Annotated in this window: 36 protein-coding genes (2 of these 36 cut by a window edge); 19 read left to right on the top strand and 17 right to left on the bottom strand. The window is 72.8% G+C overall.

What is annotated here, in order from left to right:
• The 8 genes from eccB to QFZ71_RS28800 form a co-directional block, all read left to right on the top strand.
• Positions 1–1,488, top strand: the 3' portion of a protein-coding gene (gene eccB, locus QFZ71_RS28835; RefSeq protein WP_307671085.1) for a type VII secretion protein EccB. Its footprint begins 36 nt before the window's first position; only the last 1,488 of its 1,524 coding nucleotides appear in the window; the start codon falls outside the window, past its left edge; its stop codon occupies positions 1,486–1,488.
• A gap of 281 nt (positions 1,489–1,769) precedes the next feature.
• Positions 1,770–2,093 (top strand): hypothetical protein, encoded by a 324-nt coding sequence (locus QFZ71_RS28830; RefSeq protein ID WP_307671084.1) that lies wholly within the window; start codon positions 1,770–1,772, stop codon positions 2,091–2,093.
• A gap of 109 nt (positions 2,094–2,202) precedes the next feature.
• On the top strand, positions 2,203–2,526 hold the full coding sequence (locus QFZ71_RS28825; RefSeq protein WP_307671083.1) for a WXG100 family type VII secretion target: 324 nt from the start codon (positions 2,203–2,205) through the stop codon (positions 2,524–2,526).
• A 231-nt stretch (positions 2,527–2,757) separates the two neighbouring features.
• Positions 2,758–3,228 carry a type VII secretion system-associated protein gene (locus QFZ71_RS28820; RefSeq protein ID WP_307671082.1) on the top strand — a complete coding sequence of 157 codons (471 nt, stop codon included), beginning with the start codon at positions 2,758–2,760 and terminating at the stop codon, positions 3,226–3,228.
• A 73-nt stretch (positions 3,229–3,301) separates the two neighbouring features.
• Positions 3,302–6,889, top strand: a complete 3,588-nt coding sequence (locus tag QFZ71_RS28815) for an AAWKG family protein (protein WP_307671081.1) — start codon at positions 3,302–3,304, stop codon at positions 6,887–6,889.
• Between the two features lie 112 nt (positions 6,890–7,001).
• On the top strand, positions 7,002–7,451 hold the full coding sequence (locus tag QFZ71_RS28810; protein ID WP_307671080.1) for a YbaB/EbfC family nucleoid-associated protein: 450 nt from the start codon (positions 7,002–7,004) through the stop codon (positions 7,449–7,451).
• Between the two features lie 2 nt (positions 7,452–7,453).
• The gene (locus tag QFZ71_RS28805; protein WP_307671079.1) at positions 7,454–7,810 is read left to right on the top strand and encodes a hypothetical protein; all 357 of its coding nucleotides are present in this window, start codon (positions 7,454–7,456) and stop codon (positions 7,808–7,810) included.
• A 90-nt stretch (positions 7,811–7,900) separates the two neighbouring features.
• Positions 7,901–22,792 (top strand): hypothetical protein, encoded by a 14,892-nt coding sequence (locus QFZ71_RS28800; RefSeq protein ID WP_307671078.1) that lies wholly within the window; start codon positions 7,901–7,903, stop codon positions 22,790–22,792.
• A 555-nt stretch (positions 22,793–23,347) separates the two neighbouring features.
• On the opposite strand, the gene QFZ71_RS28795 is transcribed toward QFZ71_RS28800, so the two are convergent.
• Entirely contained in the window at positions 23,348–24,313 is a 966-nt protein-coding gene (locus QFZ71_RS28795) for a pirin family protein (protein WP_307671077.1), read from the bottom strand.
• Between the two features lie 147 nt (positions 24,314–24,460).
• On the opposite strand from QFZ71_RS28795, the gene QFZ71_RS28790 reads away from it, so the two are divergent.
• Positions 24,461–24,820 (top strand): tetratricopeptide repeat protein, encoded by a 360-nt coding sequence (locus QFZ71_RS28790; protein WP_307671076.1) that lies wholly within the window; start codon positions 24,461–24,463, stop codon positions 24,818–24,820.
• 150 nt (positions 24,821–24,970) lie between these two features.
• On the opposite strand, the gene QFZ71_RS28785 is transcribed toward QFZ71_RS28790, so the two are convergent.
• Positions 24,971–25,726, bottom strand: a complete 756-nt coding sequence (locus tag QFZ71_RS28785; RefSeq protein ID WP_307671075.1) for a CbtA family protein — start codon at positions 25,724–25,726, stop codon at positions 24,971–24,973.
• A gap of 61 nt (positions 25,727–25,787) precedes the next feature.
• Entirely contained in the window at positions 25,788–26,003 is a 216-nt protein-coding gene (locus QFZ71_RS28780) for a CbtB-domain containing protein (RefSeq protein WP_307671074.1), read from the bottom strand.
• Between the two features lie 265 nt (positions 26,004–26,268).
• Here QFZ71_RS28780 and QFZ71_RS28775 point away from each other — a divergent pair, with 265 nt between their 5' ends.
• Positions 26,269–26,859 carry a histidine phosphatase family protein gene (locus tag QFZ71_RS28775; protein WP_307671073.1) on the top strand — a complete coding sequence of 197 codons (591 nt, stop codon included), beginning with the start codon at positions 26,269–26,271 and terminating at the stop codon, positions 26,857–26,859.
• Positions 26,860–26,884: 25 nt separating this feature from the next.
• Here QFZ71_RS28775 and QFZ71_RS28770 read toward each other — a convergent pair whose 3' ends face one another.
• Positions 26,885–27,604, bottom strand: a complete 720-nt coding sequence (locus QFZ71_RS28770; protein ID WP_307671072.1) for a 4'-phosphopantetheinyl transferase — start codon at positions 27,602–27,604, stop codon at positions 26,885–26,887.
• Positions 27,601–28,581: a metallophosphoesterase gene (locus QFZ71_RS28765; RefSeq protein WP_307671071.1), complete on the bottom strand. Its 981-nt coding sequence runs from the start codon at positions 28,579–28,581 to the stop codon at positions 27,601–27,603. Before QFZ71_RS28765 ends, QFZ71_RS28770 begins: the two co-directional genes overlap by 4 nt.
• 315 nt (positions 28,582–28,896) lie before the next feature.
• Here QFZ71_RS28765 and QFZ71_RS28760 point away from each other — a divergent pair, with 315 nt between their 5' ends.
• Positions 28,897–29,109 carry a hypothetical protein gene (locus QFZ71_RS28760; protein ID WP_307671070.1) on the top strand — a complete coding sequence of 71 codons (213 nt, stop codon included), beginning with the start codon at positions 28,897–28,899 and terminating at the stop codon, positions 29,107–29,109.
• A 568-nt stretch (positions 29,110–29,677) separates the two neighbouring features.
• Here the strand turns inward: QFZ71_RS28760 and QFZ71_RS28755 are convergent.
• Positions 29,678–30,928 (bottom strand): MraY family glycosyltransferase, encoded by a 1,251-nt coding sequence (locus QFZ71_RS28755; protein WP_307671069.1) that lies wholly within the window; start codon positions 30,926–30,928, stop codon positions 29,678–29,680.
• A gap of 547 nt (positions 30,929–31,475) precedes the next feature.
• Positions 31,476–33,053 carry an amidohydrolase gene (locus tag QFZ71_RS28750; protein WP_307671068.1) on the bottom strand — a complete coding sequence of 526 codons (1,578 nt, stop codon included), beginning with the start codon at positions 33,051–33,053 and terminating at the stop codon, positions 31,476–31,478.
• Positions 33,054–33,288: 235 nt separating this feature from the next.
• On the opposite strand from QFZ71_RS28750, the gene QFZ71_RS28745 reads away from it, so the two are divergent.
• The 4 genes from QFZ71_RS28745 to QFZ71_RS28730 all read left to right on the top strand — a co-directional run bounded on the left by QFZ71_RS28745 (position 33,289) and on the right by QFZ71_RS28730 (position 36,183).
• Entirely contained in the window at positions 33,289–34,233 is a 945-nt protein-coding gene (locus QFZ71_RS28745) for a methionyl-tRNA formyltransferase (RefSeq protein WP_307671067.1), read from the top strand.
• A gap of 202 nt (positions 34,234–34,435) precedes the next feature.
• Positions 34,436–34,852: a hypothetical protein gene (locus QFZ71_RS28740; RefSeq protein WP_307671066.1), complete on the top strand. Its 417-nt coding sequence runs from the start codon at positions 34,436–34,438 to the stop codon at positions 34,850–34,852.
• Positions 34,849–35,583 carry a 2-phosphosulfolactate phosphatase gene (locus QFZ71_RS28735; RefSeq protein WP_307671065.1) on the top strand — a complete coding sequence of 245 codons (735 nt, stop codon included), beginning with the start codon at positions 34,849–34,851 and terminating at the stop codon, positions 35,581–35,583. Before QFZ71_RS28740 ends, QFZ71_RS28735 begins: the two co-directional genes overlap by 4 nt.
• 105 nt (positions 35,584–35,688) lie before the next feature.
• A complete protein-coding gene (locus QFZ71_RS28730) occupies positions 35,689–36,183 on the top strand; it encodes an ATP-binding protein (RefSeq protein WP_373465168.1) in 495 nt (164 codons plus the stop codon).
• 69 nt (positions 36,184–36,252) lie between these two features.
• Here QFZ71_RS28730 and QFZ71_RS28725 read toward each other — a convergent pair whose 3' ends face one another.
• The 9 genes from QFZ71_RS28725 to QFZ71_RS28685 form a co-directional block, all read right to left on the bottom strand.
• Positions 36,253–37,134 carry an RNA polymerase sigma factor SigF gene (locus QFZ71_RS28725; RefSeq protein WP_307671064.1) on the bottom strand — a complete coding sequence of 294 codons (882 nt, stop codon included), beginning with the start codon at positions 37,132–37,134 and terminating at the stop codon, positions 36,253–36,255.
• 195 nt (positions 37,135–37,329) lie between these two features.
• Positions 37,330–39,177 carry a hypothetical protein gene (locus QFZ71_RS28720; protein ID WP_307671063.1) on the bottom strand — a complete coding sequence of 616 codons (1,848 nt, stop codon included), beginning with the start codon at positions 39,175–39,177 and terminating at the stop codon, positions 37,330–37,332.
• A complete protein-coding gene (locus tag QFZ71_RS28715) occupies positions 39,174–43,142 on the bottom strand; it encodes a DUF5682 family protein (RefSeq protein ID WP_307671062.1) in 3,969 nt (1,322 codons plus the stop codon). Before QFZ71_RS28715 ends, QFZ71_RS28720 begins: the two co-directional genes overlap by 4 nt.
• Positions 43,143–43,145: 3 nt before the next feature.
• Positions 43,146–44,366 (bottom strand): AAA family ATPase, encoded by a 1,221-nt coding sequence (locus tag QFZ71_RS28710; RefSeq protein WP_307671061.1) that lies wholly within the window; start codon positions 44,364–44,366, stop codon positions 43,146–43,148.
• On the bottom strand, positions 44,363–49,558 hold the full coding sequence (locus QFZ71_RS28705) for a hypothetical protein (RefSeq protein WP_307671060.1): 5,196 nt from the start codon (positions 49,556–49,558) through the stop codon (positions 44,363–44,365). Before QFZ71_RS28705 ends, QFZ71_RS28710 begins: the two co-directional genes overlap by 4 nt.
• Positions 49,555–50,415: a DUF4132 domain-containing protein gene (locus QFZ71_RS28700; RefSeq protein ID WP_307671059.1), complete on the bottom strand. Its 861-nt coding sequence runs from the start codon at positions 50,413–50,415 to the stop codon at positions 49,555–49,557. The genes QFZ71_RS28705 and QFZ71_RS28700 overlap by 4 nt, the downstream gene beginning before the upstream one ends.
• A 369-nt stretch (positions 50,416–50,784) precedes the next feature.
• On the bottom strand, positions 50,785–51,564 hold the full coding sequence (locus QFZ71_RS28695; RefSeq protein ID WP_307671058.1) for a serine protease: 780 nt from the start codon (positions 51,562–51,564) through the stop codon (positions 50,785–50,787).
• A gap of 285 nt (positions 51,565–51,849) precedes the next feature.
• Positions 51,850–52,728 carry an alpha/beta hydrolase gene (locus tag QFZ71_RS28690; RefSeq protein WP_307671057.1) on the bottom strand — a complete coding sequence of 293 codons (879 nt, stop codon included), beginning with the start codon at positions 52,726–52,728 and terminating at the stop codon, positions 51,850–51,852.
• Positions 52,729–53,031: 303 nt separating this feature from the next.
• Positions 53,032–53,970, bottom strand: a complete 939-nt coding sequence (locus tag QFZ71_RS28685; RefSeq protein WP_307671056.1) for a LysR family transcriptional regulator — start codon at positions 53,968–53,970, stop codon at positions 53,032–53,034.
• Positions 53,971–54,129: 159 nt separating this feature from the next.
• On the opposite strand from QFZ71_RS28685, the gene QFZ71_RS28680 reads away from it, so the two are divergent.
• From QFZ71_RS28680 to QFZ71_RS28665, 4 genes are all read left to right on the top strand, one after another.
• Positions 54,130–55,029: a 3-hydroxyacyl-CoA dehydrogenase NAD-binding domain-containing protein gene (locus tag QFZ71_RS28680; protein WP_307671055.1), complete on the top strand. Its 900-nt coding sequence runs from the start codon at positions 54,130–54,132 to the stop codon at positions 55,027–55,029.
• Positions 55,030–55,138: 109 nt separating this feature from the next.
• Positions 55,139–56,047: a hypothetical protein gene (locus tag QFZ71_RS28675; RefSeq protein WP_307671054.1), complete on the top strand. Its 909-nt coding sequence runs from the start codon at positions 55,139–55,141 to the stop codon at positions 56,045–56,047.
• Between the two features lie 126 nt (positions 56,048–56,173).
• Positions 56,174–56,380: a hypothetical protein gene (locus QFZ71_RS28670; RefSeq protein ID WP_307671053.1), complete on the top strand. Its 207-nt coding sequence runs from the start codon at positions 56,174–56,176 to the stop codon at positions 56,378–56,380.
• Positions 56,377–56,568 (top strand): 3-hydroxyacyl-CoA dehydrogenase family protein, encoded by a 192-nt coding sequence (locus tag QFZ71_RS28665; RefSeq protein WP_307671052.1) that lies wholly within the window; start codon positions 56,377–56,379, stop codon positions 56,566–56,568. The genes QFZ71_RS28670 and QFZ71_RS28665 overlap by 4 nt, the downstream gene beginning before the upstream one ends.
• Here the strand turns inward: QFZ71_RS28665 and QFZ71_RS28660 are convergent.
• Positions 56,532–57,671: the 3' portion of an NAD(P)/FAD-dependent oxidoreductase gene (locus QFZ71_RS28660; RefSeq protein ID WP_307671051.1), read on the bottom strand. The gene runs 360 nt beyond the window's last position; the window shows 1,140 of its 1,500 coding nt (coding positions 361–1,500); its start codon lies off the right edge, out of view; the stop codon is at positions 56,532–56,534. The genes QFZ71_RS28665 and QFZ71_RS28660 overlap by 37 nt on opposite strands.

Here is a 57,671-nt window from a genome sequence, read left to right as displayed (position 1 = left end):
TTCCTGATGGGCAGGCTCAGTTCGGGCTTGCTGATGGCCGATCCGGACGCGCCCGAAAGCCCGTTGGGGCGCACCACGCGGGGCGTCCTGTTCGGCCTGCTCGTCACGCTGCTGATCGCGGCGGGGGCGACGGTGTACGGTCTGCTGCGGCCGGGCGGCAACGACGCGTGGCGCTCGGGCGAGAACCTGGTGGTGAACCGGGAGACCGGTGCGCGGTACCTCTACATCGAGGGGACGCTGCACCCGGTGCGCAACTACGCCTCCGCGCGGTTGATCGGGGGCGGCCGGATGACGTCCGTGGACGTCGCCACGGCCTCCCTGCGCGGCGCCCCGGTGGGTGCGCCGGTGGGCATACCGGGCGCGCCCGACGCCGTGCCGGGCCCCGGAGATCTGGACGGCGGCGCCTGGCACATGTGCGTGACCGGTGCGGGCGGGGCGCTGCCCAGCACGGGCAGCGCCTCCGACGAGGGCGTGCACCGGCCCGGCGCGACGACCGTGGTGGCCGGGGCCCCGCTGCGGACGCGTCCGGTCGGCGGCGACCGCGGGGTGCTGGTGCTCGGCCCGGACGAGCGGGAGTACCTGGTGTGGCGCGGCAGCCGGCTGCGGGTCGACGAGAAGTCCGACGCCCGCAACGCCCTCGGCTACGGCTCCGAGCCGGCGCTGCCCGTCTCTGCCGCGTTCCTGGACGCGCTCGCCCCCGGCCCGGACCTGGCTCCGCCGAATGTGCCGGGGCGCGGGAAGGCAGGTCCGCGGCTCGGCGGCGAACCCACCCGTGTGGGCCAGGTGTTCACGGTCGCCGTGCCGGGCGGCAGCAGCAGCTACCACCTGCTGCGCGCGGACGGCCTGACGCCGCTCACCCGCACCGGCGCGGCGCTGGTGCTGGGCGACCCGGCCACGCAGAAGGAGGCGTACGGGGGTCAGTCGCCGACCGCTCGTACGGTGGGCGCGGACGCCCTGCGCCAGCACCGGGCGGCCTCCGACGCCCGGCTCCCGGACGCGGACGAGATGCCGTCGGCCCCGCCGCTGTCCGAGTCCGTGCCGCGTGGCACGGCGATCTGCGCGAAGGTGCTCGGCGGCTCCGAAGGGGCGCGCATCAGCACCGTGCTCGCCCCGTTGGAGGGCCTGGCTCCGGCGGCCGTCGCGGACGGCGCGGACGGTGCCGTGGAGCCGGCGTGCGTGCGGCCGGACGTCCGGGTGGTGCGGCCGGGGCGCGGGGCGCTGGTCCGGGCGCTGCACGCCAGCGGGGCGGCGCACGCGGGCACCACGTACCTGGTGGCGGAGAACGGCGTGAAGCACCGCGTGGCGTCCGAGGAGGCGCTGTCGGCCCTCGGCTACGGCCAGGGAGACATCGGGTCGATCCCGGCGCCGCTGCTCGCGACGCTGCCCACCGGTCCGGACCTGGACAAGCGGGCCGCGGGGGGCGCCGCGCCGCCACGTACCACGGCGCCCGCGTGTGGCGGGAAGAAGGAGACCGCTCGAGGGCGATGAGGGCGGGACGTCCGGAATGGGAAGGACGCGCAACCTCAAAGGAACCTCAGAGAATTTCGCCCGCGAGCCTTTCGATAGGGAACAGAACGCGCCAACGCACTCCCCCTCCTCGCGCAGGACGCCCACCTCACACAAAGGCACCTCCAGGTAACCGTGTCCGATGGGGTCCGTTTGCTCAACTCGGGTACAGCAGAAGGAAACCTGCTCGCTTGATCTGCGCACCTGAATCTCCCTAACATCAGCGGACACGCCACCCGAACCTTGATCGATGGGAGCGCTCTATGGCCGAAAACCGGTTGGTAGACGACAAGAAGGTACAGAACGGTGTACTCGCCCTGGGCCTGGCCAAGGACGGGGTCAACCGCATCCGCGAGAACGTGCGCTCGACGGCGCTCGGCGTCGGTGGCGACGAGGGCCGCGCGTTCCTGAACCTGTTCGCGAAGTGGGACGAGCAGGCGCAGCGCATCCTCCGTCAGATCGGCCGTATGACGGACGCGCTGGAGGACAACCGCACCCTGGCGCGGAACACGTCGCTGCAGCACCAGGACGCCATCGGGCAGCAGTCCAGCAAGGTGTCCTCGGGCGTCTTCGAAGCCCTGTCCTGACGCCTGATCTCGCCCGGAGCCGAGTCGCCCGGTATGGGCCACCTCTCCGTGCCGGCTCTCCACCACGACCCCACGGACCCCCGGTCCGACGACCAGAGAGGCTTCTCCCATGCCCGGCGAGAACCTGACCGACGGCATCATCGATGTCCAGTACAACGCCGCCGCCAACGCCGCGCTCTCGATCCAGCAGCAGACCAAGGCCATCGAGGGCACGCTGAAGGCCCTGGAGGCCGAGCTGCAGGCGCTCAGCACCGGCTGGGCCGGTGACGACCAGCGCGAGTACACCAAGGTGCAGCAGCAGTGGAACGCCGCCGTCTCGGCGATGCAGCAGTTGCTCCTGGAGAACGGCGCCCTGCTGGAGCACGTCGCGGACAGCCACAAGAAGGACGAGCGACGCAACAGCCAGATGTGGCAGGAAGTCTCCGCCCGCTAGGAGCCCCGGCGGGACATGCCGGCGTACGCGCGACCGTCCCACCCCTGAACGGCACCCCGGCCCCGCACCTGTGACGCTGGAGCCCAGGGCCCGCGGCGGCTCCCCGGAGCCGCCACCAGCCGCACCCGTACGGCCCACCGGGCGGTGCTCCCCGCGCGAGCGCCGCCCGGCACGGCGGCGGTGGCGGCAGACCGAGCACGACCGGCACCGAACATCAGGAGGGCGAGCCGCATGGCCGACCGGACCTTTTTCGACGTGAAGAAGCTGGAAAGCTTCCGCGATACGGAAGTCACCACTGCGCACAAGGCGGCGGACACGTATCGCAACCACGAGGACAAGGGAGGCATCCGTCCGCTGTCCCAGCTCATCGACAAGCGCACCACTCCGCAGAACCTGAACAAGACGCAACAGATCCTGCGGCTCGGCAACATGCTCACGTCGGACCTGGTCTCGGCGCAGACACTGGTAGCCAACATCACCACCGCGGGCACTGCGATTGACAAGCTTCTCGGTGATCAGATCACCCTCTTCAGGGAGATGAAGGAAGCCCTCCAGGACACCGTCGACAAAATGAAGAAGACCAACCAGGACAACCTGAACGCCATCGACGCGCAGGCCCTGCTCCAGTTGTTCTCCGAGGTGGACGAAGCCATCGTGGCCAAGCCGGGCGGCAATACGACCACCACCAGCAGCACGACCTGAAAACACCGTAGCGGGCGTCGGCGGGAAGCATGTCGTCCGGAACGGACCGGGAAACGATCAGAAAGGGTGCGCGGTGGCTGCGGAGCGGTTCGACCCCGAATCCGAGAAGAATGTCGGTAAATACAGCGGCAAGGTCGCTCGCTCAGACGCTGACGATACATGGGGCAACCTCATCAAGTTGATCACCGGCTACCCCGTCCCCGAGCGATCCAAAATCTTCGAGAAGCTCACGTCCGCCAACGGCGGGCCACTTTTCCGAATGGACATCAAGGAGCGCGACCTGCAGGAAGTGCTCAACAAGTCGGGCTTCGCGGTCGAAAAGGGCCAGGACTACGACATCTGGTTTTTCGACAAGAAAAAGAACGGGAAGGGGAAGACCCAGCTCAAGCAGGCCCGGATCGTTTTCGAAGGCAGGAGTGTCGACTCCAGCGGAAAAACCCAATTCGCAAACATCGAAGGAAAATCAGCGAACGAGATCGAGTACAGCAAGGGAAACGATTTCAAGGACTACCACAAGGCCGAGATGAGCACCATCCCTCTCGCGCAGTACATGTACGGTCCGCGATTCGCCCTGAACGCCCTGGCCTCCGGCAGCACCGAAGGCATGGCCTTCAGCAACCTCGGTGTGCCACCGGGAGGCGTGGTGGACCTCAAATCCTTCACCAGGGCCGCAGATTCGTTCGACCGAGCCGCGCACTTCTTCAAGCTCCATAAAGAAACCATCCTGGGCTGGGAGAAGAAGTTCGGCGGCGAGGGCGCCGCTTGGAAGGGTGAGTCCGCCGAGGTCTTCCTGGGTCTTCTGAAGAAGATTCGAGAAAATTACGAAAGCTACACCAGAACTTTTTATGCTTCCCTGGGCAAGGAGTCCTCTTCCCACTCGCAGAAAAGTGAACAGTCGAACGTCAGCACCGTCTACGCGCAGGCTCTCGCCGAAGGGCGGTCGCACCTGCAGAAGGCCGCGAACAGCCTCCTGAAGATCTGGTACGACTGGACTCAGTCGCCCTACTACGATCCGCTCCGTGTCCTGCGCTATGTGCTGGACGATCTGGCCCGGTGGTGCGAAGAGAACAACATCAAGCAGACGGAGATTTACACCACGACCTACTCTGGCGCCTACAGCAACAACTACGCCGGCAGCACTACCTTTCACGCCAGCGAAAAGGGCGGATTCAGCCAGATACATCCCGAATATGGCGATCTCGCGGAGATAAAGAACTGGGCCAAGGTCGGCCAGGCGGCCGTGCGTATTTGGAGCCAAGGAGTCGACACGTACCTCGGCGAACCGGCCGCCCAGGTCCAGTCCGACCTGAACAACAAATTCCTGGACCTCGGGATGGTGTTCACCCAGAACGTGCCACAGCCCAAGTCGACCAAGACCGTCGCCGCCGAGTTCAAGGAGGCACAGGCCGAGAAGGAGAAGAAGAAGCTCGAGAAGGAGAGGGAGGAGACCAAGGCCGAGCAGAAGAAGGAGAAGGAGGAAGCGAAGACGGAACGGGAGAAGGAGAAGGAGGAGTACAAGAAGGAGAAGGCGGAGGCCAAGGCCGAACGGGACCAGGAGAAGGCCGAGTACAAGAAGGAGAAGGAAGAGGCCGAGCGGAAGGCGGAGGAAGAGCGGAAGAAGATCGAGGAGAACCTCGGCACCCTCAACAAGCCCAGCTCCGATTTCAGCAAGTCTCTTCTCAATGAGATGCCCCCCACCGTCAGCGTGGGCGATCTCGGCGGTCTGAACGGCAAGAGCGGTGGCGGACTCGGCGGCCCCGTGACCACCTCGCTGGGCAGTCTGGGGAATCTCGGCGGCGGCCTCACCGACACGGCGGGCAGCCCCGCCGGCGGCGGCCTGGCGGACAAGCTGGGCGACATCACCGCCGGACTCGGCGGCCCCATCACCACGCCCCTGGGCAGTCTCGGCAACCTCAACGGCGGGTTGGGCGGGGCCGGCGGTCTCGGCCTCACGAGGCCGACCGGCGGCCAGACCTCGCTGACCGACGGCGGGGCTCTCGGCTCCACCTTCCCGGACGGCAGCCGCACCTCCTTCGACCCCCGCACCGGAACGCTCACCACCACGGCCCCGGACGGGTCCACCACCGCCAAGAAGCTCGGCGGCGACGCCTCGGTGACCAACCCCGACGGCTCCACCACCCGGCTGGGAGCCGACGGCGACCTCGTCACCACCTACCCCGACGGAACCGTCGAGAAGATCGACCCGGCCACCGGTGAGGCGTCCACGACCCGCCCGGACGGCACGACGACCAGGACGGACCTCGGCAACCTGGAGGGCCTGAACGGGAAGCGCGTTCCGATCGGGCTCGAGACGCCCACCGGCGGCACCACCTCCCTCGCCGGCGGCGACTTCACCACCCACCACCCCGGCGGCGGCAGCACGTCCTTCGACCCGGACACCGGGGTCCTCACGACCACCGCCCCGGACGGCACCACCACGACGACGGACCTGACGCACGGGGCCACCCGCACCAACCCCGACGGGTCCACGACCTCCCTGCGGAACGGGCAGCTCACCACGGAGTTCCCCGACGGCAGCAAGCAGGTCATCGACCCCGACACCGGCATCGCCACCACCACCGACCCGCAGGGGAAGGTCACGCGGACCGACCTGGGCGACCTCGGCGGGATCAACAGCCCCTCCAGCGACCTGGCGGACCTGGACAACAGGAGGGTCGCGACCCCGACCGGCGGCAGCACGACCATGCGCGGCGGGGACGTGGACCTGCGGTATCCGGACGGCAGCCGCGCCTCCTTCGACCCGGACACCGGGAAGCTGACCACCACCGGCCCGAACGGCGCCCTCACCACGACGGACCTCTCCGGCGGCACCAGCCACACCGCTCCGGACGGGTCCAAGGTGACCTACGAGAACGGGAAGCTGACCACCGAGTTCCCCGACGGCAGCAAGCAGGTCGTCGACCCGGAGACCGGGGTCGCCACGACCACCGATCCACGGGGCAACACCAGCCGCGTGGATCTCGACGGCCTCGACTTCCCCCGCGACCCGGGCATTCCGAAGACGATCGGAAGCGACTTCGGCAGCGGTTCGCCGTCCTTCGACAGGCCCTCCCTCGGCAATCTCGACCTCAACCTCGGCGGAGGCGCGAGGAGTGGGGGCGGCGGCCAGAGTCTGGGCTCGCTCGACGGCCTGGGCGGCGGCTCCTCGTCCACGGAGGCCCCTCGGGGCGTCGACGCCTCGGGGAACGCCGTACCGCTGTCGGACCTGCCGACGAGCGGCGCCGGGACGGACGGCGCCGCGTTCGCGGGCGCCGGAGCGGGTGCCGGCCTGGGGGCCGGGGCCGGCGCCGGAGGCGCGGGCACCCCCGGAGCGCCGATGATGCCTCCGATGGGCGGCATGGGCGGTGCCGGTGGCGACAAGGGATCGCACAACGAGCGCGTGCGGGCCATCCTCACCGACGCGCTCGAGGAGGGGAAGCGCCGCAACCGCCGCAGGCGCGGCCCCTGGGGGCGGTCCGAGGACGAGGACACCTTCCTCGCCGCCGGCAAGCGCCCCGCCACCACGGGCGGCCGCGGCGCCGACCGCGACGCGGAGGACCCGGCCCGGCCGAGTACGACCACGTCCTCCGCATACCTGGAGGAGGACGAGGATGTCTGGGGCACGGAGGGCGGCAGCGCACCTGCCGTGATCGGACGATGACGGGTCGCGTAACACCAGGTCACGGCGGGGGTGGCCGAACTTCCCCCGCCTGCGGGCCCGTACGATATGGGGCAACGGCCGAGACACGGCGGCGCCGGAGGGGTGGGGATCGGTGACGGATTCGCTGGATCAGCGCGTCGAGCGGGCCATGGCGGAGTTGAAGGCCACCGAGGAGGCCGTCGCCCGCACCGAGCGCGAGTTGCGGGAGGCCTCGTTCGACGCCGTCTCCTCCGACCGGGCGGTACGGGTCACCGTGGGGCCGCAGGGCGAGTTGAGCAACCTGGAGTTCCTGGAGGGCAAGTACCGGGGCATGACGTCCCAGCAGTTGGCCGCCAGTGTGCTGGAGGCCTCCCAGGAGGCCCGGACGCGCATGGGCCGGCATGTGATGCAGGCGATGGCCCCGTTCGCCGGGACCAGCGAGGGGATGCCGGAGCTGAGCGGCCTGGACGTCGACTGGGGCAAGCTCTTCGGCCCGGAGGTACTGAGCGACCCGCGCGACGAGCCGGGAAGAAAGAACGGCGCGTCCTGGCGGGACGCGCTCGGCGAGGACGGCGAGGAGTAGCCATGTCGAACAGGTACTACGCGAACCCCAACCGCATCGAGGCCGGCACACGGCAGTTGGAGGCCATCGCGGAGCTGGCCCGCAAGATGACCAGCGACTTCCTCATCGAGAGCAACGGCACGTCCACCTGGCCCGGGGTCGACGACGACTTCGCCAAGCAGGTCCGCCCGCAGGAGAAGAAGGACCGCGAGGCCACACGGGAGACCTGTGAGGCCCTCGGCAAGGCCGTGGCCGGCATCTCCCGGGGCACCCTCGAGAACGTCAAGTCCATGCACGCGCTGCGCGGCGAGACCCTGGGGAACATCGCCAAGCAGGACAGCCGGATATCCGACGCCAACGGCGGTCATGGCCGGCGCTGACCCCTCCTCGACCGTCCGGCCCCGCAACGCGTCCACGTGCTGCGGGGTCGCGACGGCGTACGCGCGGCGAAAGGGCTGCCCCCGGTGAGTATGCAGGCATCACCCGCGGTGAACGCGATGCTGTTCATCCTGACCGGGGAAAAGCTCCTCCAGGCCGACGAGGACCTGGCGTACGAGAGTCAGCGGCCGTTCGGGCAGTTGAGCAAGCGGACGCGCGAACTGTCCCAGCTCATCGAGACGTCGGTGCGGGATATCGCGGAGTCCATGCCCGGGGACGTGGCGGACTCCTACGTCAAGGCGATGAGCCTGCTCATCGACGACGCCGGCAAGAACCATCTGCGTGAGTTCGGCGACCAGTTGGACAAGATCGCGGCCAGCCGGGTCAAGCTGTCCATGGACATCATGGAGGCCAAGTGGCAGGTGATCGCCGAGGTCATCCGGCTCCTGATCGAGGTCGCGTTCTACATGGCGCTGGCCTACTTCACCGGCGGCGCGTCGCTCAGCCGCATCGCTCTCGCCAAGGCTCGCAGCAGGTTCGCCATCCTCGCCACGATGAGCCACCTGCTGCAGCGCACCCACCTGCTGCCCGCGGTGAGCGAGGCGCTGTCGGAGGCGTTCACCTCGTTCGCCGTACGGCTCGGCATGATCGTGGGCGCCCCGGAGGGGCGGCGGCCCGACGGCTTCGACTGGAAGCAGATCGCCAAGGACGGCGCGTTCGGGGCGTTCGCCGGTGGGTTCACCAGTGTGTTCCACAGCTGGTCGAAGGGGCTCGTCAAGGGCTACGACGCCAAGTTCCTCAAGGACTCCCCCGACGTCGACTTCAAGAACGGGCCGAACTTCTCGAAGGGCGGCCTGAACTCCCCCGGAACCGGGCCGGTCGGCGGCGCGATGGTGGGCCACCACGTCGTCAAGGAGACCGCGGACTTCGTCGCGTCCGGCAGCGGTGAGGCGTTGGCGGAAGTCGTCGCGGGCGGCATCCTGTACGGCAAGTGGGAGACCAGTTGGTCCACCTTCGTGGGCGCGGGTGTGAGCAACCGCGTGGGCGGGGCGCTCCAGAGCGGCGGCGTCAACCTCGGCACGGCGCTGCGGGACGCGGCGAACAAGGCCAGTGCGCAGACCTCCCCGCCTCCTGGAGGCGGGCCCGTCACGACGGTCGGCGGCGCGGGCGGATCAGCGCGTGGCGAGGGCCGAGCGGACAGCACGACGACGGACGGGGCCGCCGGGCAGGACGCCTCGGCAACGGACATCGACGCCGGCTCGACCGCCCCGCTCGGAGGCGTGCCGTCGTCCTCCCCCTTCTTCCCGTCGTCCACCGGCCCGACTTCGTCGCTCGCGGAGGCCGCGCTGTGGCAGCAGGCGCAGACCGGTTCCGCCGCCGAGCGCGCCGCCGCGCTCAGCGCCATCGGTGAGCTGCGCGGCCAGGAACCGCCGACCGCCGCCGAGGTCAACGCGCGCGCCGCGCTGCACCAGAGCCTGGCGAACGTCCCCGAGGTGCGGGTCGTCTCCGGCGGCCAGAGCCCCGAGGCGCTCCAGGACACCGCCGCCGTACGCCGCGGCCTGGAGGGCCTGGGCCCGGACGTCACCGGACACGAGCGCCCCGGCACGGGTACGGCGACCGGCGACACCATCGGCACCGTCGGCACGGGCGCGGGCACGGCGACCGGCGACACCGTCAGCACCGTCGGTACGGGCACGGAGACCGGCAACACCATCGGCACCGGCGTGGCGACCGGCAGTACGGGCGGCGCCACGGGCACGACCGGCGCGGGCAGCGGGGCCGGGACGAGCGACACGGGCCGCACGACGGACGGGACCGACGCGACCGACGCGACCGACGCCCGAGGCTCGACCGACACCGCCCCCGGGAGCACCACGGGGACGGCCACCCCGCCCGCCTCGGTCGGCAGCGCGGGCCAGGCGACCAGCGTCCCCGCTCCCCCGACGGCTCCCGTCACCACCCCCTCCAGTACCACGTCCCCAGCGCCCGCTGCGGACAGTCGGCAGGCTTCCGACACTCGCACGGCGACGGACGGGACCGACACCACCGCGCAGGACGCCGCCGTCGAGACGTCTCCGACCGGCACGGACACGATCGCGGAGCACGGCTCCGAGACGGCGCCCGACGCCCGTACGAACACCCCGGCCGAGGGCCGTACGGACAGTGACACGCCCGGTGGCCCTGCCCCCGCGCCCGGCAGTGATCCCGCGACCGCGCGGGAGGCCGCGACCGGCTCCCCCGCGCCCCTGTCACAGCCCGCCATGCCGATCACCACCGTGTCCGGCGCACCCGGATCGACCGGGGCACCGGGTGCACCCCCTGGTTCGCCGTCCGCCAACAGCCCTGCCGCAACAGGCCGTTCGGCTTCCGGCGCGCAGAGCGGCGACGGTACGCCCGCTGCGGCCACCGACACGGATCCGACCGACTCGGCCCCGCTCCCGTCGACGGAGACCCGCGACGGCCAGGAGGCCCAGGATCCCGCGGCGCAGAGCGACGCGGCGCGCGACCCGGCGCGGCAGACGCCTCCTTCGACGGTGGACGGGCAGCAGGCTCCCCTCACCGTCGTGGTGTCGGACGGGCCGCTGCCGTACGGGGACCCGGAAGCGGCCTCGCGGTTGCTCGACCTGTCCGGCGGGGACCGCGCCGTCGTCCTCGGCCCTCCGGTCGCCCCTCAGGGCTCCGACGCACCGGGTTCGGGCCGCCCGGCGCACCGCGAGGCCGCCGTGCTCTCCCGCGAGAGGTCCGGCGCGCCCACCCAGATCCGTACGGTCTCGGCCGCCCCTCCGGCGGCGTCCGACGCCGCCGCGCACGCCTTCCCCGACGCCGACGTGCTGCTGCCGCTCACCGACGCCCTGACGTCGGAAGCCGCCGCCGACCTGGGCCTCGTCCCCCCTCCGGCGCAGCGTCCCGGCACGGGCGAGGTGGACGAAGCGCCCCGACCCGTCGCCACTACGAGCAGCACGACCGAGGACGGCTCCGCGCCCGCCGAGCCGGCGCGGACGGAGTCCCGAGCGGAGGAGCGGACCGAGCCGCCCGCAACCGCCCCCCGCACCACCACCACCGGCACCGGCACCGGCACCGGCACCGAGGATGTCGCCTCCGAGGTGTACCTGGAGTCGGGCACCGCGCGGGCCGACGGCCCGGCCGCCCCCGCGTCGCTCGGCACCGCTGCCCCGGCCGTGGCGGCGGCGCCGTCCCCCCGGCCCGCCCCCCGTAAGTGGAGGACCCCGTCGTTCGCCCGGTTCGTGGCCCGCCCCTCCCGCTCGCGCGATTCCAAGGCCACCGCCACCGCGCCGGTCATCAGGGCCCTGGACGGGCACGCCCTCCCGATCGACCACGTGCGCCGCCTGGTCCCCGATGACGCCACGCGCCCCCAACAGGGGCGCACCGTACGCACACTGACGGTGTCGCAGAGTACGGAAGAGGACAACTCCCCTCAATCGGAAGGCCGTCAGCGCCTGGCGGAGCTGGCCTCCTACCGCCCCACACGCACCGTCACGCGACCGGCCGGGAACGCCGAGGACGGGTCCCCCCGACCGGCCACGACCGCCACCTACTTCACCGGTCCTCTCAAGGAGCTGCCCGGCGCCGGCACATCCGAGGGTGCGGACTACTTCGTCGCCCACGGCACCCCGCGTACCGTCACGCTCGGCACGGACGACGCCGACCGGCCCTCCGTGGTGGTCAGCGGCGTCCAACTGGGCGAGGTGCTGCGGGCCTGGGGCAAGGACGCCGACCGGGACCGCCCGCTGGTGCTGTACTCCTGCGAGACCGGCAGGCAGCCCGAGGTGGCGGGGTTGCCGGTCGCCCAGCACGTGGCGAACCGGACCGGCCGCCCCGTGTACGCCCCCACCACGGAGGCGGGCACCGCCAAGGAGTCCGACGGCACCCTGCGGGCCACGCTCGCCGAGGGGCCCGACGGGCCGGGCGAGTGGCGGATGTTCACGCCGGAGCCCTCGGGGCAGCGGCTCGAGGACCTGGCACGGTCGGCCGGTCTGCACCAAGGCCCTGGGCCCGTCGACGCGTTCGCCCTGGCCCGGACGCTCCAGGCCGTCCGCACCCTGCGGGGGGCGTTGGGCACGGACGCCGAACAGCGGGAAGACAGCGAGCGGTTGATCAGCGGTCTGGCCTTCGCGGACGGTCTGCGATGGCTCTCCCCCGAGCCGCGGTACGCCGACGCGCGGATGACCCCCGCGCTGCTGCGCCGCATGGTCGCGGACCTCAACGGGCTCGACGAGAACACGCCGCCCACCCAGGACCAGTACACCGACTTCCTGCGAGCGGCGGACGGGCTGCGGGAAGACGCCCGTCCGGACATGTCGTTCGACTCGCTGGTGCCGCCGCCTCCCCCCGAGGTGCCGCCGACCGCCCCGATCTCGCCCGAGGACGTCCACGGGCTCGCCTACTCCCCCTCGGCGCGCGTGACATGGCAGTTGTCGAGCGCCCCGCTGCCGTTCTCCGAGTTGGAGCTGAGCCCGGAGGACACCGCCACGCTGCTGCGCCGCAGGCCGGACCTGGTCGGTGGGGCCGTGCCCGCACCGACCGCTGTGCGGTCGTCGGCGGACGAGACGTCCGCCGACCGGACCGGCGGGCGACCGGATACGGGCGGCTCGCCCGCGCCCGAGGCGAGTCGGGTGCACGCGGACGGCCGGGACTTCCGCCGCGTCCCGGTCCCCGGCGACGGGGACTCCTTCTTCGACGCGGTGCTGACGGGGGCCCGCGAACAGGGCGTCCTGCCGCACTGGGCCGGGCTGGGGACCGCTGATCTGCGGGACCTGGTCCGGACACGGCTGACCGGCTCCGAACTGGCCGATGCCCTGACCCAGTACGTGCCCGACCCCGTCCAGATGGTCCTGGACCACGTGCACGAACACTTCAGGGGCGCGTCGGACGTCGCGGACCCATGGGCGGACACGGCCTGGGACATGATCGCGGAGGCCGTCCTGGCGGGCGACGCGGCCGTGTGGAGCCAGTTGCTGCGGGACAGCGGCTACGGCTCCCTGCTGGAGGTGGCGCCCACGCCGCAGGACGCGCGTCTCCTCGGCAGCGGCGGCCTCCTGTCCGAGGCGGCGGGCCGCTCCGACCTGGCGTCGTCCCCGTTCGGCCACCTGCTGCCCCAGGCGCTGGCCCACTCCATGGACATCGACCTGCGCATCGTGCACGGCGACTCCGTCACCGACCTCAACCCCGGCGGGCGGGGCGGCATCCTGTACGTCGCCTACGACGAGAGCGGCCACTACACGGCGCTCGCCGCGGCCGGCTCCGCCTCGCGGGGCGCCGAGCCGGCGCACGGCCAGGACGTCCTCGCGGGCCGGCGGTCGCCCCTGGACCTCCTGCGCAGCGCGTTCCGGCGCACGAAGAACACCTCGCAGGACAGGGAGTTGGCCGCCCTGCGCGCCGCCCGTACCGAGGAGGCCACGGGTGTTCCGATCGAGACGCAGCTCGACCGGCACCGCCCGCCCCAGTTGGTCGCGTCCGGCGCCGAGCCGCCCGCGCGCGGGAGCGGGCCGGTGGTCTTCGAGGACGGCAGCCGGCTCCCCGAGGAGCTGGTCCGCCCTGGAGGGGTCAGGGCCGGCGGCTTGATGTCCGGCGCCGGCCGTATGACGTTGCGCGGGACCGACGAGGCGGCCGACCAGATCCTCGCCCGACTGCCGGCAGAGGTGCGGGCGCACTTCGACGAGGCCGAGCTGCGCCGCCTGTTGAACGACGAGCCCTCGGCGTTCACCGCGCCGCGCGGGGCCACGTTCGTGGTGCGCGGGAGCAAGGAGTGGAGTCCGGTGGGGCGCACCCCCGTGGGCTACGAAGTCACGGTCGAGGCCCTGCCGTACCACCGCTGGGAACGGTTCGCGGACCCGAAGGGGGCCTCCGTCCGGCTCGACACGGTCCACCGCGGCCAGGCGTCGACGGGCGTGCCCCGCTCAGTGGGAACGGCGCGCAAGGTCGCCGCCGCCACCACCCTGGGGGCGCCGATGCCGTGGATGGTGAAGGCGGGCGCTTCGTTCGGCCTCACGCGCCGCACGGACTACAGCACGGGCACGCAGATGTTCAACCAGACCGAGATGCGGGACTGGCAGGGCTCCCACCTCCACCTGGACGACGTGTACTACCAGGTGAGGATCGACAAGCTGACCCCGGCGTCCGCCCCGGAGCAGTCCTGGCGGCGCGCGACGCTGCCGCTGCGGCCCGACAGCGGCTTCCAGGTGCGCGCCGGGCTCACCTGGCGGCTCCAGGACACGCTGACCGAACCGTACGACGGCCCTGATCGCGCGCCCGAGAGGATCGACTTCCGCGAGGGGGACCTCCCCCGCGTCTCGGACACCGAGGCCGTCTACTTCCAGGACGCCCCGGAATCCCTCGTGCTCCCCATGTCCGGTGTGCGGCCGGGGAGTACGGCCCACCGCACCCTGATGTCGTTCCTGCGCCCCGCGCGCCTGCTGGGACTGCTCCCCCGACTGACCGGCCAGGTCGTGGGGCCGGAGCTGACGCGCGGCAGATCGCAGAAACCGCTGGGGCACCTGATCGTGGAGCGCGTCGTCCCGAAAAGAGCCACTCTGGTCACCGAGGCCACCCAGGTCGAGCTCCGCGACCTCACGCAGACCACGTACCAGAACGAGCGGTCGCACGTCCGCGAGGCCCAGCTCGGTGGACAGGTCAGCGCCGGTCCCGCCCACACCCTGCGCGTCGGCCCGGCGACGAACCTGCGGGTGCAGGGCGGACCGGTGGGGCGCCTGGACGTGAGTGCGGGTCGCACCCTCTACCTCGGCAGCTCCGCGGCGCGCAAGGTCACCGGCCGGACCAAGGGAACGCCGGTGGCGCTGTACCGGGTGGAGAAGACCCTGGACGTGCGCAAGCCGGGTCAAACCGAGAAGCGAACCATCAACGTCGTAACACTGGACTGGCTGCCCACGATCGAGGCGCGACGGCTCGCCGACTGGGACGCCCGTACGCCCGCCCAGAGCGCGGCAACGCCGGGACCGGAGCCGGTGGCGCCCCCCTACCTCACCGAGGACGAGCCCAAGCACCTGGGCCACACCAGGGTCGAGCGCTTCCACACCGCCGAGCTCCCCCCGATCGACGGCAGCGGGCCCCCCGCCGACCCGGCCCAGACGGCGACCCCGGCCGAGACGGACCCGGCGAAGGAGTTCGCCGAAGCGGTCGTGGCGCAGCTGAGCCGCTCCTACCCCGGACTGCTCCCCACGGCCGGGGTGAAGAGGCACCCCAGGCTGGCCCGGCTGCTCCACACCGACCGGCAGATCCAGACGATGCTGCACAACGAACGCCAGATACAGGAAGCACTGAACCGGCCCACGCTGGCCCAGAGCCTGGAGGCCCTGACGACCACCGGCGTCACGGTGAGCCTCACCGAGCACGGGTGGGGGCGCAACGGCCACCACACGCTGAAGCTCACCGCCGATCTGGACGAGCGGCAGTACGTGACGTCCCTCAGCGAGCGCTCGCTGCGCAACTCGGTCATAGCGACCCAGCAGTCGGGACAGGCGCAGTCGAGTTCGCTCAGCAAGTCCCTGGGGCTGGAGGTCGGCGTGTCGCCTCGGGACAAGGCCAAGTCCTCGCAGACCGGTTTCCCGCAGCGGACGGGGTTGTTGACGGCCGGCATCCGTCTCGCCTGGGGTCGGCAGCGGGCGACGCGGAACACGGTCGCGGTGACGAACGAGCACCTGACGATGCAGACCGCCGCCCACCTGTTCAGCTACCGGGTGAGGTTGAACGCCTCGTTCGAGGGCCACCGCAGGCCGCGCGGCTGGGCGCGGCTGGCCTCCCTGGGCGTGCTCGGCGCGGGCGTCTTCGTCAGCCGGGTCACCCCACCCCCCTTGCTCGCCGGGGACGCGGCGGTGGTCGGCCGGGTGGAGCTGGCCGTACCGGCGGCGCACAGCTCCCACCGCTACGCCGCGGTCCCGCGGGGCCCGCTCCCGACCATCGCCGAAGTCCCGACCGAAGAGTCGGCGGACGCCTTGATCGACGGCACAGCCCCCCGGCCGACCGCGGACCCGGCGGACACCGATGCGGCGGCGGCGCGCGAACTGCTCGGCCGCGCCTACTCCGTACTCAGCGTCGAAGGGGCGCCTCGTCGGCAGACGGAGGCGCAGGAGGTGGCCGCTCGGGCGAGCGGGCAGTCGTGGCACGTCACGATGCCCGGCGCGCCGTTGCACGACACGCTGAGCCGGGCATCGGAGAACCTGTCGGTGGCGGGCCAGATCGGCCAGGCGCTCGGCCCGTTCGGCATCCGGACCACCGGCCTGATCGGCGCGGGCCCGTACCAGACGCACCATGTGAAGACGACCCTGCGGGCCCGGCTGCGGAACCTGCGGGTGATCGGCGAGCCGAGACCGGGCAACATGGAGGTGATGACGGGCGCCGAACGCAAGATCACCGGCGGCAGTGCCTCGACCTTCCGGACGACGGTGGGGTTGCAGGGTTCGCTCGTGATCCAACCGGACACGGCCCACCCCTTCCGCGGCACCTACGCGGCGGCGGGCCAGTACGCCCGGGGCTCCGGCTCGTCCCAGTCCCGGAGCATCAGCCAGGGTCGCAACGTCGTGCTCAAGCACAACGGCCGGATGTACCCGGTGATGGGCGACCTGCGGGAGACCGTCGCCGTACGGGACCGGTGGAGCGCGGCGCTCGGCCTGATCGGGACCCGCTCGGCCACCACCGTGCAGTCGTGGGCGGGTCGGGTCCCGCCGTGGCTGCGGTCCGCCCTGCCGAAGCCCCGCCCGGCGGCCGCCGAGACCTACTCGGTCTCGGATGCGGTGGTGTTCCACGTGCCGATGGAGGACGCCATCGAGATGGGCCTCGCGCCCGACGGCCTCGGCGAACAGATCCCCAAGCACCTGGCGGGCGGCTACCGCGTGCCCGCGTACCTGTACCAGCGCTTCCCCACCCACGCCAGCGGCGTGCTGGACGCGAGTCGGCACGCCCAGGACCTGCTCCCGCGGCTGGAGGAGCTGGGGGTGCCGTCGCACGACCGCGACCAGGTGCTCCAGATGCTCTCCCCGGACTTCCTGCGCGCGCAGCTCCACCCCCTGACCTCCGAAGGCGTCACCCTGCCCGTCCGGCACCGCGTCTGGTCGCGCCCCGGCGACCTGCCGACCGGCGGCAGCCCCGGACAGGTGCGGTTCCAGCTCATCCCCGTCACGACCAGGGTGGAGCGGTTGCGCCACGGCCAGGAGGTGGAGGACATCCGGCTCGACGGGAGCGACACCGAGACCGCCGAGTCCCACGACAGCGGCACGGAGGCGTCCCTCGCCTTCTCCGGGGCCCCCTCCATGGGCAAGGACGCGGGGTTCCTCGGCGTCGGCCCCACCATCCAGGGCACCGCCTCCGGCCAGGACCAGAGCGTCCGGTCCCGGAGCAGCGGCAAGGCGAACACGCCCACCATGTCCACCACGCTGTCGCACGCCGAACTCGTCACCGAGTACAAGCTGCAGGTGACCCTGGTGGACCGCGACGGCACCCCCCTCGTCACCACTCCGCCGACGACGGAGGAGGACCCGGAGAATCCGGCGGCGTGGCAGGGCCAGGTCGGCACCCTGCGCGAGCACGTGTCGGTCCACCTGCTCACCCCTCAGGGGGCCGGCGTCGCAGACGTCACGCCGACCGCTTCCCCCCGCGCGGTCCAGGTCCTCGCGCCAGCGCAGGCCGATCGCGCCAACATGGAGGCATGGCGTTCGCAGGACAGCCTCCCCGTTCTGGACGACGCGTTGGGCACCGGGTTCCTCGCCGTGCACGCGCTCCAGCCCGACAACGTGTACGACGCGCTCACCCTCGCCACCGGCCAGGCGGACGGGGTGGGGGGCCGCCTGGCCGAGGGGGTGCTGAGCGACGAGGCGCTCGCCACGGCCGTACGCGAGGCCCGGCGCGGCCCGCTCACCGCCCTGGGCACCGCCCCCGCCCAGGCCCAGCGGGAGATCACCGGGCAGGCCGGGCTCACCTCCGGTCTGCGAGCGGCCCTGTCCCCGGAGGGGCTGTCGTTGCCGACGCTGTCCTCCTCCGCGGTGGTCGGCCAGTCCCACACGGCCGAGACGCGGTTGTACGCCAAGCTGCGGCGGGAGAAGGCCCAACTGCTCGCGGTCGAGAGCAAGCCGAAGATGGAGGGCACGGCTCGGGTCAAGGAATCGGAGTCCCACACCCTCGCGTCGTCCGGAACGGTGGAGGCCATGGTCGGCACCGCGCCGATGGCCGGTGCGACGGGCGCCGGCGTGATCACGCCCGGCGTGGCCGCCACCCTCGCCAACACCACCGACAGGACGGAGCACAAGGGCGGTACGGAGTCCAGCATCGGGACGAACCCGAAGGTGACCGGGCCGCGCAGCATGTTGTTCTCGCTGCCGGTGAGTTGGCGGACCGTCGTGGAGGCGGATCACAACGTGACCGACGCCCCGGCCCGCGCGTTCGGCCGGCTCCGCCGGGGCCCCCGCGTCACCGAGGCCGAGAGCCCCATGTTCGTCTGGGTGCGCGAGGACATGGCGAGGGACCTCGGGCTGCTCGACGACACGACCTTCCCGAAGGAGACGAGCGCCGCCTGGGACGCGATGGGCAAGGCCCAGGCCGACATGGTCGAGAGCGAGAAGCGCTATTACGACGCTCGGGCCCGCGCTCGGGCGGCGTGGCTGGACATGACGGAGGCCGAGCGGGAAGCGGCCCTCGCGGACCCGGAGGAGGAGCGGGGCCGGAAGACCCCGGCCGTCGTCGAATGGCGGGAGGCCCGCGCGGAGGCGCTGCTGTGGGAGGCGCGCACGATCGAGGCGGCCGCCCAGACCCACCGGCTGCACGGGGAGGCGGCCCGCGTCACCGCGCTCCACTACGGGCGCGACGCCGCGCAGACCCCGGGCGCCGAGGAGACGCCCGCGGCCGCACCCGTCGCATACCAGAAGCCGGCCTGGCGCTCGGAGGCCCCCGCGAAGTACACGGTCACCGAACCGACGGCCTCGCGCCGCCGCACGCTCACCCCGCCGGCAGACGGGGCGGACGAGCACGGCCGGCAGCCGCTGGAGGTGCACGCGGTGCCGCGTGACGGCGCCTCGTTCTTCCACGCGTTGATCGCGGCCGTCCAGCACGGGGAGAAGCACGCGCAGCGCGGCCCGGTCGCCTCGGACGAACACCGTGCCCGGGTGGGCAGGCTGCATGACGCCCTGGTCGCGGCGCTGGCGAAGGGCGCCAACGGTGACCTGCTGGCCGCCCTGGCTCCGGACAGCTCGGACACCTTCACCGAGCAGGAGCTGGCGAACGCGGGCGTGACGTTCGAGGGTCCGCACGAGCGGGAGTTCGCCGATCTCCAGGCCCTGCCGGAGACGCTGTGGCTGGAGGATCGGGAGCGGTTGGCGCTCGCCACCCAGGCCCTCTCGCGTCCGCTCACGAAGGACCCGCAGGCCTGGGACCACGGAGCGGCCGACGTGCTGCCCGCCCTGGCCGCGCGGGTCCTGCACAGGCCGGTCACGGTGGTCACGGCCGCCGGCGACCACCAGACGTTCCCACCCGCCCGCGCGGCCGACACAGCCACCTCCGCCGCTCCTCTTTCGGGATTGACGCTCTTCCTGGCGGACGGCCGCTTCCACGTGGCGCTGCCCGAGGGAGCCCCCGCCCCCTTCCCGAAACGGAAGGAGACGGACAAGGGCACGGGCACGGGCAGGGCCGCCGGCGCGGACGCGGAGAGCGACTTCGAGGACGAGAACGAGAACAACGAGAACGAGAACAGCGAGGACCAGCAGGAGAAGAGGTACAAGAGCCGCAGGACCACGGAGCGGGGCGAGGCCACCGGGCCGAAGCATCCCAGTTACGCGACTCCGCCGTGGGCTCCGCCGACCGCCGAGGACGCCACCCGCTACACGGTGGACCGGAGCAGCGGCAACCTCACGGCACCGGACAGGACGACGTGGACGCGCATCGCCGCACAGCCTTCCGACGCGGACGACAATTTGGCCGACACGTTCCACCGGGCCTGGGAGGCGGCCTCCCGGTCCACGAACGCGTCCTCCGCGGCCGGACCGTCCTCGGACACCGCGCCGACGAGTGAGGAGGTGCGTCAGCGGCTGCGCGTCGCCTTCCCCGACCCCTGGACCCCGGCCGCCGACCGGGCGATGGCCCAGCGGGCGGCGGAGACGCTGAACGCGACCGTGACCTTGGTGGAGGAGAACGGCGCCGCACACACCTACCGGCCCCCGGCCCCCACCGGCCCCGGCTCCTCCGCCGCGGCCGCCGCTTCCCTCCACGTGGCGGTGCACCGCAGAGGCAACGACCTCTTCGCCCTGCGGCAGGAGGTGGCGTTCGATTCGGCCAACATGGTCGGGCGCTCGACCGACCCGGCCGGCGCACCGTCGCAGCCCGTCCCCATGAGCGAGGCGCCGGCGGCCCCGGGGGCCGTCGACGACGGCGTGGCGCAGACGGCCGGCGAGTCCGGTGCGGAAGCGGTGCCGATCGTGCCGGGAGCGGTCGGCTCACCTTCGGTGCAGCGGGCGGAGGGCGAGGAGTCCGTGGCGCCCTCGCCCGCCCCGTCCACGATCGAGGACGAGGACGAGGACGAGGACGCGAACGAGGACAACATAATCGCGGCGAAGACCGAGTTCCACCGGAATAGGCAGCAACTCTGGGCCCGTATCAACCGCATCACACCACTGGCCGCGAACGCTGAATTCAAGAAGAGCGTGGCCGCCTGGCTGACAATCGTCGAATCCGACCTGGAAATGGCCCTGGAAGAACGCCCGGACCGGAACGACCCCGACACAGCCGTGGTCGACCAGATCATGAAGGGCTTCCAGTCCGCGGACGTGATGGGCCACCAAGTCAATTACATGTGGTTCTTCCAGCAACAAGACACCCCCGGATTCAAGGACGTCCTGCCCAAACGCGCCGCAGCCGCAGCCGAACACGGCCAGATCTGGTCCAAGATGGGCGCGGCCGAAGCCATCAGCACCGCCAACGTCGGAGCCGGCGTCGCCCTCGAATCATCGGTCCAGGGCTACATCTTCAACGGCCTCGGATTCGGACTCCCCCGCTGGAACGACTCCCCGACCATGGGCGAACTCTGGCTCAAGCTGTCCAGCACCTACGCACAAGGCCTCACCAACCGCGTCACCGCACACGTACTGGACGGAATCCACAACAGCAGCGTCCTCACCACCACCGAATGGCCCGAAGCGAAGAAGCGGATCGAAAGCGGCGAGATCGGTGGCCTCGACATCCACATCTACACGGCCGCCCCCGGCGAGAAACGCCACGAACTCAAATACGTGGAAACCCGCACCGTGCGGACCCAGGAAGAATTCGACGACCTGCCCAGAGTCCCCGACACCGCCGAATGGCGAGAAAGGCAGTGGCAGATCGACACCGAACAAAAAACAGCACTCAAAGAAATCTACGAACGCGACTACAAAATCAAGGCCTTCAAAAAATACGTCGAAAACATATTCGGCACGCAGGACGGCGACAACCGAATCAACTTCCGCCTCACCCGCACACCCCACAGCACCATGATCGGCACCTTCTCCAACGAAATCACCCTCCCCGACGCATCCGCATTCACCACACCGACCCACCAAACAGCCGACGACACCGTCGCCCCCCACGAGGAGATCGCCTACGAGGCGAGCACCCTGTCCGGACGGCGGACCGACCGGACGGGCGTCCCGTCGCAGCGCGGTGCGGTGAGCGGCGCGTCGGCGGCGCATGGGGCCGTCGACGAGGTCGTGACGGACACGATCGGCGGATTCGACGCGGACCCCGCGCCGATCGCGCAGGGAGCGGTCGGCTCCGCGCCGGCGCAGACCACCTCGGGGGCGCCCGAGGTCACGGTGCGGCGCACGGCGGAAGAGGAACTGGTCACCGATCCGCGCCGATTTCTGGCGACCAACCCGCTCTCCATGGATGTGGTGGCGGGTATGAAGGCCCGTTGGGGGGACCGACCGGAGCTGGCGGCCGCCTACGCCGGCCTCGGGTCGATCCTGGGCAGCTTGGACCGCCACTGGTTCGTCCTGACGCCCGACCCGCGACGGCACAGTCCGAGCCGTCCGGCGTACCTGTTGACCCCCGCCCTGGAGAAGTACGTGGCCGACCAGGAGTACCGGGAGGCGCACACGTTCCTGCGGGACGTCGCCGGGCACTCGGATCTGCCGACCGCCCAGGCCGAGGGCAGTTATCTCCACTCCGCCTTCGTCCCTTACCTCAGGGGCGGCGCGAGGGACCCCGCGACGGATGTGGGCCACAAGGACATCCCGCAGGTGCCGGGGAATGCTCCGGGTGCCAAGCTCGTCTTCACGGCCGCGATGAACGGATGCGCTTTCGCCGTCACCGCGAGCCCCCGAGGACCGGAAGCGTTCCGGGCCTGGCACTACCAGTCGCCCGGCAGTCGGATGGCGGACGCCCTGGAGTTCCAGCGCACTCACGCCACCATGGACTGGTTCGGCGACGACGAGTACATGAGCTCCGCGAGCGGTGCCGCCCTGCCCGAGGTCACGAACGTACTCAGCTTCGGGCCGAACGGCTGGGAGGTCCTTGGCCAGGAGGTGCTGATAGCCCCGACCAACGATACAAAGGCGAGCCTGGGCAGTCCCTCCGGCCGTCCGCTCAACCTGGCGCCGGCCGACGCACCACGCAGGTTCAGCCAGGCCGGCGCGGTCTACAAGGGGCTGGTCCACAAGCATCTGGGCATCGTCAAGGACGCGGGTGAGGCGATCAAGAAGCGCAAGCCACCGAAGGACGTGCGGGAAGCGGTCACCCAGGCCCAGGGGGCGGTGGCCGACAGTGCGGGGGGAATCTTCATCGCCGGCGACGCCACCCAGCTACGCGAGCACACCATCGCGGCCTCGCGGCCCGCGCGTGTCACGCAGATGTCGCTGCGGGCCTTGCTCATCAGGCACAGGGCGAGCGTCGATGAGCAGTGGTACGGCAAGCTGCGGTACTTCGTCGAGGAGTTCGGGAACTACCAGCGGTGGCTTACGGAACTCCGGCTCGCCGCAGAGCGCCTGCAGTAGTCTGCCGGCCAGGACTGGGTCCGCCGGGTCATGCGGCTGTCACCGGCTTCGACCGGGGGCGGTACGAGAAAGGCAACAGGCACTCCCCCGTCCAGGAGTGCGGCCGCCCGGCACCGATGAGGGCTCCAGGCCCGCGACAGCGTCGGGTGAGTCCGCCGAGCTGCGCGAGGCCCGCACGTGCATAGCTCGTCGGCGAGCACCCGCCGGAGCCAGCCGATGCAGTACTTCCCGGCTTCGGCGAGGGTGGCTCGGAAGTCGGCCGGACGCGTTCGCGCCCGGGCTCTGCGGCCACCCCAGTCACGCTTCAGCGGATCCGTCCGGGACCGGTTTCCGGCATGCGGGCGGCAGATGGCTACCACCTGACAGGCACTCAGGAAAGTCAGCAAGAGGTCGGCATCGATCCGATCGAACCCTGACACACACGCTCGAACACGAGACTCGACGTGCCTCCTCTCACACCCAATACCCCCGAGCCCGGGGAAGAATGCGGATCGGGGCCCCAGAGTGGCGACCGCCAGTGGCGGCACGACCAGCCCGTCCCTAGGTTTCCGCAGGTCAGCGGAGCCTTCCACGCGGCTTCAGCGGTACCGGCGGCAATGCGGGGGCAGGCAGCCGAGCCCCGTCGTAGCCCTTGACCTCGCCGAACCGCTTCCCCTCCATCCAGTCCTCGCGGGGCTGGACGATCTCCTCCTGGGACCGTCCGATCCAGTTCCAGAACATCACCAGCTCCTCCTCGAACGGCTCGCCGCCCAGGAGCATCAGCCCTGCGTCGGAGACACCGCGCAGGGGCAGTTCGGTGCGGCCGCAGCCGAGGTAGAGCATCGATCCGGGCAGTACGGGCACGCCGTCGACCTCTGCCTCGCCGGACATGGACAGGACCGCGTACTCGAAGTCGGGGTCCAGGGGCAGACGGGCTTCGGCGCCACCGGTCAGGGTCAGGTCGGCGCCGACGATCGGGGTGTACGCGGTACCGGGCGAGACCGCCCCGTCCAGTTCGCCCAGGATGACGGTGGCGGCCAGACCGGGGGCGGTGACGACGGGCAGGTCCGTGTGGTGCTGGAAGTGCGGTTCGACGTGCCGGTGCGCCCCCGGCAGAGCCACCCAGAGCTGCGCTCCGTGCAGGAGGCGGGCGTGCTCCCTCGGACTCTCCTCGGAGTGGCTGATGGCCCGGCCCGAGGTCATCAGGCCCAGTTCGCGGGGACGTACCGTCTGCAGGCTGCCGAGGCTGTCCCGGTGCAGGACCTCCCCCTCGTGGAGCCAGCTGACGGTCTGGAGGCCCATGTGGGGATGGGGCGGCACCTGCATACCCGGCTCGTCCGCGATGTCGTCCGGCCCGTAGTGGTCCACGAACGCCCACGCACCCACCATGCGGCGGCCGAGATTGGGCAGCAGGCGACGGACTTCGGTGCTCCCGCCGAGCCGGACGCGACGGGGGGCGAGAAGCTCGCGGACGGGCTCGGCGACGACGAAGCCGCGCCCTCCGCAGACGGAGGGGGTGGCCTGGCGATCGAGATTGCTCATGGGGCTCAACCTATTCCCGCAGGGATGCGGAGCACTGGGCTCCACGCCGGAAGTTTAGTGGAATGTTCAACCATTGTGCGGTGTTGTCATGGCTGAACGTACGGCGGGGCGGTCCGGGGACGGTCCGCCCCACACGAAGGAGGACCCGTGAGCGAGACCGAGACCTACTACGAATTCGGCACCCCCGCCGACCGGTGGGACCGGGCGCAGATGTTCTTCGAGGCCAAGGAGTACCTGACGGCCGCGCGGATCCTGGGCGGGCTCGTCGAGGAGGCGCCGGCGCAGGTCGCGCCGCGTCTGCTGCTGGCCCGCTCCTACTACCACTCCGCCCGGCTGGGCAAGGCGGAGGAGGAACTGCGGGTCATCCTGGACCTCGACCCGGTGGAGAGTTACGCGCATCTCATGCTGGGCCGCACCCTCGAGCGCCAGGGCCGGGCCGCCGATGCCGCCCCGCACCTGCGGATGGCCGCCGCCCTCGACGGCGACTTCGGGCCCGGCACCGCCTGAGCCACCGCCCGCCCCTCGGCCGGGTCCGCGCCCCTCGGCGCGGACCCGGTCTCTCCCGGCGCGCGGGAAGTCATCGGCCCGCCCGCGCACCGTGTGCGCGGGCGGGCCGACCAGGCGGACCGTCGTCGCGGTGCGCGAGACGGACGGGCCTCAGCGCACCGCGCTCGCGGTACGGGAAGAGGCGGCACGGGCCGCCGGCACCAGGAGCCGTTCGGTGAGGTGGCCGAAGGCGAGGCCGAAGGTGGTCCACAGGGTCGTCTGGACCGCGAGCGTGGAGAGCCGGAACTCCCACAGCAGGGTCGCCGGGAAGTCCTTGCCCACCTCGTCGAAGGAAGGCAGGAACGCGTAGGCGAGAGCGATCAGCAGGACGTAGCCCGCACCCGCCGCGATGGTGGCGTTCCAGTTGCCGAGGCGGGGAGCGAGCCGTTTGCCGATGATGACGGCGGCGACGGCCAGCAGCACGCTGAGCGCGACCATCAGGAAGAACAGGGTGGTGCGCTCGCCGATGGTGTCGGGGTTGCCGACGGCCGGCGGGTTCGCCGGGTACTTGAGGAACGGCACGAGGTAGACCGTGAGCAGGGCCGCGCCCGCGATGAGTGCCGCCGTCGCGCGGGGTCCGAAGTTTCCGATGCGCCCCAGCGCGTAGCAGAACACCAGGGCGGCGATTCCCCCCACGGCGACGCCGAAGACCAGGACGCCGGTGGCGAGTCCGCCGGTGGCCTGCATGGTGCGGGTGACCAGTTCCTCACCGCCGCCGTGGTCGTGGCTGTGGGCCTCTTCGAGGGCGATGGCCGCGTCCACCCGGGACTCGCCGAGGAAGTAGGCGACGGCGAGTGCGAGCGCGCCCGCGATCAGGCCCGCGAGCATGCCGCGCACGAGCAGAGCTCTGACAGACAGGGAGTTCACGAGGGGTTCCTGGTTTCTCTTGCTTTCCATGTCCGCTGATGTCCCTGGTTCTTCAGGCGCTTCAGTGGCAGGGGAAGCCGAGCAGGTGACGGCCGTCGTGGACCCACTCGTGCACGCCTTCGCCCGAGATGAGCGCGGTGGCGCCCTGTTCGGCGCCGACGAAGTACAGCAGGACGAGCATGAGAACGCCGAAGAAGACCGCCCACGGGGCGAGGGCCTTCGCCGAGATCGGAGCGATCGCGGACGATCCGGCTGCGGGAACGGCTGACTGTGCCATGGCAGAACCTCCTGTGGGAACACGCGTCCCTGTCGTGGTGCCGTGGACGAGGCTGCCGGGTCTGACTTCCCGCACCGATGCGGGTTCACAGTGGCGCGACCGTGCCGGATTCTCACCGGACTTCCGTCACACCCTCGTCATGGTCGACGTGACGATACCGCGCGGGCGCAGGTGCCGCCATGGTCCAATCTGCGGAGCCCCGGAACGTGGAGCCCTCGGGGCGACAGGACTGTGAGGCCCCTGATGAAGGAGTGAGAGCAGGGACATGACCGTACGGGTGATGTTGATCTCACCGGCGATGAACGCCGCGCTGCGAGCGGCCCGTTTCGAGGGGGACGCCCCGCTGGACCGGTCGGGCCGCGAGCGGGCACGGGCGGCGGGCGGTGCGGTGCCGGAGGCCGGACTGACACGCAGCGGCCCGTCCGAGCGGTGCCGCGAGACGGCCGGGGCGCTCGGCCTGGCGGCCCGGACCGAACCGGCCCTGAGCGGCTGGGACATGGGCCGCTGGGCCGGCCTCACACTGGAGGAGGTGGCCGCCGCCGAGCCCGCGGAAGTGGCCGCCTGGCTGGGCGACCCGTCGGCGGCCCCGCACGGCGGCGAATCGTTGCACGGTCTGATCAGGCGGATCGGGGGATGGCTGGACTCCCTCGGCGGACCGGCCGCGCCCGGCGCGGGCGTCCTCGCGGTGGCCGAGGCGGCGGTCGTCCGGGCGGCGGTCGTGCACGGTCTGCGGCTGTCGGCGGAGGCGTTCTGGCGACTGGACGTCGCCCCGCTGACGCTGACCGAACTCAGCGGGCGGTCGGAGCGGTGGAATGTGGCCCTGGGACGCCCGCTGACCGCGCGGACCGCCGGCTGAGCGCGCCTTGAGACCCGATGAGGCGTCAGAAATCGTCCGTTTCCCGCCAGTCGGGCCGCACCAGTACGGCCGTGACGACGATGCCCTCCTCGATCCACCAGCGCCCGCGCAACGTCGTCGGCAGGGCGGGGTCGGTGAGGAGCAGCCGCGCGGCGAAGTCGCCGTAGGCCGCGACGGGGGTCCGCCCCCCACCGACACCTTCGGGGCCACTTCTCTGCTGGAACGTCAGATCCGCCTCGGTGAAGTCCAGTTCGGTCCTGGTGATCGGATACCAGGTCTTGAACACGCTCTCCTTGGCGGAGAACAGGACGCGGTCCCAGTGGATGGCTCCCGAGCCCTCCGCGGCCGGCGGCCCGATCCGCTCCCGTTCCGCGGGCAGCGTCACCAACTCCCGTACGCCGTCCGGCAGCGGGGCATGCTGTTCCGCGTCGATCCCCAGCGAGAGCACGTCCTTCTCGCGGGCCAGCGCGGCTGCCCGGTACCCGTGGCAGTGGGTGAGACTGCCGACGATCCCGTCGGGCCACAGCGGTCTTCCCCGGTGTCCGTGGAGGACGGCCACCGGGGGCAGGCCGAGTCCGGCCATGGCACGCCGGGCGCAGGCGCGGGCTGTGGCGAAATCGTTCCTGCGCTTGGCCACGCTCCTGGCGACCAGCGCCTCCTCCTCCGGGAAGAGGGTCCCGTCCGGGACGGTCTCGGCGCGGGTGGCCGCGCAGGAGACGTCGGCGGGCAGCAGCCGCTCGATCATGAAGTGCCTCCGGAGGTGTGCCGCTGGACGGACGGACCGGCGCCGGTCCGGGCCGGTGGGGCGGGTTCGCCCTCGTAGGGGAGGATCTGCCGCAGCAGGCCGCGCGGGTGTCCCCTCTCGCGCCACTCCCTGGGATAGCCGATGGAGACCTCCTCGAAGCGCACCCCGTCGTACCAGGTCGTACGGGGGATGTGGAGGTGGCCGTAGACGACGGCGGTGACGTTGAAGCGGCGGTGCCAGTCCGCGGTCAGTTCGGTGCCGCACCACTGCGCGAACTCCGGATACCACATCACCGAGGTGGGCTCCCGGAGGAGGGGCCAGTGCCCGGCGAGGACGAGCGGGACGGCGGGGTCGTGCTCCGCGAGCCGGCGTTCGGTGACGGCGACACGGGCACGGCACCAGGCGTCGCGCGTCGGATAGGGGTCCGGGAACAGGAGGTACTCGTCGTTGCAGACGATCCCGGCCTCGTGCGCGACGGCGAGGGACTCCTCCTTCGTGTGCGTGCCGGGGGCGCGGAAGGTGTAGTCGTACAGCAGGAAGAGGGGAGCGATCGCCACCGGTCCGTCCGGACCCGGCCAGAGCGGAAAGGGGTCCTCCGGCGTGGTGACGCCCAACTCCCGGCACAGCTCCACGAGATGGTCGTAGCGGTCCTGGCCGCGCAGTTGGACCGGGTCCTTGGGCAGCGTCCACAGCTCGTGATTGCCGGGTGCCCAGATCACCTTGGCGAAGCGCTTCGCCAGGAGTCCGAGCACCCACCGGATGTCCTCGGGCCGCTCGGCCACGTCGCCCGCGACGATCAGCCAGTCCGCGTCGGACGTGGGGCGCAGGGACTCCACGATCTGCCGGTTGTCGGACATCGCCGCGTGCACGTCACTCACGGCCATCAACCGGCCCGTTCCCTGGTGGCGGCCCCCGTCACCGTGGGCGGGGGCCGGGCCGGTGGCTCTGTCCGGCGCGGGATCGCTCGGAGGCGTCATGGGCGCTGTTCCCCGATCTGTCGGCGGTGGGCCGGCTCCGTCGGCACGGTGGGAGCCGCTGGGACGTAGCCTCTCACGCTCCCCTCGCGTACCCCTCTCGGGGTTTCGGTGGGCGGGCGCGTCGACGGACGCGCGGAGGACGCATCCCTTCCGTACCGTCAGCCGCGCTCCGAGCGAAGGGAGTTGAGGAGTCAGCCGTCCACCACGCCCGCCTCGCCGTGCGGATGACGAGACACGACCGCCGCACCCGGACGCTGTCCGCGCCACGCGTACTGGAGGAGCAGCGCGGGGCTTCCCGCCGGGACGACGCCGGGCGTGCATCTCGTGGACACCGGCAGCACCGACGGTACGCCGGAGACCGTCCGGCGGCGGCATCCGGTGGTGGAGGTCATGTCGGTGGGCGCGGACGTCCCCCGCACCAGGGCGCTGCGCAGCGCCGGCCGCAACAGCCTCGGCGGAGGCGGGGGCGGAGGCGCGTCCGGTACGGCGCCGGGCGGCCCGAACCACGTGTGGACGCATCAGCTGTGACTCGACGACCGGGTCGAGCTGTTCCCGGACGCCCTGGCGAACGTGCTGCGCACGGCGCGGGCGGCCGGGGCCGACGCGGTCGTCGTGGGCGCGGTGCGCAACGCGTACGGGGGGGGTGCTCCGGCCGCTGGGGCAGTTCCCTGACCCTGGTCGAGCCCGCCGGGCACCGGCCCGAGCCGTGCGACATGTACGACGGGCGGGTGGTTCTGGTGCCCCCCGACCGTGTACGACCTCGTCGGGGCCCCACCAGGTCTTCCGCCACCGGATGGGCGAATACGACCACGGCCGGCGTGCGCGCCGGGCCGGGGTGAGCGCGCTGGTCGCGCCGGGACACGTGGGCGCATGCGCGGGCGCCACCGGTGCTTCTGGCTCCCGGGAGCCGGGGACCGGCGTCCGGGAGGCGCTGCGCCGGGTGACCTCCGTACGGGAGCTGCCGCCCCGCCAGTGGTGGGCGTACCGCCTGCGGCACAGCTGGCTGTGGGCGCCGTACCTGATGGCCTCCCCGCACGCGCGCCCTCGCCCGCGCCGGTGCTCGACGGCTGCGCGGCTGATCACGGGCCGGGCGGCGTCAGCTCCGCTCGGCCGCGACCGCGGCGGCCTCGGAGGGGCGGCCGGAGGGCGGGGGCGGCACGGTGGGGCGGCCGGAGGCGGTCCTGGCGGTGCCGGGGGGAGCGTTCTTGCCGGGGGCGGATGCCGAGCCACCCTGCGCGGATGCCGATCCACCCTGCGCGGGGGCCGTCCTGGGCTTCGCGGCGGGCGCGGCGGGCGTCGCGGGTCGCCGGGTTCCGGTACGGGGCGCGACCGTACGGGACCGAGCCGCGCGGGGCGGCGCGTATGCGGGAATCCGGAGCAGGGCGACGACGACGGCGACCGTCCCGGCCAGCGGCACGAGGAGGAACGCGGGGTGCATCAGCCCGGCGTACACGAGCGTTCCGGTGGCCACGGGCACGCCCGCCCACAGGGCCACCAGGATCGCCGCGCCGGGCACCGTGACCCGCACCCGTCGCAGCCGGTGCGCGATGTGGTCGTCGGCGTCGCGCAGCGGAGAACGTCCCGCGCGACGGCGGGAGATCACGACGAGGGCGGTGTCGGCGAGGGCCACCGTCGCCAGGGCGGGCAGCGCGGCCCACGCGGCGCGGCCGGCCGGGGCCGCCTCCTGGAGCAGCGCCCCGGAAGCGGCCAGCGCGAACCCCGTGAACTGCGCGCCGCACGCGCCGAGCCGCAGACGGGCGGGGTGCCAGGTATGGAGCAGGAACCCGGCGAGCCCCGCGGCCAGAGTCGCCGGAAGCAGCGCGAGCGCGGAGCCGCCGTCGAGGGCCGCACACGCGAGCAGTCCGGCGGCGGTGACCAGGCCGACGGCGGTCAGCAGCCCGTCGGCGTGGTCGAGCAGGGCGAACGCGTTGGTGACGAGGACGATCCAGAGCACGGCCAGGACGGCCGCGACGGGCGACAGTCCGGCCGCCCAGACGACGAGGGCGGCGGCCGCCGTCTGGGCGGCCAGGCGCAGGACGGGCCCCAGCGGCTTCAGGTCGTGCACGAGACCGAGCGCGGCCACGGCCCCGGCACCGGCGAGCAGCCCCGCGACGGAGGCGGGCGCGTCGTCCGCCGCACCGAGCCACAGAGCTCCACCGGCCGCCGCGGCGGCGCCGAGCACGGCGGTCGCCCCGCCCGCTCTGCGCAGCGCCCTGGCCCGTGACGCGCACCCGCCCGGCTTCGCCGGGGTGTGGGGGCGGAGCGCCACGCGGCGGGCGCTCCTGGCGAGTGCGACCGTGATGAACAGCGCGGCCACACCGGAGGCGATGATCCCCAGCACGTTCACCTGCCCTGCCTTTCCTCGTTCATGACCTGCGGCGTGGAGGCGGGGCGGCCGGTGGAACGGCGCCTTCGCCCGTTCCCCTGCCGGTGGTGGGTCGGGGGACACAGGACGCCACTCGGGTGGCGTTTCTCCCCAACCTACGGGCCAATGTCCGCCTTCACCCTAAATAACACGAAAAAGACCACGTATTGTTCTGCCGACCGCTCGCGGGGCGGCGTGGCCCGAACGCCCCTCGGTGCCTTCAACAGGCTTCGACGTCAACGCGGTTGGGAAGGGAGTCGGGTGGAGTGGCCGTCAGCCCCTGGTGCCGTGTCCGGCGTCGCGCTCCACGGCGGCATGCCACCAGCCCGGCGGAGAGGTGCCGGACCGTTCTCCGCCTTCTCCGCACCCAGGGCGCCGAGCGCAGCGTCACGCCGAGGCGCGGAGTTCCGGAATCCCCGGCGCGGCCACCCCGAAACCTCCGGCCCAGGACCCCGGACCCCCCACACAGGACCCCGGAACCCGTGGCGCGGGCCACCCCGCCCCGTGAGCCGCACCGCGACGCGGGCCGTCACGCTTCGGCGCGGGAGTCCCGGCCGTCCACGTAGGTCCGGAGGATCTCGATGTCGCCGATCCGGGACGGGTCCACGCGGTGCGGGTCGTCGCCCAGCACCACCAGATCGGCGCGCATCCCGGCCGAGAGGGCGCCCGCCGCGTCCTCCCAGCGGCAGGCGTGGGCGCCGGCGACCGTGTAGGCCCGTAGCGCCTCGTCGACGGTGACGGCCTCCTCGGGGCCGATGACGCGGCCGGAGACGGAGGCGCGTTCGACCATGAACTGGATCGCCCGCAGCGGCGAACCGTCCGTGACCGGGCGGTCAGAACTGCCGACAAGGGCGACCCCGTGATCCAGGAAGCCCCGGCCCCGGTACATCCAGCCGGACCTCCTCTCCCCCATCACCGTCGCGTAGTCGTCTCCGAAGTAGCGGAGGAAGTTGGGCTGGACCACCGCGCTGACGCCGAGTGCGGCGAACCGCGGCAGCTGGTCGGGGCGGATCAGCCCGGCGTGCTCGATACGGTGGCGCGCGTCCGGGCGGGGCCGCAGCCTCCGGGCCCGCTCCAGGGCGTCCAGGGCGAGGTCGGCGGCGCGGTCGCCGATGGCATGGACGGCGAGCTGCCAACCGGCGAGGTGGCCGTCGACGATGAGGTCGCTGAGCCGTTCCGGGTCGTCCTGGAAGCGGCCGGTGTTGCAGGTCTCGCCCTCGTACGGTGAGGTGAGAGCCGCCGTGCGGGCCATCATCCCGCCGTCGGTGTAGATCTTGAGCGCGCCGAGCGACAGCCAGTCGTCCCCGAACCCGGTGCGCAGGCCGAGATCCAGGGCGCGGGGGAAGCCGTCGTCGGCGTGGGCGGCACGGGGGCGCAGCGTGTCGCCCGAGGCCATGAGCTGGATCCGCAGGGGCAGTCGCCCGCGGTCGCGGAGCAGTTGGTAGGCGCCCAGTTCGACGGGGCTGTGGCCGAGGAGTCCGCCGCCGATGCCCGCCTCCACGCAGGCCGTGATTCCCTCGTCGAGGCAGGCGCGTGCGGCCAGCTCGATCGCGTCGGCCAGCTCCTCCTGGGAGTAGGGCAGCCGCAGCCGGCGGGCGGCGGTCATGGCGCTCTCCGCGAGGAAGCCGTCCTCGTGGGGCGTTCCGGCCGGCAGCAGCTCCAGCACGGCGGTGCTGACGACGCAGGCGTGGCCGGAGTCGTGCATCAGGAAGACCTTGCGGCCATGGCTGACCCGGTCCAGTTCGGCGGCGGTCAGATGGCGTCCCAGCGCCCGCTGGTCGTACCCGGCGACCTCCACCCACGCGGTCGGCGGGCCCGGCCGCCGGGCCGCCGCGTCCACGACCGCGAGGATGTCCTCGACCCGTTCGCACGGGGCGACGCTCGGTGTGCCGGCCTTCAACCCGGCCCAGGCCAGGTGGACATGGCTGTCGATGAAGCCGGGCAGCACGGTGGCGCCGTCCAGGTCGACGACCTCGCGGACGGGCAGGGAGGTCACGGCGTCGTCCACCCCGACGATCCTCCCGCGCCAGATGCCCAGGTCATGGGCGACGGGGTGGCGGGGGTCCATCGTGAGGACGCGCGCGTTCGTCAACCGTGTGCAGAGCATGGGCAGTTCCGTTCGTCCGTCGGAGAGGGAAGAGGGGAAGGGGCGGGCGCCGTCGGCCCCCTCCTGCCGCAGGGGCCCGGAGGCGGTCGGACACCAACGCCTGGTCACGGTCGGGGCTACCGGACGTCAACTCGATGGGATGCCCAACTGCCAAGACAATCATGCACTGTTGTACATTTAGGTAAGCCTTGCTTTACTGATGTGCCGGTTGATCGCTCTTCCCAGGAGGCACCGTATGCGGGTCGTCATGTTCGGCTACCAGACCTGGGGGCATCGCACGCTGCAAGCCCTCCTGGACTCCGAGCACGACGTGGTGACGGTGGTGACGCATCCGCGGAGCGAACACGCCTACGAGAAGATCTGGAGCGATTCCGTCGCCGACCTGGCGGAGAAGCACGGGGTCCCCGTGATCATCCGCAACCGCCCGGACGACGAGCTCCATGAGCTCCTCGCGGAGGCCGCCCCGGACATCATCGTGGCGAACAACTGGCGCACCTGGATCCCTCCGCGGATCTTCGGCCTGCCGCGCCACGGCACGCTCAACATCCACGACTCGCTGCTGCCCGCCTACGCGGGCTTCTCGCCACTGATCTGGGCACTCATCAACGGCGAGAAGGAGGTCGGCGTGACCGCCCACATGATGGACGAGGAACTGGACGCCGGCGACATCGTCGTCCAGCGGGCGGTGGCCGTGGGACCGAAGGACACCGCCACCGACCTCTTCCACCGGACGGTCGACCTGATCGCCCCGGTGACCATCGAGGCGCTCGGCCTCATCGCCTCCGGGCAGACCGAGTTCACCCCACAGGACCGGTCGAGGGCCAGCTTCTTCCACAAGCGTGCCGAAGAGGACGTCCGCATCGACTGGAACTGGCCGGCCGAGGACCTGGAGCGCCTGGTCCGCGCCCAGTCCGCCCCGTACCCGGCCGCCTTCACGTACCACCGGGGACAGCGCCTCGAGGTCGTCTCCGCCGTCGTGTCACGGGGCCGCTACGGCGGCACTCCGGGCCGCGTCTTCTACCGCGAGGGCGACGGCGTCGTGATCGTCGCCGGAGCCGACGCCCGCCACGGCCGCAACCACGGCCTGGCGATCACGCGGGTGCGGACCTCGGACGGCCGGGAACTGCCCGCGACCGAGTACTTCACCTCGATGGGCGGCTATCTCACCGGCCGCCCCTGATGGCCGGGACCCGGCCCGTCCGTCCCACCCGTGCCCGGTTCCTCCCGCGGATGCCGGCTCACCCACCACGGCCGGCGGCAGCGTGGAGCGCCGCTCCCGTGAGCCGCGCCGGAACGCCTGAGCGGGCGGGACCCTGCCTGCGGGAGACCTGCTGGAGACAGACCCGTGGGGAGAAGCACCGGACCGCCTCCGGCGTGGGCGTATGACCACCGAACCGAGGACCTTCACGCCCCGGCCGCTGCGCGGTGTGAAGTCCGTGTACGTCCGCCAGGGCGGCTGCCCGTCCGTCTTCGCCCCGGCGGTGGCGGACTTCGAGCCCTGGGAACCGGGCGTGGAGTACGAGGTGGCGGGCACGAGCACCGCGCCGAGCCGGCCCCCGAAGTGGGCGACCGAATTGCACGACGCGTTCGGCTCCGGCGTGCGCGAAGCGCTGGCGGCGCTCGGCCCGGAGACGGCGGTGGCCGTCGCGGTCGTCCTGCGGTCCGTCACGGTGCACGAGGTGGACTCCCACCCCTGGCGTTCCTCGCGGCCGGGCGGCTCGCCGCACGCAACGCGCCGGCGGAGGCGGACGGTCCACCGCCGCGGCCCCGGCGGAAACAGGGCTGAGGCGCCGGGATGAGCACACACGATCATGACCGGACGGACGCGCGTTTCGTCGGCATGGCCGACCTGGCCGAGCCGCCCTCCGTGGCGGTCGTCGTCGACGTCATGCGGGCGTACACCGTGGCCGCATGGGCCTTCGCGCGAGGCGCGGAGAAGATCGTCCTCGCCGGGTCCCTGGATGAGGCGCTCGCCCTCACAGCACGCCGGCCGGACCGGGTCGCGCTCAAGGACGGCGCGCCCGCACCCGGTTTCGACGCCGTCAACTCCCCCGGCCTCCTCCGGTCCGCGGACCTCCGCGGACGGACCGTCGTGCAGAAGACCACGGCGGGGACGGTCGGCGCACTCGCGGTCAGGGAGGCGTCACTGGTGCTGTGCACGGGCTTCGTGGTGGCGGAAGCGACGGCGCGGGTGCTCCGGTGTCGTGGGGACGACACGGTCACGTACGTGGTCACCGGCGAGGAGGGACGCGCCGAGGAGGACCTGGCGTGCGCCCAGTACATCGAGCGGAGGGCCGCGGGCGCGGAGACGGACGCGGCACCGTATCTGCGCCGCGCCGCCGAGTCCCGCGCCGCCCGCGAACTGGCGGCAGGCATCCGTCGGGGTGCGCACCCCGACGATGTCACGCTCTGCCTGGAGCTCGACCGGTTCCCCTTCGCCATGGTCGCGGCCCTGGAGGACTCGCTGATGGTCCTGCGCCCGTACGACACTGCCCCGCCCCTCGGCGCCGGAGGCGCCGGCAGCGGGTGATGACCGCCTTTCGCGATTCCGCGTGTCTGAAACCGATACGGGCGGGTAGGCGGGAGGGTGTCGTTCCCGCTGGATCGAGGGCGGGCGTGTGACGGGGGCAGATCGATGGAGCGGTTGTTGGTGCGCGAAGCGCTGGAGCAGGGCCGACGAGGGACCGACGCCACGGTCGTGGCGCAGGACAGTGCCGGTTACGAGATGGGTTCGGGCGAGATCGCCCGCGCACGTGCCTTCGTGCGGGACTTCCTCGGCGTCGCGCGGAAGCGGCACGGTCTGGAGATCACCGAGCGGGCGACGGACGTCGCCCAGCTCGTCGTGAGCGAGCTGGCCACCAACGTCTGCAAGTACGCGCCGGGCCCGTGCCTGCTGGACCTGGAAGCCACCGCCGACAGTCTCGACATCGTCATGTGGGACTCGGGCTCGGTTCTGCCCGCCGCCTCCCCGGCGGACCCGGCGCGGGTCGGCCGGCACGGCCTGGAGCTGGTCCTCATGGTCTGCCAGAGCTTCTCGGTGCACCGCGAGCCGGTGGGCAAGCGGGTGCGGGTGCGGATCTCGCTGCGCGACGATCCGGGCGGCGACCCGGCGGGCAGCACGGTCGGCTAGAGCGCCCGAGGACGGGAAGAGGGGGTGGGGCCGGTCGGCCCCACCCCCTCTTCCCGTCCTCGGGCGCGGTCAGTTCTGGGCGAGCATCTCCTTGCGGAGCTTGGCGAGCAGTCGGGTGAGCAAGCGGGAGACATGCATCTGCGAGATGCCGAGCTTCTCGCCGATCTGGGCCTGCGTCATCTCCTGGCCGAAGCGCATCGCCACGATCTCGCGGTCCCGTTCTTCCAGCTGCTCCAGCAGCGGGGCCAGTGCGTGAAGATCCTCGACCAGTTCCATCGTCGGGTCGACATCGCCCTTGATGTCCCCGTAGGTGACGGTCTCGGCGCTGTTCTGTTCGACGCCGATGGGCAGGTCGAGGGAGCCCGCGGTGTAACCGTTGGCCGCTATGAGGCCCTCGATGACCTCTTCCTCGGTGAGGTCCAGATGCTCGGCCAGTTCGGCGACCGTGGGATCGCGGTCGAGCCGGCCCGCGAGCGTTTCCCGCGTCTTGGCGAGGGTCACGCGCAGTTCCTGCAGACGACGCGGTACATGGACGGCCCACGTCGAATCGCGGAAGAACCGCTTGATCTCCCCCACGATGTAGGGGATGGCGAACGACGTGAACTCGACCTCCCGGCTGAGCTCGAACCGGTCGATCGCCTTGATCAGCCCGATCGTGCCCACCTGGATGATGTCCTCCATCTCACCGCTGCCACGATTACGGAATCGCTTCGCGGCGAAATGCACCAAGGACAGGTTCATCTCGATCAGGGTGTTGCGTGCGTACTGGAACTCGTGTGTGCCTTCTTCGAGCACCTGCAACTGCTCGAAGAACAAGGCTCCCAGCGCCCGCGCGTCCTTCGGGGCGATCTTCGCGGGGTCCTCGACCCGTGGAAGCGCCCCGGGAGCGGTGGCGACCGTGCCGTGTTCCGATACGGCGGAGCGCCGAAGGCGCTGCGATGTGGTGGACATGCGCGTCTCCCGATGACTGCTGTTCGTGGACAACACGGGAGGGCACCGAGCAGGAACACCTCACGACGGCAGGATGCCGCTCCCGCGAGTGTGTGCCTGTCTTCCCAAGCACGCCGAACCGTCGTCTGTCCCCGATCGGCGGCCTCAAACACGGTCACATCGGCTGTAGCTCAAAATCACGGTCGGTCCCGCGCCTCACCCCGACGCCTCGTGGACCGGGGCCGGGGCCGGGGACATCGCGGCCGGGATCTCCCCCGCCGGGTTCCAGGCCGCCGAGCACAAGGACTCGGCCACGGCGGCCGTGTAGCGGGCGGCGGCCAGCCAGTGGGCGGCGAATCCGTCGGTGTCGGCCGGGAGCAGGCGACCGAACTGATCGCGGTCGCGCTGGGCCGCCGAGGCGCACAGGGCGGTGAGGAGCGCGGCGGCCGTCGGGAGGCCGCCGCGGCGGATCCGCCGGGTCTCGGCGGTGACATCGCCCAGCATGCCGAGCGCGGCGCGGCCGGCCGGGACCACCTGTTCGACCCGGCGCTCCAGGAGGTACAGAGGCGATTGCGCTCCGGGCCCCGCGGGCTGCGGCGGTGCGAGGTGCACCGGGGCGGCCGGATCCGGAAGGTCGGCGCGGCGCAGCCGGTCGAGGCCGAGATCGATCGTGCCCTCGCCGGTGGGGTGCGAGCACGCGAGGAGGGTGAGCCGGGGGTGGGGTGCGGGAGCCAGCCGTCCGATGACCCTCAGCAGGGTCCCGGGCGCCGCGGCCAGCAGGGTCATGTTGTCGCGGTGGGCCAGCGCGGGGTCGTCGTCGGCGACGGCGAGCCGGACCTGAACGCCCCCCTCGCACTGCGCGAGCAGGCAGCTGCCTCCCGGCTCCCGTACCGCGCCGAGGAGTTCGACGTCCAGGAAGAGCAGGTCGCTGCCGCCGCCGTCCGGGTCCGCGTAACGGGAGGTGGACCGCAGGGCGCGGGCCGCCTGTTCGGACGGTGACGTCTCCCACAGGGCGGCGAGCGGCGGCTCCGTCCACGCCGCGCCCCGCGCGGTGACGGCCTTGACGCCCTTTCCGGCGCCCAGTCTGCCGTCCGGCGAGACCGTCGCCCCCGAAACGGCCAGGCCGGCCCGGCCCAGCTCCCGGTGGGTGAGCGCACTGTCCCCCAGGCGTACGGCCCGGTCGGCCACGCCGAGGGCGCGTCCCACCCCGCCCGGAGCCACGTCACCGACCGTGAAGAGGCGGCCGTCGGCGGCGGCGACCCAGGTGCGGACCCCGCCGTGCCCCGAGTCGGTGACCACGGGTTCGGTGAACAGGCCGTACAGGCGGAGGGAGCCGTCCGGGCTGTACGGGCGGCGCACCCGCCCTCTGACGGCGGCCAGCTCCGCCCCGGCCGCTGTTCCCACCCGGTGGGCGGTGCCGAGGAGTTCGGCCAGGACGGTGACCAGGTCGGCGGTGCGGTAGGACGGGTCCCCGGCGCGGGCCGCGCGCAGCAGCGTGACGACGGACAGCGCGGCGCCCGCGGCACGCGGGAGGTGACGGAGCCGGGCGGTGTGCGCGGCGCGGAGGAGGGCCGACTGGGTGACAGCCCCGGCCCCGTCGACGCCGGCCTCCAGCACCGCGGCGCCCGCCGCCCACAGGCCGTCGGCGGCGGCACGCTGGGCCGGGCTCGCCGTCTCCGGCGAGGAGACGGCTTCGGGGGCGGAGCCGGGGTCCGTCGCCGAGGCCGGTCCCGGACCTTCCGGGGCGGACCGCCCGGCGGGCTCGGGCGACGGGTCCGCCGCAGGGGCGGCGCAGGCGGCGGCCGCACGGTGGACGCACGCCGGGGCGAGCAGGCAACCGCAGGTGATGTCCTCCGCCTTCGTCACCACACCGCCGGTGGCGTGCAGCCGCAGCTCGGTCTCGTCGTCGACCTCGATCGTCACGGTGGTGCCGTCGCGGTGCGTCGGGCGCGCGGTGAGCTTGGTGACCGCCGCGTCCAGCCGCTTGCGCAGCCGGGGCGAGAGGACCTCCACGAGGGTGGCCGTGACCTCCGGGGCGACGGGCGGCAACTGGGCGGCGTTCATGCGGTCTTCTCCCCTATCCAGCGGGCCAGTTCGAGTGGGCTGAGGGCTGCCACGGGCATGCCGGCGGCGACGAGCTGCCCGGCGACGCCCGTCGAGTAACGGGGGCGCCCGGCGTCGTCGAGACTCGCACAGCCGAGGACATGGCAGCCGGTGTTGACCAGAGCCCGCACCTCGGACAGCAGTCCGGCCAGCGGCGCCCCCTCCTCGAAGTCGCTGATGACGACGACGAGGGTGCGCGAAGGCACCTCGATCAGGCCACGGGCGTGCCGGAGTCCGGCGGCGATGTGCGTTCCGCCGCCCACGCTCACTTCCAGCAGGAGGGAGAGGGGATCGCGCACATGGCCGGTGAGGTCGACCACCTCCGTGGAGAACGCCAGGAAATGGGTGCTCAGGGTCGGCACCCCGGCGAGCACCGAGGCGGTCAGCGCGGACCAGATCGTGGACGCCTCCATGGAGCCGGAGACATCGGTGACCAGGATCAGCCGCCAGTCGGCCGACCGGCGGGCGCGGCTTCGGAAGACCGGCTTCTCGGGGATCACCCGGACCGTGCCGTCGGCCGTCCGGCGGGCGGTGGCCAGATTGGCGCGCAGCGTCCGCGGCAGGTCCAGCCGGCCGCCGGGGCGGCGGGTGGGCCGGGCCGTCGTCGTACCGGTCAGCGCGGGTCGCAGGCGGGTGGCGAGCTGTCGGGTCAGTTCGTCGACCAGGTGGCGCACCAGCGGGCGGAGCGCCGCGAGGCGGGCTTCGGGAAGACCGCCGGCGTACTGCAGGATCGTCCGGAGCAGTTCCACGGAAGGGGTCGTGGCCGCCGGGTCGAGTTCGGCCAGCACATCCTGTCTCCCTGTCACGGCCGCGGCGGCGAGTACCTCCTCGCGGACACCGGGGCCGAACAGCGAGGCCAGTTCCTCGGACCACTCGCGGACACCGGGGAACGACGGTTCCCGGCCGCCGCCCGCTCCGGAGCCGCCCCGACCGGGGAGGCCGCCGCGCGAACCCTCGCCGTGTCCCGCGCCGTAGAGCTCGTCCAGCGCCGTGGCCAGACGGGCGGCGCCGGACGGCAGCCGGTCGGCGCTCCGGCCGAGCACGAGCCGCCATCGGTCGGCGGGCGCGAGGGTCCGTGCGGGGGTCGCTTCGGCCGGGGACTCGGTCACGGGGGCGGGCCCGGCGGTCGGTGGGGTCCCGGAGACGGTGGTGGGACGCGGAGCGGCCGGGTGGCCGGTGATCGACGGCGGTGGGAACCGGCCGTCGTCGGCGGGGGCCTCGACGGGAAGGCCGAGGCCGGTCAGGAGCGCGCGGGCCTCGAGGTCGGCGGCCGTGCGGCGGGCCAGCTCGGCCGGATCGTCCGCGTCGAGGGTGTCCACCCGTTCGCCCAGCCGCTCCTCCACGGTGACCAGCAGACGGTCCCGAGCCGCCGGGCTGAGGGTGTCGAAGCCACCCCGCAGGGCCGGCAGCCGGGTCAGGAACGCGGAGTCGTCCAGCTCGACGACCCGGTCCAGCAACGGGTCCAGGGCGCCGACGCCGACGGTCAGGAGAGGACCCGCGACCGTCAGGAGGCCGGTGAGGCGGGCGGTGAGCGTGGCGCGGGAGGCGCTGTCCACGGCTCCGTCCACCCAGGAGGCGATGCGCTCCCCGAATTCCTCGGCGTCCTCGTGGCCCGTGAGCACCCTGACCGCTCCGGCGGCCGCGGCGATCAGCGGGGCACCGTCCACGGCCAGCCGGGCGAGGGCGTCGGTGAGCCGGATACCGCCCAACCGGTCGGCGCGCTGGGCCAGTTCGAGCAGGGCGCGGGCATCCTCGGGCTTCTCGGAACCGGTCAGTCCGTCGACCTGGCGCACCGCGGCGGCGGTCAGTAGCTCCGCCGCGTGCGCGGTGCGGGCGGCCCGTGCGGCGGCGGCATCCGGGGGCGCGGGGGCGTGGGCCGGGTCCTCGGGACCGGCAGCCGGGCCCTCGGGGTCCGCGGGCTGGTCCTCGGGACCTTCGGCCCGGTCTTCTTCGGGGCCTTCGGGCGAGGTCAGACCCGGCAGATGGCCCGCGTCGATGCGGTCCAGCAGGTCGAGCCCGGCGAGGAGTTCGGGAAGGGTGCCGCTCGCGGGCAGTACGGCCGCCAGTTCGGCCAGCCGTTCGTCGGCCGGTGCCGGCAGCCCGCACGCGGCGGCCTCCGCGAGGCCGCGGACGACCTGGGCTGCCGTGGGGCCGCCCTCCGCGCGCTCGGCCGCGTGACGCTGCCGCAACACGCCCTCGGCCGCCTGCGCCGGGGTGACGCCGCGGGCCCCGGCCGCCGTGAGCATCGCGGCCGTCGCCGGGGTCCATCGCACCTGCCAGCGCGTCGTCAGCCCTTCACCACCCGCCGCGCCGGTGACCCCCTGCTCCTGGGCGTAGGGGATGCCGCACACCGTCAGCCTGCGCAGCAGCAGTTCGCGGCGGCGGTCCAGGAGGGAGCGTGCCGGGTCGAGGCGGAGGTCGCGCGGTGTCCTCTCGTGCGCGTCCCGTGGTCCGGGGAGCGCCAGTGCCATGGTCTCGGCCTCGACGGCGGGGCTCAGTCCACTGCGGGGAGCGGAGGGTGCGGGCCGTCCGGTGCGGTCTCCGACGAGTACGCGTTCGAGGGCACGGGCCACGGCGCGGCCCGTGCCGTAGGTCTCGCCACGCCCCAGCACCGTCTGCACGGCTTCCAGCAGTTCACCGCGTCCCGGTGCGGGGAGATCGCGCAGCCGGGCCAGGTCGCCGGCGACCCGGACGACCTCCCGGCCGTCCGCAGGGCCGTAGGGGTGGCCCTGTTCGCGCAGGGCGGCGCAGAGGCGCACCGCGGTGCGGAGGAGCGCCTCGTGCACGGCGGCCGGGTCCCCGGCGGCCTCCAGGACGGTGTGCTGCCACTCCGGGTCCCGGATGCCGGCCGGGTAACCGGATCGAGGGTCGAGCAGCGGGTACGTGTACGGGATCAGGGAGACCGTGCACTCCGCCGCCCCGGCAGCGCCGTCGGCGTGGCCGGCCGCGCTCGGCCGCGGCGCGGCGGCCGGGCCCGGTGCCGCGGGGTCCGGCGCGGCGGACAGGCCCGGCGCTCCCGGCTTCGCGGCTCCGGCTGTACCGGTGGTCCCGGCTGTACCGGCGTCCCCGGCTGACAGCAGCAGCGCCGGAGTGTGGAAGGCGCCCACCACCACGGCGGGCCGTCGTCCGCTCGCCAGGGCCTCGGCGACATGTTTGCGCATGCACGCCTCGCGCACCAGGTCCGTGCCGTGCACCCCGCCGCACGCCTCGGCCTCGTGGCGCAGCGCCCAGCCGGTGAGCAGGGCGGCACGGCGGAGCGCCTCGGGTGGGGAACCGGGGGCTCGGGCCTCCACCAGCCGATCCCACAGGTCGTCACCGTCCCGGCCGGTGAGCCGGGACCGGAGCGCGGCGGACAGCCCGTGCCCCTCCCCCGGCACGGGAGCGGAAGCCGCTCCGGGAACAGGGGCGGGAGCGCCGTCGCCACCCGCCGCCCGGGCCCGGTCGGCCAGGGGCAGGTCGCAGGCCACGGCAGGGACGCCGTTTCTCGCCGCCCAGCGCAGAGCGACCAGTTCGGGCGAGAAGTCCGCGAACGGGTAGAAGGCCGGGCCTCGTTCACCTTCCGGGCCGGTCCCGGTCCGGTCGGCGGGCACGGCGGCGAGCGCCACGGGGGCCTCGGTCTCCTCGTGGGCGAGCCAGCCCAGCCAGGGCTGGAACTCGGCGGGCAGTTCGACGAGGAGGACGTCGGGGGCCGCCGCGTCCAGCAGCGCCGGCAGGGCGGCCGCCAGCGAGGGCGCGTGGTGGCGCACCCCGATCAGGAACGGCGCACCGGGGCCCGCCGCCGCGAGGGCCGCGAGCGCGGCTTCCGAGGTGGCCGGCCCGGCTGCCGGGCCCGCCGCCGGGGAACCGGTGGCGGGCCCGGCGGCGGGCGACGTCTCGACGTCGGCCCCCGCCCTCGTCCCTGGCGCGGGAGTGGTCGATTCGTTCATCCGTCAGTTCTCCAGCACCGAGCGCAGGTCCCACAGCGCACGCCAGGTGGCCGAACCCTGCTCCGCGCGCCTGCGGACCGGCCCGTCCCAGTAACCGAGCAGCCGTGCCGCGTCGGCGGGATCGTCCTTCCGGACGACGCCGAGCAGATGGCCGGGCAGCAGGGAGAGCACGTCCCGGTCGCCGGGGAAATAGGCTGCGGCCAGGCCCAGCGCGCCCGCGACGGAGACGGCCTCCGCCGTGCTCATCACCGTGGAAGGGCGCTCGACCTCCCAGCCCTCCGCGGAGCGGCCGTCCCGCAGGTCCCGGAAAGCGGTGACCAGGGCTTCGAGGACCGCGTCGTCCACCTGGTAGGCCGCGCCCACGCGCTCGACGGCGGCCCGCGACTGGCGCCGGACGAGCGCGGTCTCGGCGTCCACGTCACCGATGAGCCCCACGGTCTCGAAGTTGAAGCGCCGCTTCAGCGCCGCGGACATCTCCGATACGCCCTTGTCCCGGAGGTTGGCGGTGGCGATGAGGGTGAAGCCGGGGGCCGCGTGCACCTGCGCCCCTTCGCCGCCCGCCAGTTCGGGCACCGCGATCCGCCGCTCGGAGAGCAGGGACACGAGGGCGTCCTGGACCTCCGGCAGACAGCGGGTGACCTCCTCGACGCGGGCGACGGCCCCCCGGTTCATGGCGGTGAGGACCGGGGACGGCACCAGGGCCTGTTCGGTGGGCCCCTGGGCGAGCAGCAGCGCGTAGTTCCAGCCGTACTTGAGCTGGTCCTCGGTGGTGCCCGCGGTGCCCTGCACGGTGAGCGCGCTGGTCCCGCAGACGGCCGCCGACAGCAGCTCGGAGAGCAGGGACTTGGCGGTGCCGGGCTCACCCACGAGAAGGAGCCCGCGTTCCCCGGCGAGGGTGACCACACACCGCTCGACCAGGGCGCGCTCGCCGACGAACTTCTGCTCGATCACCAGACGGCGGGGCACCCCGGTTCCGGGGCGGGCGTCCTTCGGCAGGCTCAGTGCGTCGCCCGAGCTGCCCATCACGAAGGTGACGACGGCACGGGGGGTGAGGAGCCATCCGGGAGGTCGGGGCCCGGTGTCGTGGGCGGCGAGGAAGGCCAGCTCGGTGGCGTACCGGTCCTCGGGCGGTGTGATCTGCCGTGGCGCGCGGCCGGGCGCCGTCGCCTGGCCCGGCAGAGCTCCCGTGGCGCTCTCCGGGGTGGTCGTGGTGTCGTTCGTCATCGGCGGCGGCCCTTCCGGGTGGCGCGGGTGTCCAGTTCTTCGAAGGCGGGGGCGTCGCCGCCCCGGACCCGCGCCCAGGCGGCTGCGAACAGCGCGGGCACGGGGAGGTGGGGCAGGGTCCGGGCGGACCCCGCCACGGGGTAGAGGCTTTCCTTCCAGGTCTCCAGCGGCAGGCCGGGGGCGCCGCGTTCCAGCCAGCCGCAGGGCAGGAAGAGGGTGCGGCCGGCGCGGGAGCGTTTCGCCTCCACGACGAGGTCGGTGGCGGCGAGTTCCGCTCGGGCCTTCTTGATCCGGGCCGGCTTCCACCCGGTCCAGCGGACGCAGTTGCGGTCCGTGGGGTCGGGCAGGGCGAGCAGCATCAGGTAGAGCGCGGCGGCGTCCGCGCCCAGGGAGAGGGTGTCGGCCGCCTCGGCCACCAGGTGCGGTACCGCACGGGTCGGGTCCTGGGCCGGGTGGCACGGGGAGCCGTCGGGTGCGCCCGCCGCGACCAGGGCGTCGGTCTCCTGGCCCAGCAGGGCGCGCAGGGCGTGGAGGTCACCGGTGACGTGGGGGCTGACGGTGCCCTCGATCAGGCCGAACGCCGGATCGTCGGGACCCTCCAGGCCGGCCGGGCGGATCAGCAGCTTCTCTCTGTCGCCGTAGGCGGGGGCGAGGAGCAGCGCCGTACCGGCCCTGGCCATTCCGTCGGCCTCGGCGCCGCCGGACTCGGGGAGCCCATGTGCGGCGCGGATCGCGGTACCGATCGGGGCTCCGGAGTCGGTCCAGTTCAGACCGAGGTCCAGCACCAGTCCGGGGTCGGCGAGCCGGCTGCGCAGGGCCGCGAGGGCGGTGGGCAGGTGGGCTCGCAAGGGGTGTCCGTGGGGCAGCGTGTACGCGAGGGTGCGCAGCGCTGTCAGTGCGCTCGAGACCGCTCCGCGTGCGCTCACGCGGCACAGGGCGGGGCGGGTGCTGCCGTCCGGTACGGGAGTGTCGTGGGTGAGCCAGCTCCGGGTGCCCGAGTTGAGGATCAGATCGACGGCCTCGGCCGGGGCGCCGGTGAGGTCGAGGTCCAGTTCCTCGGGGACGCGGACGAGGGAGCCGAGGTGTTCCCGCCACATCTCGGCGGCGGCCCGGACGTCGGGGCCCGTGGACCACAGCTCAGCCGGGTCCGCGGGCAGCAGCGCCCGGAGCACGGTGTGCCGGCCGTCGCGGTCCAGGGCGTCCAGCCGCTCCTGGGCCGTCTCGAGGGCGCGTGTCTTCGTGCCGAGCAGAGCCAGCACCTCGGCGGCGGGCTCCGCCACGGCCGCCGACAGCAGCGCGGTGGCCTGGAGGGGGCCGATTCCGGTGGCCGTGTGGAATGCCTCGGCGGCTTCCGGACGCCAGGGCGCCGGGCCTTTCTCCCGCACCAGGGTGGTGAGCCGGGTGAGCCGGTCGCGGGCGATCCCCTGCCGGTAGACGTGCTCACGGGCAAGGGTGAAGCCGGGGACGGGGCCGAAGGCTCCGGTCGGGTCGTGGTCCAGGGCGAGCCAGCGGGCCGCGTCCTCCCGGGAGTTGCGGCCGTGGTCGGCCAGAACCACGACGGTGCGGGAGCCCTTGCGTAGCACCTGGCCGAGGCGGTGCACGGCCTCGGGACGTCCCGTCCGCCCGAGCGTCGCCGTGTCGAGCTGTTCGACGAGCTCCACCCGCCGGACCGTTCCCGCGGGGTCGGCCAGCGGGCCGGCGGCGAAGGCGTCCAGCAGTACGAGGAGTCCGGCGCGGTGCTCGGGGGAGGTGGCCTCCGAGGCGGCCCGGTAGGCCAGTTCGGGCAGCTTGTCGAGGAGGGAGGTCCAGGCGGGGGATTCGCCGGGCACGGTGAACTCGTCGCGCTGCCAGCCGTCCACAGGGGTGAAGGGGACCTTCGACGGCGTGGGCGGGCCGAACGCCGGCTCACCGCCGAGGACGTGGTTGACGGCGAGGATCTGCCGGATCGCCGTCCACCGGCTGCCGCCTCCCCACCAGGAGCCGCGCATCTGATCGGAGCCCCAGGCGGTGGCGGCCCGCAGGGTCGTGTCGTCGCCGTGCTCGGGCTCGTGGTCGAAGAACATGCCCTTGGTGCGTGCGGTGTGCTGGGGCGTGGCCGGCTGCGCGGGTGCGGGCGGGTCCAGGTACCGGGCGACCTCGACGGCCCGGTCCACCGCGTTCCACGCGACCGCGGTCACGCCGGTGAGGAGCCGTTCGTCGGACACCTCGGGCAGCACCCGGGCGACGGCCTCCTCGCTCATCTCCCACGCCGAGGGCCCGGTGTACTCCTCGACGGCACGGGATGCCCGCGTGTGCCGGATGACCGCGTCGGCGACCGCGTCGAACAGCTCCTGGCCGCGGTCGTCGGTCAGCTTCCGCAGGGCGGCGGAGCCCTGCTCGTCCCGCGGGCGGAGGGCGTGCCAGTAGGCGACGGGAGGCACATAGGGGGTGCCCGCCGCATCGCCCCCGCGGGACGAGTCGGTGCCGACGGACCACAGGCAGGCGGTGCCGTCGGTGTCCGCGGGATGCACTTCGACGAAACGGTGACGCAGAACCGCGACGGCCCGTGACCCGCCGGGCAGGGTGAGGGCGCCGAGCGGTACCGCGAGGGTTCCGTCGGGCAATGGGTGGGGCAGGGCGACCGTGTGGCCGTCGGGGGTGCCGGCGACGGTCCGGGAGCCGTTCGCGGGCGCGGCGGTGCCGGGCTCGGCGGCGGTGCGGCGGACCCACCGGCCGAGGACCGTGCCGTCCGTGCCGAAGGGGGTGGTCTCCAGGCCGGGCTGGAGGGGCAGCACCTGGCAGTGCTCGGCGAGGAGCCGGGTTCCGTCCTGGATTCCGGAGCGGAGGAAGCCGGGGAGGGAGGCGCGGCCGTGGGTGCCGGTGGCCGGGTCGTACTCCAGCCACACGCGCTGGGTGCCCTGGTGGCCCTCCCGCCAGTGCCCGGTGCCGTCGGAGAGGACGGCGCGCTGGGGCGGGAGGGTGGTGTCGCCCGCGTGCAGGGTCTTGCCGCCCGTGGCCCGGCCGCCTCCGGGCAGCGGCACGCCGACCTCGTCCGAGAGGCTGGGGCGGCCCCAGCGGGGGACCTGGTCGCCGCCGACGGTGAACACCTCGGCGGGGCGGTGCGACCAGTAGCCGCGCTGCTCGTCGTCCTCCCACCAGATCACCAGCAGTTCGCCGTCGACGTAGCGGAATGCAGGTGTCCGCCACCGGTCGGTGGTGGAGGGCAGGCGCAGGGTGTGCCGCAGCAGCACGCCCTCCGGGCCGACGACGACGGCCCGCTCCGGCGTGTTCAGGATCAGCGCGGGCCACGCGTCGGTCACGCCGACGTTCTGCGCCCGGTTGTTCCGCCCGCGCCCTGCGGCGGCGACCTCGGCGGCGAGTTCGACGTAGGTCTCGTCGAGCGCGGGCCAGCCCAGTTCGTCGAAGACGCCGGTGCGCAGGGTGGAGACGAGCAGCGGGACGACGTCGTGCTGTTCGAGGAGGCGCGCGGCCTCGGGGGCGACGTCCGCGACGACCGTGCGGAACGGAGAAAGCTTCTGGAAGGCCAGGCGCAGTCCGGGGAGTCCGCGTGCGGCGGTGTACTCCTCGGCGCAGGCGGTCAGCCACTCGCGCAGCAGGACGGAGAGCACCGGGTGCGCGGCCAGTTTCGCCATACCGGCGTCGCTCAGCCGCTGGCCGCGGCGGTGACCGAGGCCGCCGGCGTTCCGGCGCAGGAGGTCGCGGAAGTCCGGGTGGCCGGCCACGGCGACGAGGTCGCGGCGCCCCGGTGCCTCGTCGGTGAGCCACTCGCCCAGCGCGAAGCCGTGCGACCGCTCGCCGCCACGGCCCGTGTTCTCGTCGTCCGGCTCGGTCACGGGGACCCCGGAGGCGAGGAAGAGGTCGAGAAGGTCCAGGTCGGCGGTGCGCCGCCAGCGGCCCTGGAACAGTTCGACGGGGCGTCCGTCGGCGCGCAGCCGGTCCGTCATCCGGGCGGCCAGGTCCAGGGTGCGCGGGCTGCGGCCCGGGGTGGCCCAGTTCCGCTGCCGGTACGCCTCCCAGCGGGCGAGCCAGTCGGCCGGGGAGACGGCCGTGTCGAGAGGGGCCGCGGAGTCGGGGGAGTCCTGGCCGGAACGGTCCGGAAGGGCGGTGAGCAGCTCCTCGGCGCCGGACTCGGCCAGCAGCCCGAGCCAGCCGGACTCGTCCATCGTGTCCCGGCCGCTCTCGCCGAAGGTTTCGGGGAAGAACCCGAGGAGCCGGGCGCGCACGGACACGTCCGTTCGCGCGAGGGCGGTGAGCGCGGAGGTGTAGGTGGCCCAGAACGAGGCAGGGGCCCGGACGACTCCGGGAGAACCGATCAGATCTGCCACCAGTTCGCGTTCCGCACTGTCGCGGTCCAGCCCGGCGGCCTTGACCAGCGTGCGTACGTCCTGCGGCAGCGCCGCGTACGGCGGCATGCCGGCGGCGCAGCGCTCCACCAGCAGCCGGCGGAACTGTGCCCAGGCGTCCGCCGGTGCGAGCCGGGCCACCAGGTCGCGCACGTACTGCCGCAGCGCCTTGACGGTCAGCGCGCCGGCGAGGGCGAACTCCAGGAAGACGGCGCGCTGCCGGTCCTCGTCCACGACCAGGCCGTGGACCCGCTCGGCCTCACGGGCCTTGCCGAAGAAGGAGGCGGCGTAGGTGGCGTTCTCGGCCTGGAGGAAGAGGCGTGCCACCTGCTCGTAGTAGGTGGGGAGGAAGTGCGGCACGGCCCGGCCGAGCCGGGTGCCGAGCTCGTCGAAGCCTTCCTTGGCCGCGCCGGCGCGGGTCTTGGCCTGGCGGCCCAGCCGCTCGATGTCCTTGACCAGGGCGAGGGCGTGGTGCCCGTTGGCCGGGTCGTTGACCAGGGCCCAGGCCGGAAAGCCCAGCGTCTCGCGGCGGATCTGCCCCACGACGGGGGCCTCCGCGGTCCGGGCCAGCCCCAGGAACTCCAGCGCCAGGTCCTCGGCGTCGCCCAGCGTGCCGGGTACGAGCCGGACCACCGGGCGGTCCCCGAGGGCGGTGTGCGTGTAGGTGCGGGCGGTCAGCGTGTCGGCGTCGTCCCGGTCGGTGGTGCCGGCCGGGAGGATCGCACCCGCGTCCAGCAGGGTCGCCGCGCGGGCCTCGGCGGCGAAGGCGCCGCGGCCCCGGTTCTGGGCGGGGAGGGGCGCCGGGCCCGGTGCCGCCGTGTTCGCTCCGGTGTTCGTCGTGATGCTCATGCCGCCCGCTCCTCGTCCTCCACGTCGCGGCCGGCGTAGAGCGCCGCCGCCATGCGCATGCCTTCGGACCACGCCACGGCGCCGACCTCGGCTGCCGTCAGCGCGCGCCCCGAGGCGTCGGTCCAGCCCAGGGGGCCCGTCTCGGTGCCGTACGCGTCGTATCCGTCGTGCTCGCCGATCCAGATGCGCGCCTCGACACCGACACCGTCCTCGAGGACGGGGCAGACCGCGTATCCGCCGCGCGAGCGGTACCCGAGCTGGGTGACACGGCCGTGCAGGAAGCGCAGTTCCTTGAACACGCCGCCGGCGTAGGTGTCCACGGAGGTGGTGTCGGGGGCGAGCCCGGCCGGGCGGTGCCACACCTCGCGGAACAGCTGCTCGACGTTCTGGCGCACTTCCAGTTCGACCGCGAATTCCCGCAGCTCGTCCAGGTCGTCGAGGAGGACGGGGTGGGGCACGCTGACGACGTCCGGGGTGATGCGGACCGTGTCACCGTCCAGGTCCACGAGGCCGAGACCGCGCTCGGGATCGACGTCGCGCAGGAACCCGGCGACCCCGCCGTCCGCGCCGGTGACCACCACGTCCCGCAGAGCGGTCTGCCACGCCGGGTCGGGCCAGACCCGGGCGAGCACGGCGGTGGGTACGGGCAGCGAACGCACCATCCACTGCTCGACGTCGCTCAGGCACCGGCGCTCGTGCCGGTCCAGCCACTCGGTGAGCTGCCGGAGACCGACGACCGCCGGATCGTCCTTCAACTTCGCCGGAACGGACTTCAGCCGTCGGCCCTTCCCGTTGCGGCAGACCACTTTGCCCGCCTCCAGAGCGACTTCGTAGTCGCCCGCCGAAACCCACCCCATGCGCTGTTCTCCCCGTTGTTCCGGACGGCCGCCGTACCGGCGGCATGCTGAAGAATCCCGTCGACGGCGACGCACCGTGACGATTGGGAGAGACTCTAGGCTGCCCCAGTGACAACGCGTTCCCGCCCCCGCCCCACCGGCCTGCGGGCCAGGGGGCGCAAGGCCGTGCGGCGGCGTAGCCCCCGGCGGCGCGGCGATGTCTCGGCGCACGGTCCCGGAGAGAGCGGACGTCGGGTCCGGCGGCGCCGGTTCCCCGAGCGGGGGGACGGTCCGGAGATGGGTCTGGGGGCTCCCGTCCGTACGGGAGCCCCCAGGGGGTGGATCAGCCCTGATCACCCGAGGGCGACCGGGCGGTGGTGGTGCGCGGCCTCAGAGCGTGCCGGCTGCCGAGGCGATGGCGGCCGCGAAGGTCGAGACCTCGGTGTAGACGCCCGGGTAGCCGGGCCGGGCGCAGCCGTAGCCCCAGCTGACGATGCCGACCTGGATCCACGCACCGGCATTGTCCCTGCGGAACATCGGACCGCCGGAGTCGCCCTGGCAGGTGTCGACGCCACCGGTGTCGGGGTATCCGGCGCAGATCTCCTCGGCGGCCACGAGCTCGCTGCCGTAGGCGGAGCGGCAGTCGGCGTCGGAGACGAACGGGACGTTGGCCTTGAGCAGGTAGCGCTGCTGGCTGCCCCCCTCGCGGTTGGCGCCCCAGCCCGCGACGGTGAATGTGCCCTGGTTGTAGGCGGTGGTGGTGGCGATCTTCAGCGTGGGCAGGTTGATGGGCTGGGCGAGCTTGATCAGCGCCCAGTCCTTGCCGGTGCCGTTGTAGCCGGGGGCCTGGAGGACCTTGGTGGAGCGGACCTTGATCGCGCTGGACGACTGGAGGTCGACGACCCCGCCGGTGACGGTGATCGAGGTGTTGTTGCCCGATCCGCTCACGCAGTGGGCGGCGGTGAGGACGATGTCCTTGGTGTAGAGGGCGCCGCCGCAGCCCATGGAGAGCCGGACCATGAAGGGGAACTCGCCCTGGGCGGCGCGGGTTCCGCCGACGACGGGGTTGGGGGCGGCCGAGGCCGTGACGGGCTGGAGGCCGACGACCGCGACGGCGACGGTGGCGACGACGACGGAGCATCTCTTCAGCGCACGCAGGAGTTGCTTCACGGACTGCCTTCTTTCGTGGGGGCTGTGGGAACCACGACAGGGGCGCGACACCAAGTTAGTCATGCACCCGTCAAAGCGTTCCGATTGTCGGGAACGGATGACCGCCGCCACAAGGCACACTTTTCGGCCAGCCCCCGGAGGGATCCGCCGATGACACGGGTTCGGCCGGAGCAAGGACTTCCCCGACCGGGGCGGCTCCGGCCCGCTCGTCCCGAGTTCCGCGGCGGAGCCGGGGACGAGCAGGCCGCATGGCCCCACCTCCCGGCGACCGGGGCGGGAGGCCCTTTACCTCGGCACTTCTGGGACCAGGTCGGCCAGGAGTGCCGCGAAGAGGTGCGGTCGGCTGAAGTACCCGACGTGTGACGAGGCCAGCGTGCGGACGTCGAACGGGTTCTCCGGGGTCAGTTCGTCCGCCTTGCGGATCATGTGGTCCTGGACGGCCGGGGGGATGCTGAGGTCGTCGGTGAGCCGTACGAAGGTGTGCGGGACCGCGCCCCACCGCGCGGCTCGGGCCACCGCGCCCTCCTCCAGCACCGCGTAGTTCTCGTCCGGGTCCATGGAGTCGAGCAGCATCCGGAACTGATGGTCGGTGGAGTCGGCCATCACGGCGGCCTTGAGCTGCGCGAACAGTACGGGGTCGGCGTGCGCGGCACGCCAGTTCAGCCGTACCACCCCTTGATCCGCGGTGTCCGGCACGGTGATGCGTACCGCTGCGGCGTCCAGCATGTTGTCGTCGAGGACGTCCCACTCCTCGGTGATCATCGACAGGTCGCTGAGGCAGATCGCGGAGAGATAGACGACACGGTCGAGGAGTTCGGGTACGGCGTTCGCGACGGCGGTGACGGTCAGGCCGCCGAAACTGTGGCCCGCCAGGACCAGTGGCCCCGACGGGGCGAGCCGGTGCAGGACGTCCACCACGTGCCGGACGTTGTCCTGCAACGTGACTCCTCGCATCGGGGAGGCGGCGGCGGCGAGTGCCGCCAGGTCCTGCGGCTGCCGGTAGTAGGCGGCCGGGTGGTCGGCGCGGTCGCCGTGACCGGGCAGGTCCACAGCGTACGAACGGTGCCCGAGGAGGGCCAGTTCGTTCTGCAACGGCCCCCAGGCCCGGGCGTTGCTCGACCCACCGGGAACGAACACGAAGGTGGGGTGTGCGGTGGTGCGCATGAAGAAGTCCTCGTCATCCTGAGCCGAACGGTGAACGGTGCACGGATGACCTGGTGCCGACGGAATGCCCGGTCAGCACCGGGTCGGCAACACCGAACGGAGGCGCAGGGAATGCCAGTTGCCGAGGATCGCATGCATGATCGAGACCATAGGCCCCGCCCGGCACACCCGCCACCGGATTGACGACCGCCGCCGGAGCGCGCCGCCACCGATCCCGGTACGCGCGGAGAGGCCGGCGTCCCGACCGGCGGGAGAGCGGGCCTGCCACCGGACCCCACGCCGCCTTGCGCCCTCCCCCGCCGGTCAGCCGTTCGGCGGGACGCCCAGATCGCAGGACTCGGACGGCAGGGCGGTGACCACGTCGAGCAGACGGATCACCGCGGGATCGGCGTCGGGCCGGTGGATGGCGTGTACGGCGGTGTCCAGAGCACTCACCCGCCCCCGGAGGGCGATGACACTGACGCCGGCCACGGCGAGGTGCCGCATGCCTTCGGGTACGAGGCTCACGCACAGGCCCGCGGCCACGTAGCTGAACAGTCCGCTGAGATCATCCGCGACCGCCACCCCTCTTGGGGTGAACCCGGCTCCGTGGCACACGAGTTGGAGTTGCTGGGCGAGAAAGGGCAGCGCGGTCGGATCGGGCAGCACGAAGTCCTCCTCCGCCAGCTCCGCCAGGTCGGCCGACCCGGCCCCGGACAGCCGGTGGCCGCGCGGCACCGCGACGCCGATGCGCTCGGTGGCGATGACCGTGCCGACCAGGTCGTCGGAGAGCCGCGAGGGGTCGCGCAGGAAGCCGAGGTCCAGCGCGCCGGTGCGCACCAGGTCGACCACGCCGGCCGACGATCCGTGGTGAAGGTGCACACGGAGTCCGGGCAGCTGTTCGGCTGCCGCTCGCAGCACCGCAGGAAGGTAGAGGTGGCTGAGGAGGCTGACGTAGCCGATCCGGACATCCCCTTCCAGGCCGTTGGCGACCCGCCGGGCACGCGCGATCGCGGCGCTCCGCAGGTCGAGCAGCCGCTGGGCGTCGGATGCGAACACCCGACCGGCCGCGGTCAGCCGTACGCCGCCCGGACCGCGGTCGAACAGGCGCGTGCCCACCGCCCGCTCCAGACGCTGGATCGACTGACTGAGCGGCGGCTGGCTCATGCCGAGCCGCTCGGCAGCCCGCCCGAAGTGCTTCTCCTGCACCACGACCAGGAACTGTTCCAGGAGCCTTCGAGAGAAATCGATATCATCAGCCATATTGCCTACTACACAATCATATATTGGACAGACCTCGCAGGGTGGGTGTCGACTGGGCCGTACAGCAGTACGCCCTGCAGGGGCGGCTGTTCGGCTCCGCGACCTGCGGAGCTGTCGGCAGGCTTGCCGACTTTCCGCCGTATCTGTGGGGTGGTCTTCGTGGCGGTCGTGACGATCGTCGGTGCCGGCGTCATCGGTGTCTCCTGGGCGCGGTTGTTCGCCGCGGGTGGCTGGGAGGTCCGGGTCAGCGACCCGCGGCCCGATCTGCGGGAGGTGGTGGCGCGGGATCTGGCCGGTGTGGCGGTCACGGCCACCGCGGATCTGGCCGGGGCGGCGGACGGTGCGGACTTCGTGCAGGAGGCGGGGCCCGAGCGCGTCGAGGTCAAGGAGCAGGTGTTCGCCACGCTGGCCGCGCACACGCGTGACGGTGTGGTGCTGGCCTCGTCCTCGTCCTCCCTGCTGCCGTCGGTGATCGCGCGGGGCAATCCGGCGGCGGAGCGCATCGTGGTCGGCCATCCGTTCAATCCGCCGGAGCTGATGCCGCTCGTCGAGGTCGTGCCGGGGCCGGGTACGTCCGGCCGCACGGTCGACCGCGCGGCCGAGGTCTACCGGGAGCTGGGCAAGCTGCCGATCCGGCTGAGGAAGGAGATCCCCGGTTTCGTCGGCAACCGCCTCCAGAAGGTCTTCAACGACCAGGCCGCCCACCTCGTCCAGGAGGGGGTCATCGACGTGCGGGACCTCGACGATCTGGTGCGGGCCTCGCTCGGGCTGCGCTGGGCGACCGTCGGCCCGTTCGAGAGCGGTGTCCTGGGCGGCGGTCCCGGCGGCATGCGGCACCTGGCCCGGCACGTCGGATCCCAGATGGCCTTCGAGACCGGCACCGCGGACCCGGCCCGGATGGGCGAGGTGCTCGACGCCGTCGAAGAGGCGTACGGCACCGGCCAACCCGCCTACGAGCGCCTCGCCGAGCTCCGCGACGGCCGCACCCGCGCCGTCCTCGGGCCGCTCGGCTGGACCGAACCGCCATCCGGCGACGACCGGGACGACCGCTCCAGGTGACCTCATCGCCGGCGGTGAACCAGGGGCCGGCCCTCATGAATGGCAACCAGGGGCCGGTCCTCATGAACGACAGAACACCCTCATGAACGACGCAGCAAAGGAATGCACCATGCCGCGATCACTGCTGGCACTCCAGGTGATCCCCGGAAAGATTCTGAGGATCGATCCCTCCGACGGCCGCGTGACGACCCTCCTCGACGATGCGGGGCCCGCCCCGGACGGCATCGTCGCGGACTCCCGCACCGTGTACTGGACCACCATGGGCACTCCCGCCGCCACCCCCGGCATACCGGGCGAAGCCGGACAGGACTTCTCCCGTCGCAACGGCGGCGTCCACTCCCTGAACCTGGATGGCGGACCGCAGCGCGATGTGCTCGCGGCCGGGGCGATCACCACCGGCAAGCAGCTGACCTCCGACGGCGCCGGAACGCTGTACTGGGGGGACCGGGAGGGCCACCGGGTCAGCCGGGTCCGGGTGGACGGCGGCGGCCCGACCGACCTCGTGGTGAACCCCGCCGAGGACGGCATCATGGCCGAGTGCGTCGGGGTCGCGGTCGACCCGGACCGGGGCTTTCTGTACTGGACCCAGAAGGGCCCGGCCAAGGGCGGTCGGGGCCGCATACTCCGCGCGGGTCTGGAGATCCCGCCCGGAGGGACCGCCGCGAACCGCTCGGACATCGAGGTGCTCTGGGACGGGCTCCCCGAGCCCATCGACCTCCACCTCGACGGCGACCGGCTCTACTGGACCGACCGCGGCGCACCGCCCTCGGGCAACACGCTCAACCGCGCACCCGTCCCCGAACCCGGCGCACGAGGACGCAGCCCCGAGATCCTCGCGGACGGGTTCGCCGAAGCCATCGGCCTCGCCGTCGACGGCGAGGCGGGCATCGCCTACGTCTCCGACCTCGGCGGCCACCTCCGCGCGGTGCCCCTGCCCGACGGCCCCGCCGCCGGACGGCAGCCGTACGAAGTCGTCGACGTGCCGTTCCCTCTGACCGGGCTCTGCCTCCTGCCCTGACCGCCCGGTCCCCAGCGCCTGCCCCGGAGCCGGGCAGCGGGCAGCTGATCGCGCCCGCCCCGGACCCCGCGTGGACCGTCCTGTCGCCGTCATCGGCTCGGGCACCCTCGGGCGCCGGATCGCCTGATGTTCGCCACCCGCGGTGGGGAGGTACGGATCTACGACACCTCCCTTGCTGCGGGCAAGGAGGCCGCGACCCATGTCGAGCAGAACATCGACCGCGTCGCGGCCACGGTGGAGGGCGGCCGTCCGGGCCGGGCGACCGTCACCGACGACCTGTCCCACGCGCTGTCCGGCGCCTGGCCGGCGGTGGAGCCGGTCCCTTCCGGATGATGGACCACGTCGGCCTCGACGTCGTGCTCGACATCGAGAACCACTACGCCGAGGAGAACCCCGGCCTGCCCGAGGGACCGCGCGTGCTGCTCGGGAAGCACGTGACCGCCGGGTGCCCGGGTGCCAAGACCGGCCAGGGCTTCTACGACGACTATCGCGAGAACGGCAGGCGGCAGACCGCGTCCTGAGGGTCTTGATCGCGGTACGTCTCCAGCAGCCGCAGCCACACCTCACTGATGGTCGGGTACGCCGGGACCGCGTGCCACAGGCGGTCGATGGGGATCTCGCCCGCGACCGCGACCGTCGCGGAGTGCAGGAGTTCGCCGATGCCCGGTCCGACGAAGGTGACGCCGAGGAGGATCTCGCGGTCCAGGTCCACGATCATCCGGGCCCGGCCCCGGTAGCCGTCGGCGTAGAGGGTGGCCCCCGCGACCGAGCCGAGGTCGTGGTCGACGGCGCGTACGCGGTGGCCGGCGCGTTCGGCTTCGGCGAGGGTGAGGCCCACCGAGGCGGCCTCGGGGTCGGTGAAGACGACCTGAGGGACGGCCGCGTGGTCGGCGGTGGCCGCGTGGGCGCCCCACGGGGCCGCGTCCACCGGCGCCTGCCGGGCGCGGGCGGCGATCGCCGCACCGGCGATGCGGGCCTGGTACTTGCCCTGGTGGGTCAGCAGGGCGCGGTGGTTGACGTCGCCGACCGCGTACAGCCAGTCCGTGCCCTCGACGCGGCAGCTGTCGTCCACGGTGAGCCAGGAGCCGGGTTCGCGGCCGATCGTCTCCAGACCCAGGTCGTCCGTGCGCGGGGCCCGGCCGGTGGCGAAGAGGATCTCGTCGGCCTCGACGTGGTCGCCGTCGTCGAGTTCGACGGTGACCGGGCCCTCCGGGTCGGGACGGCGCACGGCGGTGACGGAGACGCCTGTACGGATGCGGGCCCCGGCCTCCCTGAGCGCGTCGGCGACCAGCTCTCCCGCGAAGGGCTCCATCCTCGGGAGCAGGCCGCCGCCCCGGATCAGCAGGGTCACCTCGGAGCCGAGTCCCTGCCAGGCGGTCGCCATCTCCACGCCCACGACTCCCCCGCCGACGACCACGAGCCGGTCCGGGGCCCGCTCGGCGCTGGTGGCCTCGCGGCTGGTCCAGGGGCGCGCCTCCTCGATGCCCGGCAGGCCGGGGACGACGGCCCGCGTGCCGGTGCAGACGGCGACGGCGTGGCGGGCGGTGAGCCGGTGCTCCGTACCGTCCGGGGCAGTCACGGTGACCTTCCGGGGGCCGGTGAGCCGACCGGTGCCGCGGAAGAC

Source organism: Streptomyces sp. V2I9 (assembly GCF_030817475.1).
Lineage (GTDB): Bacteria > Actinomycetota > Actinomycetes > Streptomycetales > Streptomycetaceae > Streptomyces.
This window is presented reverse-complemented; position numbering and strand designations above follow the sequence as displayed.

Bases quoted from the DNA above. Each gene is read 5' to 3' on its own strand.
- QFZ71_RS28820 (WP_307671082.1), top strand. From the start codon at position 2,758: ATGGCCGACCGGACCTTTTTCGACGTGAAGAAGCTGGAAAGCTTCCGC.
- QFZ71_RS28715 (WP_307671062.1), bottom strand. From the start codon at position 43,142: ATGAACGAATCGACCACTCCCGCGCCAGGGACGAGGGCGGGGGCCGAC.
- QFZ71_RS28690 (WP_307671057.1), bottom strand. From the start codon at position 52,728: ATGCGCACCACCGCACACCCCACCTTCGTGTTCGTTCCCGGTGGGTCG.
- QFZ71_RS28775 (WP_307671073.1), top strand. From the start codon at position 26,269: ATGACCGTACGGGTGATGTTGATCTCACCGGCGATGAACGCCGCGCTG.
- QFZ71_RS28770 (WP_307671072.1), bottom strand. From the start codon at position 27,604: ATGATCGAGCGGCTGCTGCCCGCCGACGTCTCCTGCGCGGCCACCCGC.
- QFZ71_RS28740 (WP_307671066.1), top strand. From the start codon at position 34,436: ATGACCACCGAACCGAGGACCTTCACGCCCCGGCCGCTGCGCGGTGTG.
- QFZ71_RS28700 (WP_307671059.1), bottom strand. From the start codon at position 50,415: ATGGGGTGGGTTTCGGCGGGCGACTACGAAGTCGCTCTGGAGGCGGGC.
- QFZ71_RS28750 (WP_307671068.1), bottom strand. From the start codon at position 33,053: ATGCTCTGCACACGGTTGACGAACGCGCGCGTCCTCACGATGGACCCC.
- QFZ71_RS28825 (WP_307671083.1), top strand. From the start codon at position 2,203: ATGCCCGGCGAGAACCTGACCGACGGCATCATCGATGTCCAGTACAAC.
- QFZ71_RS28705 (WP_307671060.1), bottom strand. From the start codon at position 49,558: ATGAGCATCACGACGAACACCGGAGCGAACACGGCGGCACCGGGCCCG.
- QFZ71_RS28665 (WP_307671052.1), top strand. From the start codon at position 56,377: ATGATGGACCACGTCGGCCTCGACGTCGTGCTCGACATCGAGAACCAC.
- QFZ71_RS28795 (WP_307671077.1), bottom strand. From the start codon at position 24,313: ATGAGCAATCTCGATCGCCAGGCCACCCCCTCCGTCTGCGGAGGGCGC.
- QFZ71_RS28800 (WP_307671078.1), top strand. From the start codon at position 7,901: ATGCAGGCATCACCCGCGGTGAACGCGATGCTGTTCATCCTGACCGGG.
- QFZ71_RS28745 (WP_307671067.1), top strand. From the start codon at position 33,289: ATGCGGGTCGTCATGTTCGGCTACCAGACCTGGGGGCATCGCACGCTG.
- QFZ71_RS28780 (WP_307671074.1), bottom strand. From the start codon at position 26,003: ATGGCACAGTCAGCCGTTCCCGCAGCCGGATCGTCCGCGATCGCTCCG.
- QFZ71_RS28730 (WP_373465168.1), top strand. From the start codon at position 35,689: ATGGAGCGGTTGTTGGTGCGCGAAGCGCTGGAGCAGGGCCGACGAGGG.
- QFZ71_RS28720 (WP_307671063.1), bottom strand. From the start codon at position 39,177: ATGAACGCCGCCCAGTTGCCGCCCGTCGCCCCGGAGGTCACGGCCACC.
- QFZ71_RS28670 (WP_307671053.1), top strand. From the start codon at position 56,174: ATGTTCGCCACCCGCGGTGGGGAGGTACGGATCTACGACACCTCCCTT.
- QFZ71_RS28710 (WP_307671061.1), bottom strand. From the start codon at position 44,366: ATGACGAACGACACCACGACCACCCCGGAGAGCGCCACGGGAGCTCTG.
- QFZ71_RS28675 (WP_307671054.1), top strand. From the start codon at position 55,139: ATGCCGCGATCACTGCTGGCACTCCAGGTGATCCCCGGAAAGATTCTG.
- QFZ71_RS28805 (WP_307671079.1), top strand. From the start codon at position 7,454: ATGTCGAACAGGTACTACGCGAACCCCAACCGCATCGAGGCCGGCACA.
- QFZ71_RS28765 (WP_307671071.1), bottom strand. From the start codon at position 28,581: ATGACGCCTCCGAGCGATCCCGCGCCGGACAGAGCCACCGGCCCGGCC.
- QFZ71_RS28735 (WP_307671065.1), top strand. From the start codon at position 34,849: ATGAGCACACACGATCATGACCGGACGGACGCGCGTTTCGTCGGCATG.
- QFZ71_RS28685 (WP_307671056.1), bottom strand. From the start codon at position 53,970: ATGGCTGATGATATCGATTTCTCTCGAAGGCTCCTGGAACAGTTCCTG.
- QFZ71_RS28725 (WP_307671064.1), bottom strand. From the start codon at position 37,134: ATGTCCACCACATCGCAGCGCCTTCGGCGCTCCGCCGTATCGGAACAC.
- QFZ71_RS28830 (WP_307671084.1), top strand. From the start codon at position 1,770: ATGGCCGAAAACCGGTTGGTAGACGACAAGAAGGTACAGAACGGTGTA.